We start from the raw sequence: 57,671 nt of genomic DNA on the forward strand, positions 1-57,671 counted from the left end.
ATCCTGATCTGCCTGACTCAGACCGCCTTCAGCACGCGCTTTTTCAAGCAACTCATTGGTGCGATTAGCATAATCAGCCTGTAGCCTGCCAACTTCATTTGCTTTATCGACGCAGTTCTGGGCACCGGTACAGTTCACAACACTTTCATGCTGTTCAGCGTTAATCTTCTTGTATTTCTCAACTACGGCGGTGCAAGCCTCTCTTCCCTGACACTGAGTCATTTCTTTTGCTCAGTCTTGGTTTTCCGGCACCTTCAGCGCATTATTCTCAACCGCATTCTTGCCTGCCTGCGCACCGGTGGTTGCCGCTGCCGTGCTGTTGCCGGCCAGGCCGCCCGCCAGACCCGCTGCCAGCGTGCTCATCAGGCTCAGTTCCTGACGCTGAGCCTCCGTCAGCTGACTGCCCGGCTCTGACAAATCAACATGATAATAATGCTCAGCAATATAGCGCGCCGCCAGCTCTCCACTGAAGGCGCCCGTCGCGCAGGATGGGCGTCTGAGGCGTAGGAAGGTAAAAGATCCCGGCCTGAAAGCCGGATTCATACTAGTTAAGTTCTTCTAACCAACTCTCGAAGTCTTCTTTTCCGTATAAAAAATCTCGATCTATGTCTGGTAAATCTACAGCTCCTAAGCATTGCAGTATCTTCCAAGTCACCTGGTCATCAACATAAGTGTGGTCATCAACATAAGTGTGGTCATCATCAATAATTGAGAATGCCCATTCAGATACTTCTTCACGATCCGATTCTCCAGATATGAGTTGAATTATTTTTTCCCGGAGATCCTCTCTTGATGGTTTCTTTTCTGTCATTTTATCTACGGCCTTGGTAGTTGCCATTTTCATCAAAGATACGGTGATTTTTACCGTTCGTTACTGGCTTAGGTGCGACGCTTCTAACATTCCCGGAATGATCTAAGGTTTCGTACCACGTTCGAGTTTGTCCAGATTTCGGATTCCATTCTCTGACCAGTCTTGCCCCAGCCATTTCACCACTAGTTTTCGCTGCGGTTACAGTTCCGTAAAAGCGGAAGCGCCCATCATTTAATTCTTTAACGCTATCCTGCCCATATTTTTCGGCTTGCCTGTAATACTCTTTAAGTTTGGCACCTTGCAAAGAACTAGTGGCTGATATGTCGCTACTGGCCTTATTGATCAGCCTCGATGCTTCAGCTATATCTCCTTTCTTCAGCGCTGTTTCTGCCGCTTTGATGGCCTTACCTGCCGTATCACCTGCGCCGGGAATCAGTCCAACTGCTGCCGCAAGATAGTCTATCGCTGACCGTGCTTCCGCGAAACCTTTCACATCACCAACAACCGGCACAAAATCTGCGCCCGTCGACAGGATATCTTTCAACTCTTCCCGTCGTTGACTGTACATTTTCACTGAGCACGCTTCTGCGCTCATCCCTGCGCAGTTTTCCTTTTTATAGCGTTCATTTTCGGCTTCGACGCGTTCGTCTGCCTGCTGTTGCGGTGTCTTACCTGTCGCTAATGCATCGGTCAAATCACTCAGCGCATTATTCTCAACCGCATTCTTCCCGGCCTGCGCACCGGTGGTTGCCGCTGCCGTGCTGTTGCCGGCCAGGCCGCCCGCCAGGCCCGCTGCCAGCGCGCTCATCAGGCTCAGTTCCTGACGCTGAGCCTCCGTCAGCTGACTGCCCGGCTCTGACAAATCAACATGATAATAATGCTCAGCAATATAGCGCGCCGCCAGCTCGCCGCTGAAGGCGCCCGCTGCACCGGACGCTGCGTTGCCGCCCGCCATCTGTGCTGCCACCGCGCCCCACACCGCGTGCGCTGCCGCATTCGCCGCCACGTTCACGTTGCCTTGCGCGTCGGTGGTCTGCTGTTTGATGACCTGCGCCACCCACGGGTTCAGCCCGCCCGCCGCCGCCTGCGCCGCATTACCGCCCGCCAGCCCGGTAAGGATGCCGCTTACCGACTGCGTTACCCTCTGCCACTTCCCGCCGGTGCCGAAATCACGCTGCGCCTTTTTATACTCCGGGCTTTCACGAAGCTCCTTCGCCGTGCCCTTAATACCGGCTCCCTTCGCCGCTTCCAGCCCCTGAATATCGCCATAGGTCTGCACGATATTGCTCATCTGACCGGCGATTTCACCCGCCATCTGCGCCATCTGCAGCCGCTTCTGCTCCTTCTCCTTGTCGAATATCGGGCTGATGCTGCCGTTAGCGTGCTCCGTGTCGCGGCTCAGGTCATCCAGATTTTGTTGCTGTTGCTGCTGATTACGGATGGTGACAGTGCCGTCGGCCACCGCCGACTGCGTGGTGCCCTCCGCATGGCCTTTACCACCCAGCCCCGCCAGCAGCGTGCCGGCAGTGTTAGAGAGCGCGTTTGAGAGCAGCTGCCCGCCCAGCGAACCACCGCTGGAAAGCCCGGCGCTGATGCCGCTGTGGCTGACCTTATAGTCCGCCGCGTTGCCGATATCGCTGAAGCCCAGCGTGCCGGTGTCGAGGCGGTTCTTATCCGCAGTTGCCGTGGAGGCAATCACCGCGCCGTCCAGCTGCGTGTGGCTGCCGGTGGTGATGTCAAAGCCGCCGTCGCCGGCAAAGATGCCGCTCAGCTCCTGCACGCTGTTGTAGCGGCTGCGCATTTTGTCCTGGCTGAGACTGATGTAACCGGAGCCACTCATCGAGCCAAAGGTAAAGCTACCGCCCGCCCCAAAGCTGGTCTGCTTCGAGTCGTAACGATCGCTGTCCTGCTGGCTGCTAATTGCCAGGTCACGCCCGATATCCGCCGTGACCTTGTTGCCGCTGACCTGTGCGCCGTTCAGCGTGGCATCACGCCCGCTGTTCAGCGCCACGTTGCCGCCGCTGTCCAGCGTGGTCTCGCTCCAGCGCGTGCCGTTGCCGCTCTCTTTGCCCTTCGCGCCGTTGACGCTGGCAAAGATGCTTATGCCCGCACTACCGCTGCCCACGCCGAAACTCAGGCCAACGCCGCCGCCGCTGCTGCTGTTTTTGCCGCTGCTCTGCTGCGTGCTGGCCGCGCCGGTTAACAGGATATCCCTGGCGGCGTTCAGCGTGCTGTCGCCCGCCACCTTCATCTGGCTGCCGCCAATCAGAATATCGCCGCTGTGCGCGCTGTCGCCTTTACCGTTAGCGGTAATCGTCAAATCTTTACCGGCGTTCAGCGTGGAGCCGTTAACCGTATCAGAACTCTGATGCTGCTGCGATTTCGATTTTTGCGTGGTCAGTGAGACGCTGATGCCTACGCCATTATTCGGATCGCCGCTGGCCGTTGCCTGCTGTGACGCCAGCACTGCCTGTACGCCGGAGAGCGCGGTTTTGGTCGCCTGCAGCGCCGCGAGTCTGCCGTCGCTTTCGCTTTTTGCCGCCTGCGCGGTTGCCACTGCGCTATTGATGGCTTCGCCTACCGCGCCGGACAGCGCCAGCGTCAGACCACTCTTTTTCTGCTCAAAGCGTTCGTCACGGGTACGCTTATCGTGGCCCGGCTCGATCACTACCGCATCGCCGTTGATATCCAGGCTTTTGCCTGCCACCAAATCCGCCCCGCCAATATGCGTTTGCCCGCCTGAGGTAATCGCCACGTCGCCACCGGTACTGCCCACGGTACTGACGCTCTGGCTTTGCGTGGTGCCCTTCTCACGCAGGTCGTGCACCGATTTGCTGCTGCCGATAGTAAAGCCAATGCCGCCGCTGCCCATCAGGCCGCTTTTTTTGGTTTCCTTAAAGCGCCAGCTGGAGTCGGTGTTGGTAGCCGCTGCAATATCTACATTGTTGCCTGCCCTCAGTGCAACGCTGCCATCGCCCACCACCTGCGAGCCTTTGACCAGCAGATCGTTGCCCGCCGTGACCGCGACATTATTACCGCTCAGCAGCGTGCCCGCCTCACGCGTGGCGCTGTCCTCTTCGATGGTGTGCGTGGTTTTCTTCTTCAGGAAACCTTTTTTGGTTTTGGTTTCCTCTTTGTAGTGATAATCACTTTCGGTCGCGGTGTTCAGGTTAACGTTATGACCGGCGGCAACCGCGATATCCTGCTGCGCGGTGACCTGGGTTGCGCTGCTGTTCAGGTCGCGCCCGGCCAGCAACGAGGTATCGCCACCGCTGGCGACTTCGGTGCCCTGCTGGCGTACATGCTCATTGATTTCCTGCTTTTTGCCCGCCTTGTAGCTGTTGCCGGAACGGGTTTCTTCTGCCAGCAGATTAAGATCGCGTCCCGCCTGCAATGCCACGTCACCTTCCGCCGCCAGACCTGCCGCCTGGCTGGTGAGATCGCGCCCTGCCGCCAGTTGCAAATCGCTGCCGCTGGAAATAGTGGTGCGATCCAGACCAGAGGCGTGAGACTCCGATTTGCCATTGCGGCTGTTTTGCTGCGTGGTTGCAGCGTTGAGGTTGAGATCGCGTTCAGCTTTCGCAGCCAAAGCGCCTTTTGCTCTAATACTGACTGCCTGGCTATGGACATCACGTCCAGCCGTTAAAACAAGGTTTCCACCACTGCTCAGGGAAGTACGATCATAACCTTGACTATCAGAAGCTATCTTATTTTTACTGTTGCTTTGGCGGTTGGCTGCAGCATTTAAGTTAATATCATTACCTGCAGTTATTGACATGTTTTGATTAGCAGTAACTGTGCTGGCATTAAGCGTAAGGTCTTTTCCTGCATTTATAGTTGCGCTGCCGCCTGCTGATATAATACTTTGCTGGTTATCAAGTGTGATGTTGCTATTGCTTTGGCCGCGATCGAACCAATTACGATAAGCACTGGACTGGCTTTGCCCCTGTTTTATTTCATTTGCTGTTACGCTAATATCGCCCCATGCCTGCATTAACAAACTTTTTGACGATATAATTTCAGCTCCCTGCACACTGATATTTTTCCCAGCACTTATGCTGAGATCTTCTAGTGCACTAATGCTGGCCGTTTTACCATTATCCGTTTTTGTTAAATTAACACTTATGCCATTTTTACGGCTGGCATTGCTTTTCCATACCTGCGTTTCTGTAATGTTATTAATGCTGCCGCCGAGGCTTTCCAGCGCGACTTTTTTCCCGCTGATGGCAGAACCGATATTATTGATATCGTTTAACGCGCTCAGCTGGAGATCGCTGCCCGCATTAATCAGCCCCTGATTCAGGTTATTAATGCTGTTCTGGCTATCAAGGTTTAGATCCGCTTTGGCGGTAAGCGTGCTGCCGCTATTGGTGATATTACCTGCATCCAGCTTGACGTTATTACCGGCAATCACGCTGCCGTTATTTACCGTCACATCCTTCGGCGAAAGATAAACTTTCGGCACCATCACCGTTTCACCATTAACGGTGGCGGCTTCCCACCAGATAATGCTGTGATCAAGCGCGGCAATCTGATCGGCGGTCAGGGATACGCCAAACTGTAGGCCCAATGACTGCTGTGCGGCGGCGGCGTTATCCATCAGGTAACGCATCTGCTCCAGGTCGGAACCGATACCGTTGATATAGCGGCTGCCGGTTTGATTGATTACCGTATTGCTGACGTAACGCGTATCGAATGCCGCATCGCCCAGGAAACGATAGTCATATTCTGGGTGCAGATTCAGGCGATCCAGCAAATAGGAAGACCCTAAAAAGGCTTTTTCATCAGTGAACTGAGTACGCGTTTCCTGCGCTGGCGCGGTTCCCGGCTGCGTACCGAGTAAGGCATAGAGATCGCCATACAGTTCCTTATCCATCTGCCCTAAGCCGTTTAATTTCGGGTTTACGGTGATCAGATAATGGCTGTTTGGATCGGTGGAAGGCACAAAGTAGCCATTGTTACCGCTCGTTAAGGGATAGGCGCTGGTATCAACCTGGTTGCCCTGATAGTTATTTAACGCCTGACCTGTAGTATTAGCAGCGGCCAGCTGTGCCGCCTTCTCTAACGGCGATGCGCCTTTACGCGAACCATCATACTGATTAAGCGCTGCGCTGGATCCGCTGCTCTTCTCCAGCGAGCCACCGCCGTTAATCGCCTGCAATGCATTTTGCAGCTGATCGCGCCACTGCGGTGAATTAATGGCAAGCCCCGTAACGGGAGTTAGTGATTGTGTTTGCTGCGCACCGTTAATATTTTGCTGGCTCAGTCGGATTAATGTTGGCGCAGCTAACGAATGGCTGACCACGCCCGAATTAGCCGTAGTAGCGCTATTGCTAATATTATCGCTAAAGCTTGCATTGATATTGCCACCAGCCTGAATAACCGATCGGTAAAGCGCTCCAGGACTAAACTCTGTTTCATGACCGGTAAGCTGATAGGTAAAGTTGCTTCCTTTTGCGCCATCCTGGGTTCTTTGTGTTGTTAATGGAATTTCGGCATACGGTCCAACCGGTGGATTACCTGTACCATAGTGATAGACCAGATATTCGTTACTGATGCCTGATTGCCAGCTTTGATTGTTTAACTGCTCTCCCGACAAAGACATATTCTTATTTGCCAGGATATCACTGGCCTGATTCTCCAGCGTTTTGGCGGCAATAGTGAGATCGCGTCCGGAGGCTAATCGAGCGGCTCCGCCCTTGCTAACAACATCAACCTGAGTTTTGCTAACAGCAAATTTTTGTATAATCGCTTCTTTATCTTCCAGCGGCGCATACCAGATTTTTCTTGTGATGTGAGTTGAACAACCGCCGCCATGAGGGCCACAACCAGCGGTGCTTTCAGTTTCAACCAAGGTGGTGTAATAACCGTAGCTACCCAGCGGTAACTGGAAAATCGATATTTTTATCGTCGAATTTCCTACGCCTTCCGGCGTGGATAATTGCTCAATTTTTTGGCTAACCTTTAGTCCTTCTCTTGTATTCAACAGATGCCCAGTCTTAACCGTGATATCGCCGTTCTGCGTCTCGATGGTGCCAGAGGTGTTTACCACCTCGCTATTGGCATTGCCCGCCGCGTCGCGCTGCATCCACAGGCTGTTACCCGCCAGTACATCACCCTGCTGGTTTTTGATGCTGTTGGCGTAGAGATAAAGGTTATTCGCCGCGTAAAGCAGCGCGGTGTTCACGATGCTGCCCGGCGCGCTGAGCGTCAGGTTGCCCAATGTGCCGGTAAAACCGTCGAGCGCGATATCGCTGCGGCTGGTGAGATTGATATTGCCGCCACCCTGCAAGGTGCCACTGCCGTTCATGGCGATGCGGTTGCCGCTTAGCGTGCTGTCGCCGTTGCCGCTGGTGAGCTGGCCGTTGTTAATCAGATCGCCGCCTGCGCCCAACGTTAGCGCCTGGCCCTGCATGGTGCCCAGGTTTTCCAGCGCGCCGTTACTGCTCACGCTCAGCTGGTTACCGGCGGCAAGCGTGCCTTTGTTGGTAAAGGCGTTAATCAGCTTCAGCGTCGCATTGCCCAACGCCACCACCTGCCCTGGCTGGTCGAGACCGTTGCTGTTCAGCACCAGGTTGCCGCCGCTGAACAGTTTGCCTGCCGCCTGCTGGTTTACCTGCGTGGCGGTGACGTTCAGCTGATGGTTACCCAACAGAGTGCCGCCGTTGGTCAGTTGCTGATAGTTAACGGTGAGAGTGTCGCCCTGCACGCTGCCCTGGTTATTCAAACCGTTACCGGTCAGGGTGCCCTGCTGCTGCGCCAGCAGCGTGCCGCTATTGCTGGCGCTGGCGGCATTCAGGATCAGCTGCGTCGCCTGCAGCCAGCCGCTGTTGGTGAGTTGCGGGGTGTTTAACGTCAGCTCGCCGCCGGAAAGTATTTTTCCGCTATTGTTCGCCAGGCCGGTGGCGTTAATTCCGCTCGTTCCGCCGCCCTGAATCAGGCCGTAGTTAAATAGTTCCGGCGTTTTAAGCGTCAGCGCCTTCTGGCTGAGCAATGTGCCGTTAGCCGCATTGGTTAAACGACCGCTTAGCGTCAGCAGCAGGTTGTTATCGCCCTGCATCCGGCCACGGTTTTCCAGCGCGCCGCTAATCACCTGCAGTTCGCCGCCCTGAATACGTCCGGCGTTATTTACCGATGCCGCCTGCAGCTCCAGCTTACCCGCCGTCAGCAGGGTTTTATCCTGCTGCTGGGTCAGCGCCCCGTTGAGTTTTACCGTCAGGCCGTTAACGCCGCTGATATCGCCGCCGTTATTTAGCGTGTTGCCGTTCAGCGTCAGGTTTTTGGCTGCCCATTGTCCCTGGTTGGTTAACGCCAGCGCCTGCAATGCCGCCGTGCCGTTAGCGCTGATTTTGCTGCCAGCAGTGGAGTCCAGCTTATCCGCGAGGAGCAGTTGCATACCGTCGGCGCTCTGGATCGCGCCGCCGTTGGTTAGCCGCTGCGCGTTCAGCAGAATCTGTTGCCCCTGCCAGCTGCCGTTGTTAGTGACGTTGTCGCCATTGATGGTTAAGGTGCCCTGCGTCAGCAGCGCGCCGCCCTGGTTATTGATCAGCTCACGCGCGGGCGTGGTCAGTGCCATCAGCATCATGCGGCCCGCCATCTGCGGCAGCGCGCCCAGCGTCAGCGCCTGTAGCCCAATCAGGCTGCCCTGATTAATCACTTTCGCCGGTGCGATATGCAGCGTTTTTCCCTGTACCGAACCGCTGTTGTTCAGGCTGTCGCCGGTGAGCGTCATCGCGCCCGCGCTCAGCACATCGCCCTGGTTGGTCAGGGTCTGCGCGTGGATCTGCGCGGCGTCCTGACTGAGCAGATCGCCGTTGTTAGTGAGCAGCCCCGCGACGTTCGCGGTCAGCCCGCCGTTGCTCAGCAGCGATCCCTGATGTTGCCAGTTGTTGGCGCTAACCTGCGCCTGTTCACCCTGCAGGGTGCCGCTGGTCGTTAGCCGATCGGCGTTCAGCGCTAACAGCCCGCCGGAAAGCGTACGGCTGCCCGCCGCGCTGGTCAGGCTGTCGCCCTGAGCATCCAGCAGAGAACTGCCTTGCCACAGCCCGCTGTTATTGAGCGTCTGACCGCGCAGCGTCAGGCCGTCAGCGAGGATTTTGCCCTGGTTGGTCAGGCTGTTTGCCGTCAGGCTGGCATCGCCCTGGCTTAACAGGCTGCCGCCGTTGTTTAGCTCATCACGCAGGCTGCCGGTAAGCTGGTCGATGCCGTTGATGGTGCCCAGGTTTTCCAGCGTATTGCCGTTAATCTCAATCTTTTTGCCCTGCCAGCCGCCTTCATTGCTGAAGCGATCACCGTGCAGCAGCAGACTGTCGCCGCTCAGCAGCGTGCCGCTGGCCTGGTTATCCAGCTGCTGCGCAGTGATATCCAGCACACTATCGCCCTGCAGCGCACCACGGTTATGCAGCGTATTGGCCGTTAGCGTCAGGTTCTGTGCGGCCAGCGCGCCGTTGTTCTCCAGCGTTTGCGCATCGAGCGTGGCCTGCTGCGCCAGCAGTTCGCCGTTGTTAGTCAACGTTTCATTAACCTGAGCGGAAATCGTATCGGCCAGCATTTTGCCGCTGTTGCCGGCCTGACGAGCGTTGAGATCCAGTGCGCCATCCACCTGCAACAGCCCGGCGTTATCCAGCCGATCCAGCGTTAACGCCAGTGGCCCGCCGCTCAGCAGTTCGCCATCCTGCTGGTTGTTAAGCTGGCTGCTGTTCAGCGTCAGGATGCTGTTGCCCTGCAGCAGTCCGCCGTTGGTGAGCTGCGGCGAGGTAAGGTTAAGGCGATCCGCCGCCAGCTTGCCCAGGTTAAGGATGCGATCGCCGGTTAAAGTAAGCGCTTGCTCACTCACCAGGCTGCCGCCATTGTTGATGTCATTATTAACTTGCGCATCCAGCAGCGAGGAGGCGCGTGCGCTGCCGCTGTTTTGCCAGCTTTGCGCATTAACCCGCAGCGTATCCGCCTGCAAAACGCCCTGGTTATCCAGCTGCGTGGCGGCGAGATCCAGTGTGCCGCCGCTGAGCAGCTGTCCGCCGCGCTGGTTGCCGATCGTGTCGCCATGCAGCGTTAGCTCGTCGTTGCCCTGTAGCAGGCCACTGTTAATCAGATCGCCGCGCAGCGTTAATGCCTGAGCCACCAGCCAGCCGCTGTTATCGCTGCTGTCAGCCTGAAGCAGAACGCCATGCTGGCCTAAAATTTTGCCGCTGTTGTGCAGCGTTTTGGTCTGTAAGTCGGCGTCGTGCTCGCTGAGCGCGTTGCCGCTGTTCTGCCAGTCGTTAACGTTTACCGCCAGCGCATCGCCCTGCGTCAGCCCCTGATTATCCAGGCTGTCGCCCTGTAGCGTCAGTTTGCCGCCGCTGAGCAGCGTTCCGCCGTTGGTCAGGTCACTGCCGGTAATGGCAAGATCTTTGTTACCCTGCAGCAGGCCGTTGTTGTGCAGCGTATCGGCGTTGATCACCAGGCTGTCTGCCGCCAGTTGCCCCTCGTTACTCAGCTGTTTTTGCTGTAGCTGCATCGCCCCCTGCGCCAGCAAATATCCACCCTGCTGGTTAAGCAGCTGGTTATGGCTGGCGTTGAGCGTGGCAGCGTTGATCTCGCCGCTGTTGATTAAGCTGTCGCCGCTGAGCAGCAGTCCGGCGTCGCTTTTGATCAGGCCGCTATTGTTAAGCTCAGGTAAGTCAAGCAAGAGGTCGCTGGCGGAGGCGATACTGCCGCCGCTCAGGTTATCCAGCCGATCGGCAGTCAGCCCCAGATTTTTACTGCCCTGAATCAGGCCGCTGTTGGTAAGCTGCGGGCTGTTGAGCGTCAGCTGCGGCGCGCTCAGCGAACCCTGATTAAACAGATTGCCACTGGTGATCATCAGCGCATCCTGACCGGCAATCGCGCCGCTGTTGTCCAGCGTATCAGCAAGGGTCAGTTGCGTGGTGCCTGAGTTTATCGTGCCGCTTTGCGTCAGCCGATCGGCGATGATTTCGCTGCGCTTGCCGCCGAGGATATCTTTGCTGTTGGTCAGGTTCTTGCCGTGAACCAGCAGGTCATCGCCCGTCAGACTGCCGCCATTATTCAACTCGTCGGCGGTGATATGCAGCATGCTGTTGCCCTGGATCAGGCCGCTATTGGTGAGCTGCGGGCTGTTGAGCGACAGCTGCGGCGCAATAAGCGATCCCTGATTAAACAGGCTTTCGCTGCTGATATTCAGCGCTTCCTGCGCGCTGGTTTCGCCGCCGTTATCCAGCCGCTGCGTCACCGCGATCTGCGTGGTGCCCTGTGCGCTCAGCGTGCCGTTTTGCGTTAGCCGATCGGCGCTAATTTCACTGCGCCTGCCGCCGAGGATATCGCCGCTGTTGGTCAGGGTTTTTCCTTTCAGCGTCAGGCTATCGGCAGAGAGCGTACCGCTGTTCTCCAGCGCATCAGCCGTCAGCGCCAGCGTGCGATTGCCCTGCATCTCTCCGCTATTGTTCAGCTGTCCGGCATTGAGCGTTAACGCCTCGTTGCTATGCATCGTGCCGCTGTTGCCGATCTGCGCGGCGCTAATATCCAGCATGTGGCCGCCCTGAATCTGCCCACTGTTCTCCAGCGTATCGGCATGCAGCGTTTGCTGCTGCGCCAGTAGCGCGCCGCTGTTTTTCGCCTGTGCTGCGCTAAGCGTCAGTGTGCCACCTGCGGTAAGCTGCGCGGCGTTATCTACCCCGTTGCGCGCCGTGAGTTTGATATTGCCGCCGCTGTCAGCCGTGCTTGCCTTATCGATTTTTAGCTCTGCGGCGCTGAGCTGAATATCTTTTCCGGCGGTGAGTTTGCCCTGGTTAAGAGCAACCTTGCCGTTGCCGGTCAGGCTAATAGTGCTATCGCTGACCAGCGACCCCGCATTAACCGCCACCTCCTGTACGCCGTTCAGCGTTACCGCGCCGCCCGCTTTATGATCGCCGCTCAGGGCGATGCTCTCGCCTTTGGCCGTCAGCGCGCCGCTGGTCAGGCTGTTTTTCAGCGTCAGCCTGCCGCTGGCATCCAGCACCATATCGCCCTGGCGGGCATTCAGGTTGCCAAGGTTAACCCCGACGCCTTTTTCGCTGGAGACCAGATGAATGCGATTAGCATACATGCCGCCCAGCGCGCCGGTATCCACCGCCACGCCCGGCGCAGCGCCGCTGCCGCTAATCGGCGTGACGCTGCCATCCTGCGCCACCCGGTTGGCCCCGGCGATCAGCTTCAGATCGTTGGCGTGGATCGCCGCGTTGATTTCGGTGGCGCGTGAAATAAGGGAAAGCGCGTCGCTCTGGCTGGCATCCAGCCCCTGCCCTTCCACGGTAATGGTGCCTTTGCTGACCGTCAGTGCCTGCAGGTTGCCCTGCGCATCCATGACCGGCTTGCCGGTAGTCAGAGTGGCATTAGGTGTGTTAATAAAACCGCAGCCGTTACAGGTAATGCCGTAAGGGTTCGCCACCATCACGTTGGCCGCTTTCCCGGCCACTTCGGTATAGCCCTGTAGCTGCGAACGGTTCGCGCCGGTTACTTCGTTGATGATCGCTTTGGCTTCCTGCCCGGCTTTCAGATTGGGGTTGTTCTGGATCAGGCCGCCCAGCTGCGTCGGGGTGAGCTGGCCGGTGGCGTTATTAAGGATCAGCCCCTCTTTGCCCACATTGTAATTCTGATACTGGTTATGAGAGAGACCCGCCTGGTTTGGCGTGGCGATATTGATCACCGGTACGCCGTTAGCGGCCTTATCCAGCTGGGTGCCTTTACTGGTTGGGGTGATGCCCGCCGCCAGCGCGGGCAATAGCGGTTGCCAGGCAATTAACGCGCAAATCAGGTAACTCAGCAGACGTTGAGAACGGCGTACCGGTTGTTGTTGATTGTCCATAATCTTTGCCTCTTAAAAAACCAAAGCGACCTGATAGTTAATGCTGAGATGATCCGGTGCCAGCCAGCCGGGATAGCTAAGCGGAACGCCAAGCGTGAACTGGGTAGAAAAGTAGCGATTACGGCTGCCAAGCCCGACGGCGCCGCCCCACAGCGTGCCGGCTGCCCAGGGATCCTGCGCATCCTTTTGCAGCCAGCCGCCGTCCAGCGCCAGCGTGCTGCTCACGTCGCCGATATATGGCAGGGTGAAAAGGCGATAGTTGAGTTCGTTGCGCCAGTAGCCGCCGTTATCGCCAGAGAGATATTGCTCTTTAAAGCCGCGCACCGAGCTTTCGCCGCCAATTGTCAGGCGCTCGCTGCCGTACAGCCGGTCCGGCGACCACTGTGCATAGGCGCTGGTCAGCCACCAGAGATCCTGAGTCAGCGGACGCTGAAAACTGGCGTTCAGGCTCCATTTACGAAATGCCGCCTTCGGCAGATCGCCGCTTTTCCCTGCGTCATGTTCGGCATCAAACCAGGGCATGCCGCGACTGAAGGTGGGATTAAAGGTGGCAACGCCGCCTGCGATTTTCTGCGTATGATTGATACCAAGCTGAAAACTGGTCAGGCGACGGCTACTGCTGTGCAGCAAGGTGTCGTTCAGCCAGTTATGGCTGCTGCGCTGGCTTATGCCCGCCATCAGGCCGGTTTTGATATCGCCGTTGCGAAACAGCACCCAGGAGCCGGAGAGACGATGCGCCTGGCTGTCGCCGTGTGATAGCCAGTTAAAGCCGTTGTTATTGATGGTGCTGCGGTAATCGCTCCAGCTGTAGCTGTAATCCAGCAGGCCGTAGCCGTAAGGCACGCTGACGCCAGCCTGAACGTTTTGCGCATCGCGCGCGTGAGAGAAAGCGCTGCTGCGGCCACCGCTGATAAACCATTTATCCGCCAGGCCCAACGGGTTATTAGCCGTCAGCGAGCCGTTAAGCTGCCCCATGCCGGTGCTTTTTTGCCCGCTGTTATCAAAGCTCAGCGAGGCGGTGAGCGGGAATTCCGGCGTGGCGGTTAAATTAACAATCGAGTAGCCGGGGTTATCGCCAGGCAATATCTCAATCTGAACCGGTGTGGTGCGCAGCCGGTTAATTTGCTCCATGCCCTGTTCAATATCACGCAGATTAAGCAGTTTGCCGACCAGACCCGCGAACGCCATACTTAACTGGCGCGCATCGCCGCCGTTCAGACGAATTGCCTGTAGTTTTCCTTCCAGCACGGTAATATGCAGCTGACCGCTGGCAAGGTTCTGTTCAGTAATAAAGGCGCGGCTGGTAATATAGCCCCGGCTGATATACCACTGCGATACATCACGGATCAGCTGATTAATTTGCGGCATGCCCAGGCAGTGGCCAGAATAAGGGGCTGTTAACCGTTGTTGTTGTTTTTTGCTAAGCCGTGTGGCCTGTTCAATAATGATCTGCTGCACGGCGATACAGCCATCGGGTGCCTCACCGGGCGCAGCGCTGATGGGCAAATGCGTATCGGTGTCGGTGCTGCGCTGTAACTCATCGCGCTGCTGTTGGTTTTGCTGCAGCAGCCGCTGCTGTTCAAACTCAACCTGATTGCGATCCGCAGGCGAAAGCAGCGCCGCGTGGGCGTTCGTCAGGAATAACGCAGCGGCCAGCGCGACTCTTTTCCTTGTCTTTGCCATCATTAAGGGCCAAATGGTGAATGAGATTAATCTTATTTTTAATGGCGCACAGAATAACAGCTAAACAATTAAAGTTTCACCGATAGCGAAAAAAAAAGACGATTCTTTAATTATTTTAGTTAGAGAAAAATTTATTATTCCACAAACATAAATAATCTATTTATTTGCCTGCTCAGCGTGAGTTTTTTGCACCATCAGGCAAAATAAATGTTAGTGAAATAGTACCGTTCGCTTTTTGTTTCCCAGGTTAATAGTGACATAAGTAAACCATTTAACTTGTATTTTCTCCCACCGGCAAATAAAAAAGCCCGCTGTTAAAGCAGGCTCCGGGAGAGTGAAATAGTGGAAATCAGAAAGAAAGAGTGACGCCCGCGTAATAAGCGCGACCCGGCTCGTTGTAAGTGGAAGCCCCATCGTTTTCACGGTAAACGCGTTTATCCAGCAGGTTGCTGATCCCGGCGTTCAGCCGTAAATCTTTCATCAGATCATAGTTAACGTTCAGGCCAACCACAGAATAGGCGCCGACCTCTTTATCTGACATGCCGTCTTTTTGCTCTTTATTGATTTCCGCATAGGCACGCGGCTTCTGACGACCGTACATCGTCCAGTTAACATTCGCCGAGAGCTTATCGGTGACCTGATAGTCCAGCATGGTGTTGATGGTATATTTCGGGATAATCGACAGCGGGTTGCCGGTCTCTTTATCTTCCGAGGTGATCATATAAGTGACATTGGTGCGCCAGCTCAGGGTATCTTCCACCACCGGGATCACCAGGTTGCCTTCCAGCCCTTCCACTACCGCCTTGCCGCCGTTTTCCCAACGCAGTACATGGTAGCCATTGCTGGCGATGCCAACCAGCTCGGTGCCGGAAACAATTTTGTTTTTGTAATCGTTGCGGAACCAGGTAATACCGGCATTGTAGTCTTCATTGGTAAACTCAAGCCCGATCTCTTTATTCACGCTCACTTCCGGGTCGAGATCATTATTGCCCATCAGGTAGCACTGACGTTTGATACCGAGCGGACAGCCGTTGCCCCTGGTGGAAAGCAGATAGCCTTCACTGGACTGATAAAGATTGGGCGCTTTAAAGACGCGCGCAATGCCCGCCTTCAGCTTGAAATAGTCGCCCAGCTCCTGTGACAAGTTCAGGCTGGGGCTCCAGTTGTTGCCAAACTTGCTGTGATGATCCAGGCGCAGGCCAGGGATCAGGTTCGTCCCTGCCAGCGGCTCGATATTATCTTCAAAATAAACGGCGCTGAGATCCGCATTGTTTTTGCTGTTGCGCTTCGCCGGATCGCCAGAGACACCGCCAATATCGATATCGCCAACGTTCAGCATTGAGGTGGACGCCGGATCGTTCAGCTCTTCACGGTTCCATTCCGCGCCCAGCGTAATATTTTGCTCTACCAGCAGATCCAGCGGCAGGTTAATTTCGCCGTTGGCACGGTAGTTTTCCAGACGGCTGGTTTTAAATTGGGTGCTGTTAATCATCCCTTCAACTCTGCCGCCTGCGCCTTCCTGCAGTCGTGTATTATTGGTTTTTTCATAGGTAAAGCCCAGGCGCGACTGCCCCCAGTCCCAGATGCCGTTATGGGTAATGCCGTAAGACTGACGGTACATGCGGTTGGTTTCGTGGCCGTAAAGCGTCTGGATCAGGTTGCCGGGACTGATATTACCGTTGCTGTACTGGGTATCGCCCGCGTAGATATTGCCCTGACGGCTATAACCATAATTAAAATCCACGATCTGGGTTGGGGACAGCTTCCATGAAAGCAAGCCGTTAATGTCTTTGTTGCGCACCCCTTCGCGTCCGGCGGCAAAAGAGCCATTCTGCGCATTATTGATATCCCAGGCGTCGGCGTCGGTTTTGTTGATGTTGCCGTAGAGGCGCATGGTCAGCGCATCGCCCGCCAGCGGTCCGCTGAGGCTGAAATTAGTGCGTTTGGTCGCCCCCTCTTTGTTATCTTCCGGCTGGCTGGTAAACAGCGACATACTGCCGTGCCAGTCGTTGGTCGGACGTTTGGTTGTGATATTAATCACGCCTCCCGCCGCGCCGGAGCCATAGCGCGCCGCCGCCGGACCACGTAATACTTCAATGCGTTCCACCATTTCCGGCGGCACCCAGTTGGTATCGCCGCGCGTATCGCGCTCGCCGCGCCAGCTATAGCGCACCGCATTACGCGAGGTAGTCGGCACGCCATCAATTAAAATCAGGGTATTTTCCGGGCCCATGCCGCGAATATCAATTTGGCGGTTATTGCCACGGCTGCCGTTGGCGCTGTTACCGGTCAGATTAACGCCCGGCATCTTACGGATAATGTCAGAGAGATCGTTTACGGGCGGGCTTTTTTCGATGTCTTTAGCAGTGATAATCGAAACGCCAGGCTGCTGTTTGAGTTCTTCTTCTGCCGTGGCGCGCACCGTCATTACGCCTTCGTCCGCTGGCGTTTCATCAGCCGCCAGGGCGCTACCGTTAAAGCAAAGCAGTAATAACAGTGCACAAGGACGCATCTGAAAAGGTTTTATATGAATCATGCTACTAATCCCTGTTAAATGTATAAGGTTGTTTCTGCGCATGCATGATAACGATAATTATTTGCATTACACTCCCTAAACACTAATCTTCACAAAATCTCCATAATTCACCGCTATAAAAAACAGCAAACCTATACCATCTCAATAAAAATTCTTTAATTACAATTATATAAGTTATTTTAGCTGATTAAGTGACCGCTTCTGGTTACCGAATTCTGCTCTTTTTTCCCGGATGAGAGCGGCGACAGAGTGCTGTTCAAGCTGGCGAGACGGCGGTATGATTCGGGCGCTGCATCAAGAATGCGAATCATATGCATTAACAGTTACTTTTGTTCTGTTAACATTTTCAGGAGAGAAAATGCGTCTGTCTGCCCTCTTTACCACTACGATTCTGGCTTCTGCCTTAGCGCTTACCGGATGTGATGACACTACGGCACAAACCGCTGCCTCAGCCAATACCCTTAAAGTTGAGCATGCGCAGGGCACCACCGAGGTTGCTCAGGCACCGAAAAAAGTCATTGTGTTGAATCCCTCCACGCTGGATAACATCGATGCATTACAGATCCCGGTCGCCGGCGTGCCGAAAAACAGTACGCACCTGCCCGCTTTCCTGGCGAAATATCAGGGCGACGCTTACCTGAATGCCGGTACGCTGTTTGAGCCAGATTTTGAAGCCATCAGCAATGCCAAACCTGACCTGATTATTGCGGGCGGCCGCGCCCACGACGCCTACGATAAGCTCAGCGCGATCGCGCCGACCATTGCGCTGGACGTCGATACCAAACAGTTCACGCAAAGTCTGATCCAACGCGTAGGGCAACTGGGTGAGATCTTTAACAAGCAGCAAGAAGCGAAAGCGCTGACCGATGCCTTTACGGCAAAAATCGCTGCCCTACGCGAAAAAGCTGAGCATGCCGGCAACGCTATGGTGATCATGGTAAGCGGCGGCAAAATGTCTGCTTATGCGCCAGGCTCCCGCTTTGGCTTTATCTTCGACGAGCTGGGCTTTAAGCCTGCGGCCACCTTTTCTCAGGCGGGCAAGCACGGCAACGTGGTGACATCTGAATTTATTATGAATACCGATCCTGACTGGCTGTTTGTACTGGATCGCGACAGCGCCATTGGTCGCGCCGAAGGGGAATCTGCTCAGCAGGTGCTGGATAACGCGCTGATTCATAAAACCAAAGCCTGGCAGAACAAACATATCGTCTACCTTGATTCCTCGTCGCTCTATATCGCTGGCGGTATTCAGAGCTATACGCGCCTGATGGATAACATCAGCACCATGCTGAACGATGCCAGCGCGTCACAGCAGAGCGCCAGCGCCGCCATGGAAAGCGCTAACGGCACGATGGAAAGCACCGGCGCTGACACAGAAAGCGCCACGGACAGCGCTGAAAGCGAGTAATCATTAACCTAATGAAGAGTTTCAGCTTTGTCGCAGGCCTGGTCATTTTGCTGGGCCTGATGACCTGGAGTCTGTTTGTCGGCGTTAGCCCCGTTACCTTCTCCCGACTGTGGAGCGATGCGGAAGTGCGCGACGTTTTCTTTCTCAGCCGCGTGCCGCGCACCCTCGCCCTGCTGCTGGCCGGCAGCGCGGTCAGCGTGGCCGGGCTGATTATGCAGATGCTGACGCAGAATCGCTTCGTTGAGCCTTCCATTGCTGGCACCACGCAATCCGCCAGCCTTGGCCTGCTGCTGGTGATGATCGTCAATCCTGCCGCGCCGGTAATAGTAAAGATGGGTGTCGCCACGCTGTTTGCGCTGGCAGGCACCGGCCTGTTTTTGCTGGTACTGCAGCGGATGCGGATTAAAACGCCGCTGATGGTGCCGCTTACCGGCATTATGCTGGGCGCGATTTTCAGCGCGGTGACCACCTTTCTGGCGATGGAATTCGATCTGCTGCAGTCGCTGGGCGGTTGGGAAGCAGGAGATTTTTCCGGCGTACTGCAGGGCCGCTACGAACTGCTGTGGCTGACCGGCATCTTAACCGTGCTGGCCTGTGTTATCGCTGACCGCTTTACCGTCGCCGGGATGGGGCGGGAATTCGCGGTTAACGTCGGCCTGAACTATCGCCAGGTGGTCTTTCTCGGTATGGCGATTATTGCGCTGATCAGCGGCGTGGTGATCGTGGTGGTGGGCGTACTGCCCTTCCTTGGTCTGATCGTACCCAATGTGGTAAGCATGGCCATCGGCGATAACCTGCGCCGCACCATTCCGTGGGTAGCGCTGTGCGGCGGCGGGCTGGTGGTGCTGTGCGATATCATTGGTCGTTTGATCAGTTTTCCGTGGGAGATCCCGGTTAGCGTGATCCTCGGCTGCCTGGGCGCGGCGATATTTCTGCTGTTGATTTTAAGGAGCCGCCGCTATGCAGGCTGACAGTTCCATAATGCGACCGGCGCGGCGTTCGCTGCGTCTCTGCTTTGCTACACCCGCTAAACGGTTAATGGGTTTAAGCGCGCTGGCGCTGCTCTCCATTGTGCTGTTTATGACCATCAACCTTGGCGGCAATATTAACTATATTCTGATGCATCGCGGCCTGATCCTCGCCACTATGCTGCTGGTGGCGTTCGCCTCTGGCATTGCCACGCTGCTGTTTCAAACCGTCACCAACAACCGCATCCTGACCCCTTCGGTAATGGGACTGGAGACGCTGTTTATTCTGATCCAGACCATGCTGATCTTTTTTATTGATGCTAACGGCTTAAAGATGCTGGGCACGGTAGGGCAGTTTATCTGTGAAGCGGCGCTGCTGGTGCTGTTTTCCACTTTCCTTTACCGCTGGCTGCTGGGCAGGATCGGTATCAATCTCCATATGGTGCTGCTGGTGGGCCTGGTGTGCGGCACGCTGTTTCGCAGCATTTCCGGCCTGCTGCAGCGTCTGCTGGAGCCGGGCGAATTCGCTATTTTGCAAAGCCGTATTTTCGCTACCTTTACCCGCGCGGCGCCGGAGATCATCGCAATTTCCGCCGTGGCGGTGCTGGCGGTAGCGCTGCTGGTGTGGCGGATGCGTCACAGCCTGGATGTGATTGCGCTGGGACGCGATATGTCGATTGGGCTGGGCGTGCCGTGGCGTCGACACGTTACGTGGATTCTGTTGCTGGTTTCGCTGCTGGTGGCGCTTTCTACCGCACTGGTCGGGCCGCTCACCTTTTTCGGCCTGCTGGTGGCAAACCTGAGCTATCAGCTTATTGGCTCGCATCGTCATCACTATTTGCTGCCCGGCGTGGTGCTGATCGGCATCATTACGCTGGTCGGCGGTCAGGTTATTCTGGAGCGGGGGCTACATATGGCCGGTTCGCTTTCCGTGGTGATTGAGTTCGTTGGCGGCGCGCTGTTCCTCTGGTTTTTGATTAAAAAGGCTGCGGTGTGATTGAAGTTAAAGAGATTTGTAAAAGCTACCAAAACAGTAAAGTGCTGGACCGCATCAGCGAAACCATTCCGGCGGGCGGCATTACCTCGATTATCGGCGCTAACGGCGCAGGAAAATCCACGCTGCTGTCGGTGATCAGCCGCCTGCTGACGGCTGACGGCGGCAGCGTATGGGTAAACGGCCTGGAGGTGGCGAAAACGCCTGATGAGCAGATGGCGAAAGTGCTGTCGGTGCTGCGTCAGGAAAACCACTTTACCAGCCGCCTGACGGTAGAAGATTTAGTCGGCTTTGGACGCTATCCCTGGTCTAAAGGGCGGTTAACCGCAGAGGATCATCAGCATATTGTTACGGCAATGGCGTTTCTCGATCTGCTGCCGCTGAAAGACCGCTATCTGGATCAGCTGTCGGGCGGCCAGCGTCAGCGCGCCTGCGTTGCGATGGTGCTGTGCCAGGATACCGATTACGTACTGCTGGATGAACCGCTGAATAATCTGGATATGAAACACAGCGTGGCGATGATGAAACAGCTGCGTCGCGCTGCGGATGAGCTGCATAAAACCATTATCCTGGTGATCCATGATATCAATTTCGCCGCAGCCTATTCCGACCATATCATCGCCATGAAACAGGGCGAGGTACTCTATCGCGGTACACCGCAGGAAATCATGCAACCGGAGATTATCGAAGCGATTTTCGATACCAAAGTGCATATCGAAACCCTGCACGGCCAGCCTGTCGCTATCTACTACCGTTAACCCTTTCTCTTGCGCCCGCGGCCTGCGGGCGCGCCCCGTTAACAGTCGCCGCCGTCAAGATGTTTATTCCCGCCATGATTTGTGATGAAAATCAAAAGGTGCTAATTTTCGCCACCGTAATATAAATATTGATATGACAGTGAGCAGATAATAAACAAATTCTCTTTTGCCGCTTTAATGCTGACTTTACCAGGGGCTGTTCAGGCCGATACCACGAGCAACGCGGCGAATTCCACCATTTAACAAAAATTTGAGCAGGACGCTAAAAACAAACAAAGGCGGACCCGATGGCCCGCCTTTGTTATTTGAATAGAAATCTGTAAAAAATGGCACCCATCAAAACGCCAGTCATTCCGATCTGGAATATAATTTTTAAGTCAAAAAAATTCTCCGTAGTGAAATATTTAAAGATTGAGAATGCAACTATAAAAAATATCGTGCCACATAACGATTTAATAAATCTCGTTCTCGTTGCTACCACCAGCAGGAAGCTCCATAAGTAAGTGCGCCCATGCCCGCGCCAGATATGGCGCCAGCTAACCATCCGGGAATTGAACCGACAACAGGAACAGCTACACTACCGCCAAATGCTCCGACAGCTCCTCCGGTTAACGCAGAGGCAATCATATCCTGTGTAAGATCACGAACATTACAGTTATTTAATTTGGCTGTTATCCCTCCAGAATATTATTTTGTGAGAGGCGTCAACTTTTGTTGGTAAATATACGTCTATTTACTGGAATAATACTCGCGGCTTCGTTATTGAGTGGCGCAGGCTAATCCCGATGTAATGGTGGCGATGAATCGGCGCGATGCCGAAATTATACGCAACTCCGCACAGTGGCAGGGAATTGCGGCGATGCAACAGCATCGCGTTTATGTCAACCCGCAAGGGATGTTCTGGTGGTGCCGCAAAACCAGAGAATAAGCATTACAGTTTTTATGGCTGGCAAAACGCTTTATCCGCAGCGCTTTCAGGATATTGATATGCAGCAGGAAACGCGGCGTTTTTACCACGACTTTTTTGGCGTTAGCTTAAGCGATCGGCAAATTCAGGCTATTTTGCTGCCGGAATAAGCCTGTCTGGCATAAGCGTCGGCAGGTAGCGATGCGCCTGCCGACACGCCAGGCTAAGAAACTATGCGCCTTTATGGGTGTTCACCACCTGACCGATGCCCTTGCCCTGCAGCTCTTCTGCCGGATCGGCAAAGAAATCGATATTGAAATAGGTGTCGTCGGTGAGCAGTTCCACATGGTGCCAGTATTCCGGTGGGCTGATGCCGAAATGCCCGGCCTCGATCACCACTTCAATTTCCGGCGTTTCGTCATGCTCGCTGGCAAAGCCATAATATTTCACCGCGCCCTGCATCACCGAAAGGCGACCATAAACGCCCTTTTTAGTGTTGTGGTGGGTCAGCAGCGCACGCGGCACGCTCTCTTTATTCCAGAACGGGGTGGAACGGGTATGTACGAAATGGGCAGGAATGCGATGTGCCATGATAAATCCTCTTGTTTTTCATTTAATCTTTCTACTAATGTTTGTTGTGCAACCTTCGTGCCACCTTGGATAAGCGCTGTAAAGTCAATCAGTTACATTACTCACCGCTACGCCAGATTGTTAAAAAGACTTTACCCAACGCTGTCGCTTTGACAGTCAATCGTCTTACTGACAATACTCTGCCGCTGGTTAAAGCCTATACCGTCAGGCATAACCTTGCTGCGCGTTTTACTGTCGGCCCGCGCAACTTCTGTTAAACTGAGCGCCGCAAACCCGCCTGATTAGAGATTTTCCCGTGACTGCTTTTTCCACCCTGACGCAACTGCCCGCCAGCCAGCTCGATAACCTGCGCGAAATGGGCTTCGATGCCATGACGCCCATTCAGGCCGCCTCTCTGCCCGCCATTCTTGACGGTCGCGACGTGCGCGCCCAGGCAAAAACCGGCAGCGGCAAGACCGCTGCGTTTGGGCTGGGCATCCTGCAACATATTGATACTGCGCAATACCAGACCCAATCGCTGGTGCTGTGCCCTACGCGTGAACTGGCTGAACAGGTCAGCAATGAGCTGCGTCGCCTGGCGCGCTTTACGCGCAATATCAAAATTCTGACGCTGTGCGGCGGCCAGCCGGTAGCCGCACAGCGCGATTCACTGGTGCATGCGCCGCATATTGTGGTGGGCACGCCGGGCCGTATTCTGGATCACCTGAAGCGTGAAACGCTGGATCTTTCTCAGCTGCGTTCACTGGTGCTGGATGAAGCGGACCGCATGCTGGAGATGGGCTTCCTGGAAGATATGGAAGTGATTGTCAGCCATACGCCGCCGCAGCGTCAGACGCTGCTGTTTTCCGCCACCTGGCCGCACGGCATTATTGCCATCAGCAAGCGTTTTCAGCGTGATGCGCTCTCTATCGCCACGGAAGATGTCACCGAGCTGCCAACCATCGAACAATACTTTTATGAGGCGAGCAGCCGGGAAAAATTAACGCTGCTGATCGCCCTGCTCAGCCAGCGGCAGCCCACCTCCTGCGTGGTGTTTTGCAATACCAAACGCGAGTGCGACGATATTGCCGCCGCGCTGGAGAACAGCAATATCAGTGCGCTGGCGCTGCATGGCGATCTGGAACAGCGCGATCGCGATCGGGTGCTGATCCGCTTTGCTAACGGCAGCTGCCGGGTACTGGTGGCAACCGATGTCGCCGCACGCGGGCTGGATATCAAAGCGCTGGCGATGGTAGTGAACTATCAGCTCTCTTTCGATCCGGAAGTGCATGTTCACCGTATTGGCCGCACCGCGCGTGCCGGTGAACAAGGTACGGCGGTCAGCTTTGTCGCGCCGGACGAGATGGTGCGTGCGCATGCGCTGGAAGACTATTTACAGCAGACGCTGAACTGGGTCTCTTCGGCTACGCTAAAAAATCAGCCGTCACAGGCGCTGCCCGCCGCGATGATGACGCTCTGTATCGACGGTGGTCGCAAAGCGAAAATCCGTCCGGGCGATATTCTCGGCGCGCTAACCGGCGAGGCGGGATTCAGTGCCGATCTGATCGGAAAGATTGATTTAACCCCAACGCACGCCTATGTGGCTATCGCCGCCGCTCAGGCGAAAGCGGCGCTGATCAAGCTCAAACAGGGCAAAATCAAGGGCAAAAGCTGCCGCGCTATTCTGCTGAAATAACCTGTGCGGCGCGCTTTCCGTTAGCTGAAAGCGCGCCCGCTGCCTGGTTCATCCACAGGCGTCAATTTCCCGGAACGAATTTCCTTGTCGGCAACATGATAAAGGCGATGCCGTCACTCTTTTACGGCGTAACGGGCTCTTTGCTCTCCACCCTTTCTTTATTTGTTAACTGCAACGCGGTCTGCAACTGGATGAACAGCGTTTCATCGGCCGCGCTCCACATCTCTCCTTTTCCCTTCAGCAGCTCACGCAGCAGCGTTGACCACTGTCCAATGCGAATCCACTCTTCCGAAGACAAAACGGGTAATGATGCTTTATCTGCTACAACAGCCATAAACAACCCCATAAATCAATAATGTCCGCTAAAGCCGAATGCTGGCGGTGAGCTATGTTAATTCAGAGAGGTTAGGGTTTCCCAGCAATCGACCCGAAGCCGGTGATTTTCCAGATTTTCTTTAGCTGCGCTGACAATAACGTCTACCCTTATTCTGGGAAGAAACCAGATTATAAAGGGAGCCACGTAAGCTATGGTTGTGAACAGTATCGTTTATCGCAACGGAGAGCGGGGAGAAGTGATTGCTCCCGAAAATATCAGCGACATTATCAATGAGCCGGATGCGTTTATCTGGCTGGGGCTATACCAACCCGATCCGCCGTTTATGAAGCAGATGCAGGAAGAATTTGGCCTGCATGAACTGGCGATTGAGGATGCCCTTACCGCCCACCAGCGTCCCAAGATTGAACAGTATGGCGAATCGCTATTTATTGTGCTGAAAACGGCGCACCTGACCAAAGAGAACCGCATTGAATTTGGCGAAACCCACTTCTTTGTCAGCGAAAAATTCCTGATTACCGTGCGTCACGGGGCTTCAGACAGCTATGCGCCGATCCGCCTGCGCGCGGAAGAGCGTACCGAATTGTTAGGGAAAGGGGTCGGCTTTCCGCTTTACTGCATTTTTGACTTTATCGTGGATAACTATAGCAACATCACCGCCGCGCTCAGCGGGCGTATCAACGAGCTGGAGGGCGCGATGTTCCGCACCGAATTCGATCGCCGGTCAGTGCAGGAGGTCTATACGCTGCGACGTCAGCTGCTGGCACTGCGTAACGCAGCGATGCCGGTTGATGAGATATGCAACCAGCTGATTCGCCTGCATGAAAACATTATTCCTAAACCGCTGCGCGCCTATATCCGCGACGTGCAGGATCATGCGCATCACGTGGTCACCGATACCGATGATATGCGCGAAATTCTTACCAACGCCATGCATGTCAACCTGGCGCTGGTGACGGTACAGCAAAACGAAGTGGTGAAAAAGCTGGCGGGCTGGGGCGCAATCCTGGTGATCCCGACGGTGATTTTCAGTATGTATGGAATGAACTTTGAAAGTATGCCGGAGCTGCATTCGCCGTTTGGCTACCCGCTGGCGATTGGCGGTACGCTGGCGGCCTGTGGGGCGCTCTATCTACGTTTGAAACGCGCCCGCTGGCTGTAAAGCGGCCAGCGGACACGCGAAACATCGTGGCTTTGGCGAAACCGCGCATGGAATACCGTACGGGCACAACTGTTGCCCGTACGGTTACCCATTAGCTTTCTGTTTGCGATGAACGCAGTTTAAAGACCCCAACGCTTTCCAGCAGTTTTTCCGCCTGGTGCTGGAGCGACTGCGCCGCCGCCGTGGATTCCTGCGACAGCGAGGCGTTTTGCTGAGTCGCAGTATCCATCTGCGTGACTGCAAGGTTAACCTGATCGATGCCGGTACTCTGCTCTTCGCTGGCAGCCGAAACGCTTTCCATCAGTTCGCTAACGCGCTTCACGCCGGTAATAATCTCCGCCATGGTCTCGCCCGCGCTTTTCACCAGTTCGTTGCCTTCCTCTACACAGCTTACTGAGCGGTCGATCAGGCGGCGAATATCCTGCGCGGCGCTGGCTGAACGCTGCGCCAGCGCGCGCACTTCGGCGGCGACCACCGCAAAACCGCGTCCCTCTACCCCGGCTCGTGCCGCCTCTACTGCGGCGTTGAGCGCCAAAATATTGGTCTGGAAAGCGATGCCGTCGATAACGCTAATAATGTCGTTAATCTGCCGTGAAAACTGGTGGATTTCGCCCATCGTTTCCACCACTTTATCCACCATCTCGCCACCCTGCCCGGCCATTTTGCTGGTATCGCTGGCGATAGCGCTGGCGTGACCGGCGTTGCGGGCGTTGTTTTTCACCACCGATGTCAGCTCTTCCATCGAGGCGGCAGTCTGTTCCAGCGCGCTGGCCTGTGATTCGTTGCGTGAAGAGAGTTCACGGCTGCCGGTCGCGATCTGGATAGAAGCGGTCGCGATGGTTTCGGTGCCGTTGCGTACCCCAGCGACAATTGACGCCAGGTTATCATTCATCTCGCGCAGCGCCGTCATCAGCTCAGCGGTTTCATCCCGTCCCTGCGGAGTGATAACGGTTTGCAAATCACCGGACGCCACGGTACGCGCGACCGATACGGCAGCTTTCAACGGATGAGTAATGCTGCGTACCAGCCACCAGGTGATCAGGCTGCCTGCCAGCAATACCGCAATCATCGTGAGCCAGAGCAGGTTACGTGTCTGCTGGTATTGCGTCAGGCTGCGCTCTGACATCTGCTGATTCAGCAGTTGGGCATGCGCCAGGGTTCGCGTGACCACTTCGTCGATCATTTTGGTTGGTTCGCGATCGATGCCGGAAACCAGATGATCCACACGCTGGGCGCTGCTGGCATCTGAAACATCATATTGTTGCAGCGCATCGATATACTGCTGTTGCAGGCTGGCATGTAGCTGTAGCGTCTTCTGCACTACTTGCGGGTCCATACCGATCTCCTGCTGCAACGTTAACAGCTTTTGCAATAACCCCTGGGTTTGCTCGCTCTGCTTTAGAAACGCCGCACGATATTTATTGAATGTTTCTTCGCCCTGGGTGCCGCGCAGCAGAATATTTTTCCACTCCTGCACCTGCAGTTTGAACTGCACCTGGGCGTTACGCGCGGTATCGATACTTTCGGCCACTCGCATTTCGCTGGTCATGATTTCGTTGATCTTTTCCAGCCCCTCGGCATTAACGCTAATACCGCGCAGCCCGCAAAACAGCGTGGCCAGCAGCAATAATGTGGCAAGGAAACCGAGACGTTGCCCGATTTTGAACTGATTGAGTTTCATATTTTTCCCGTGGTGATAAAAAAACGCCTCCAGTGTGGTGCGTTCATGGGTTATCGACCGCGAGGCAACGGGGCTTTATGGCTAATGCAGAGAATAAGCGCGGAGAGCAAAAAAGAGTTTATCGGCTGACGCGCCCGCAGCATTAACGGAGAGTTTATACGGGCGCGGGGCCGACAGAATCACGGATGACCAGGGTTCCGGTTAAGCCCTGCTCTGGCGTAACAGGCGACAGGTTAAGAATGTGCTCTACCGCGCACTGGATCATTTGCTCAATTGGCGTATCCAGCGTGGTCAGCGCCGGAGAAAAATAGTGACCGATTATGGCATTATCAAACCCGGCGACGGAAATATCCTGCGGCACGCTTAGCCCACGATCTTTAATTGCCTTGATCGCGCCCAGCGCCATGTCATCGTTGGCGGCCAGTATCGCGGTAAAAGGCTCTGCGCTATCAATTAGCGTCAGCGCTGCCTGATAACCGCTTTCCATACTCCAGTCGCCCTGAGCAACTAGCGCGGCGCTGTGCGGGTTGACGTAATCCTGCCACGCCCGCTGACGCGCTTTATTGCTGGGAGACGGCATTTTGCCGCAAATATAAGCAATACGAGTGTGTCCCTGACTCAGCAGATATTCCATCATGATTTCACCGCCGCGATAGTGATCGATAAAAATATTGCGATCGGCACGCACGGTAAGCCGCTGGTTAAGGATCATTACCGGCACCGGACTTTCATTAATGATTTTTTCCAGCTGCGCCTGGGTGGTATGGCGGGCATAGACCATGATGCCGGCGCATTTCATTCGCACCAGAAAATCGATAGCGTTGATCTCTTCGTCAGCGGAATGTTTGCCATCAGCAAAAATAAGCCGGTGGTCATGCTGCTCGCAAAATTTCGCTGCGTTATAAACCAGCGTAGAGAAAAAGGGACCGTTATACACTTCGTTAGTGATTACCAGGCCAATCATGCTGCTTTTTTGCGTGGCCAGCTGCTGCGCCAGCAGATTGGGACGATAGCCCGTCTCGGCAATCGCTTTATACACCAGCGCTTTAACTTCCTCCCTGACGACGTTTTTACCATTTAGTACGCGCGATACCGTGGATTTGGATACCCCGGCACAGCGCGCAACGTCCAGCATTGTCACCATTACAGCCTCGCTTATAGAGAGAACGATCTCCTTTAACAGGAGCGGCTAAAACGGGCGCCAGTATAGCGTAAAGATCATCCGGTAGTAGTAAGTTGTCGGCGATAAAAAGGGTTCTGATGAACCCTTTAACTTATCGTTAGCTGAGCGCCATTACCGGTGCGCCGGAGACGATCGGGCCGTTATGGATATATTTGGTTAACTGATAATCTTCACCGTTGATAACCAGGAAAGGCGTGGTGATGTCATAGCCGGCGGCGATAATGTCCTGGCGTTGAAACCTGATCAGCGGCGTGCCTGCCGTGACCTTATCCCCAACGCTGACCAGCGTGGAAAAGTGCTGCCCGCCGAGCTTCACCGTATCCAGGCCAACATGTATCAGCAATTCCGCGCCGTTAGCGCACAGCAACCCTACAGCGTGATGGCTGTCGACGGTACTGGCCACCTCAGCATCGCAGGGCGCGACGATTGTCTCCTCTTCCGGCACGATGGCGATACCGTCGCCCAGCAGGCCACCGGAAAAAATTTCATCGCTAACTTCATTCAGCGGCAGCGCTTTGCCCGCCACGGGACTCATCAGCGTTAAGGCTGAAGTAACATTTGCAGAGGCGCGCTCTAAGGTCGCGGTCGCGGAAACAGCAGCCTGTGGGGCGGCAGCATTTTGAGAGGCGGTGTTGGAGGCAGCGGCAGAGGACGCTGGGCCCGACGCGGCGCGCGTCTCATCCGCTTTGGCTTCTGGCTCTTTAAAGCCCACCAGGAAAACCAGAATAAAGGTTACCGCCATTGTCACCAGCACGCCCGTAACTTCCCCGATAAAGGACATCGGATTTTCCGGGCTAATGGCGTTCACAATGGTTAACAGCCCCGGCAGACCGGCATAGGCGTAGTAATAGCTGCCGAACAGGCTGGTGACAATCGCCCCCACTGCGCCGCCGATACAGCCGCAAATAAAAGGCTTTTTCAGCTTCAGCGTTACGCCATAAATGGCAGGCTCGGTAATGCCGAACACGCCGGTCAGTCCGGCAGAGTAAGCCACGGTTTTAAAACCGCGTTGCCTGGCTTTCAGCGCGCAGGCGAAGGCGGCCGCCATCTGCCCGACCACGGCCATGGTCTGAAAAGCCTGAAATGAATCGCGTCCGTGCAGGTCAAAGTTGGCCATGACCACGGGCGTAATCCCCCAGTGGACGCCAAAGATCACGATAACCTGCCATACGCCGCCAATTACCGCCGCCGCCAGCGCGGGCGCGGTGTCAAACAGCCAGTTGTAGCCCCAGGCGATGCCATTGGCAAGACCAGAGGTCACCGGCCCAATCAGCACCAACGTCAGGGGAACCATAATCACCGCACAGATAAGCGGCGTAAACAGCGGGGCGATGACCTGCGGCAATGCGCGCTCAACAAAACGTTCCAGATAAGCAAGACCCAGCACCAGGAACAGCGGCGGCAAAACGGATGAGGTATAGACCGTTTCAGCCAGCGGCAAAGAGAAAAAGGTTACCGCATCGCCTTTAGCGATCTGCGCGGCTATTACCGCCCAGTCGGGATTGATCAGCGCACAGCAGCAGAACAGCGCAATAAACATATTGCACTTAAAGAATTTAGAGGCGGTAACGGCAATAAAGACCGGCAGGAAAGCAAAGGGCGTCCAGGAGATAAAGTTAAGCACGCTAAAGGCGCCGGTTTGCTGAAACGAGGGCAGAAACCAGTTAACGGTGATCAAAATTCCCTGCAAAATACCGGCTGCCGCCAGCACATAGATAATCGGCGCAAATACCGCAGACATGGTTGCGATCACCGTATCAAAAAAGCGCCTTTTCTCGCTGCTGTTTTGCAGCTTATCGGGATCAACGATGGCGGCAAGCGCATCATAAACATCCGCGACGTGCGTGCCAATAACCACCTGAAACTGGCCGCCGCTAAGCACTACGGTGATCACGCCGGGCAGCTGTTTAACCTTTTCAACCGCGCCGGCAGGCACCTCTTTTAACACCAGCCGCAGGCGCGTTGCGCAGCGGGTAAAGCCGATCAGGTTCGTTTCCCCTCCCGTCTCATTCAGAATCTCAGAGGCTAATTTAAAATAATCTCTTATTTTTCCCATGGTCATTCCCTGCTGCTCAATAGTTGAAACCGGTTTCATCCTGGCATTGAGACTATTTTCTGCAACCGGTTTCAAAAGGAACTGTGCATCGCATCGCAGTTTTCCTGCTGAGAGACAAAACAATCCGATCGCTGCGTTTTAGATCATAAACAGCAAAGCAAGGCGGCTACGGCGTTACAGGCGCACGTTGAAAACAAGGGATAAGAAGCAGAGCGGCGGGCGGGATTAGCCTTTTACTGCTGGCGTGCCACAGTTGGAAGCTGGTTAAGGGAAAGCCGAGCGGCCTTCCCTGGGAAATAGCCGATAACCGTTATTTCATACTGGCGTAAATGGTCTCGACGTTATGTTTAAATGCGGCTTCATAGGTGGGTGCCGGTCCTTTTTCATCACTGAGCGCCTCCGGATAAAGCTCGCCGCCCGGCTGCGCGCCGCTGGCCGCCGCAATCTGTTTCACCAGACGCGGATCGGTCTGATTCTCAATGAAATAGGTTTTAATCTTTTCCTGTTTAATCTGCTGGATCAGGCGGCCAACTTCGCTGGCGCTGGCTTCCGCTTCGGTGGAAAAGCCTACCGGTGACAGGAAATGCACGCCATATTCAGCGGCGAAATAACCAAACGCGTCGTGGCTGGTTAATACCTTACGCTTGCTTGCGGGTACGGCGGCAAAGGTCTCTTTGGCCCAGGCATCCAGCTTCTCCAGCTTTTGAATATAGGCATTGCCGCGCTGCTCAAAGTAGGCTTTATCCTGCGGATCGGCGGCAATCAACGCCTCCATCACGTTGCGCGCATAGACCGCGCCGTTTTTAGCGCTGTTCCAGGCGTGAGGATCGGTTACCTTTTGCCCCTCCTCCTCCATGCTACGAGTATGAATACCCTCAGAAGCGGTGATCACTTTACTCCTGTAGCCGGAAGCAGTGACCAGCCGATCCATCCAGCCTTCCAGCCCCAGCCCGCTGACAAACACCACATCAGCCTTATTCAGCGCCAGGCTATCTCTGGGCGATGGCTGAAACGCATGGGGATCGCCGTTGCGTCCCACCAGCGAAGTTACCGTCACATGTTCGCCGCCAACCTGCTGCACAATATCAGCCAGCACCGAAAAACTGGCGACGGCGGTGACCGTTTTTGCCAGCAGCGCCGGACTGACCATAAACAACGACAGCACAGAATATTTCCACAACACAGACTTCATGTTTTCCTCACCCTTTTACCCGGTTATAAGTTAATCGAAACAGACCTTTTTCCACGCCAAACAGCACCGAAATCAGGAAACCCAGACTGGCGGTTAAGACAATAGCTGGCCCAGCCGGTATCGACTGATACCAGGACCAGGTAAGCCCGATAAAGGAACTGGCCATGCCGATGAGCACCGCCAGCAGCAAAATAATTGGTAAGCGATTTGACCAGCAGCGCGCGGCGATGGCGGGCAGCATCATCAGCCCCACCGTCATTAGCGTGCCGAGGATCTGGAACCCGGCAACCAGATTCATCACCACCAGCGCCAGAAACAGCGCATGGATCAGCCGTGGAGTATGCTGACTGCGCACTTGCAAAAATGTCATATCAAAGGCTTCAGCGACGATCGCGCGGTAGCCCAACGCCAGCGTTAACAGTGTTAGCGTGGCGATAATGCCGATAAAGATCAGCGCCGTTCGATCCACCGCCAGCAGCGAGCCAAACAGCAGATGTAACAGATCGACGCCGCTACCGCGTAGTGAAACCAGCACCACCCCCAGCGCCAGCGATCCCAGATAGAACCCGGCGAAGCTGGAATCTTCACGTAGCGTGGTCACAGAACTTACCCAGCCCGCCAGCAGCGCCACCAGCAAACCGGCAATAAATCCCCCCGCTCCCATCGCCAACAGCGACATGCCGGAAAGCAGGTAGCCAACCGCCACGCCAGGTAAAACCGCATGCGAAAGCGCATCGCCAATCAGGCTCATGCGCCGCAGCAGCAAAAAGACACCCAGCGGCGTTACGCTTAACGATAAGGCCAGGCAGGCCACCAGCGAGCGGCGCATAAAGCCAAAAGCGGTAAAGGCCTCAAGGATATGTTGCGTCATAAACGTAGTCCCTGCCCCACCGCGCTGCGCACCAGCGAGAGCGGCCGCCCGGCGTTTTCCGGCATAATGTCAGCGGTTTTTCCCCAGTGGTAATGCCCGTCATGCAGATAGAGCAGTTGCGGAAAATGATGCTCCACCATGTGCTGGTTATGTAAAACGGTCAGGATGGTTTTGCCTTCCGCATGCAGCCTCTCGATAACCCGCAGCAGAAAAGTGCTGGTTTGACTGTCGATGCCGGTAAAAGGCTCATCCAGCAAGATCACTGACGCATCCTGCACCAGCATGCGTGCAAACAACATGCGCTGAAACTGGCCGCCGGAAAGCTGGCTAATTGCCCGTCCCGCCAGATCCAGCAGACCAACCTGCTCCAGCGCCGTCTCAATCCGCTCATGCAAGCTGCAGCCGATGCCCCTGAGCATGCCGTTTGCTGGCCAGCTTCCCATTGCCACCACCTCAATCACCCGCAGCGGAAAGTGATGGTCGATCTCACTTTGCTGCGGCAGCCAGGCGATCTGCCTGCCCTCTGGCTCAAAACGCACCGCCCCGCTGACCGGCGTGAGCAAACCGGCAATGGTTTTAAGCAGCGTGGACTTACCCGCGCCGTTAACGCCCATAATGGCCGTCAGGCTACCGCGCCGGAACTGTCCGCTAATCGGCTGGCTTAGCGCCTCTCCACGATAGCCTGTAACCAGTTTCTCCAGCGTAATCATGCGATGGCGTCCGCCCATTGAATGGCAGCCCACAGTACAGCCAGCAACAGGCTGATCCAGAGCGCCCGGATAAGCGCGGATTGGGCCAGTAAGGTAAAACCCATTCGCCTGCGGAAAGAGAAAGCTTCAAACATACGTTACTCAATATCAGTTAGTTACATGAGAAGACGCGCGCACTGCCTGCGGCATGACCACCTGTGTAGAACCATGTCAGCACAGGAAACGCGCGTTCCGGCCGTTGATTTAAATGTTATAACATAACATTATTGAATAACAAACAGGGGCGGAACGCACCATTTGTTACGGTTGATGATCAAAAACAGATGAGGGCAGGGAAACCAATAAACAGAGAAATCGGCGCAGCCATCGCTCGCTGCGCCTTAGGATATTAAGACAAGGTATGTTCGGTTCGGGCGATAATATCATCCTGCGCATCCGGAGAGAGCGCGGTAAAGAAAGCCGAATAGCCTGCAACCCTGACCACTAAATCACGATATTGATCGGGATGCTTTTTCGCTTCGATCAGCGTTTCTCGGGACACGATGTTGTACTGAATATGCCAGCCTTTATGATCTTCAAAGAAGGTGCGCAGCAGCGCCATCAGCTTCTGGCGATCGTTATTGTTTTCCAGCGTCGCCGGATTCAGTTTCTGGTTAAGCAGCACGCCGCCCAGAATAGAGCCGGTTGGCAGCTTGCCGACCGAGCCGATAACGGCGGTTGGCCCCAGATGATCGGTGCCGGAAGCCGGGCTTGCACCCTCCGCCAGCGGCGTTTTCGCCTTACGGCCGTCGGGCGTGGCCATGGTCTGCGCGCCAAACGGCACATTCGCTGAAATAGACGAGGTGCCGGCATAATAGTTGCCGCCCACCGGGCCACGACCATAGCGCGGGTTATGATAATTTTTAAGTTCGTCGATATAGGTCTGATAGGCGCGTACCAGCAGCGCATCGACACTGTCATCATCGTTGCCATATTTTGGCGCGCCGTTAATCAGGCGCTGACGCAGCTGCTCATGCGTTAAGCCGTCAAAGTCGCTGGCCAGCGCCTCCGCCAGCTGCTGCTGACCGATCATGCCCTGTTCAAACACCAGTTTTTTCACCGCCGTCAGGCTGTTGCCGAGGTTAGCGATCCCCACCTGCAGGCCCGATACCCAGTCATATTTTGCCCCGCCCTGCTTGATGCTTTTGGCGCGTTCGATGCAGTCATCCACCAGCGCCGAGCAGAGAATATCGTGAGCGTTCTCTTCCAGCACGGTATCCACCACATATTCGATCTCGATCGATTTGCGGGTGTAGTAACGGATCTGGTTGTCCCAGCACGTCAGCACCTCATCAAAGCTGTTGAAATTGCCTTTTGACAAGGCTTGCTCCTGCGGCTGAAAGACTTTCCCGCTGGTGGCGTCGCGTCCACCCTCCAGCGCCGCCAGCATTACGCGTGCGAAGTTAATAAAGCTCATGCCAGTGCAGCGATAGCCCCACTTACCGCCCACTGCGGTTTCAATACAGCCGATAGCAGCATACTGATAAGCATCTTCCGCCGAGATACCTAACTTGATAAATTCCGGAATAACGATTTCATCGTTGTTAAAAGCGGGCATGCCAAAGCCGCAGCGGATCACCTGCACGCAGGCATCGAGGAAATCATCGCTGATCCCTGCGTGATAACGCACGCTCAGGTTGGGCTGGGTAGAGCGCAGGCGACCGCAGGATTCCAGAATCGCATAAGAGAGCGGATTAACCGCATCCACGCCCTGGCCATCAATCAGGTTCTGACCGCCGATGGTGACATTCTGATAGAGCGGGCTGCCCGCCGAAGCTTTTGAATGCGAGCCGGAGCGAATTTTATTGACCTCCAGCAGTTTAAGCCAGCAGCTGTGCAGCAGCTCAATTGCCTGTTCGCGACCCAGCGTTTGCTCCAGTTCGACATCGCGCCGGTAGAATGGATAGAGATATTGATCCATCCGGCCAAACGATACCGAGTGGCCATTGGATTCAATTTGCAGGATCAGCTGAATAAAATAGCAAAGCTGTAACGCCTGCCAGAAATTCTGCGGCGGCTGGTGGGCGATCACTTCACAGTTTTCGGCAATACGCAGCAGCTCCGCTTTACGCGCACCGCGCTTTTCCTGCGCTGCCATCTGGTTCGCCAGCTCAGCGAAGCGTTTGATATGGTCGCTAACGCTTTCCAGCACAATAGCGATCGCTTTCAGGAACTGTTCACCATGCAGATCTTCCAGCACGGTAAGATCAAGGCGGCCACGGCGTTCCGCCACCTTGTCGCGCAGACCATCCAGCCCTTTCTCCAGCAGCAGCGGGAAGTTTACCGCCAGATGCGCATCGCCGGAGGTCATGTTTCCTTCTGCTTTGATAATGCCGGTGGCAAGCAGCGCCTGCTGTTCATGGGTAAACATGCCGTAGCAGCGATCCTGCACTGTCTGCCCGCGCCACCACGGACACACCTCATGCAGCACGCGCTTGTTCTCTTCAGAGACGGAGAAACCCGCGCCGGGACGATCGGCAAGATCGTCGATCTCTTTTTCGATCCAGCTTACGGTATATTCCGGGAAGATCGGCGCGGCGCGGACTTCACTCGCCTGATTCCCCACGATCATTTCATCATGCTTAATCCAGATGGTACGGTGCGCCAGATGATGCGCCAGGGCCAGCGCCCGACGCACCGGTACCGGCTTATCCATATTTTCCTGATAAATTTTGGTGTAGTGCTGCGCACGCTCAGTGCAGACGGGCGGCTTAACAATATGGATTAAGGCTTGTTTATGGGCCTTGATACGTTCGCTCAGGGTATCGAGTTTCAGGGTAGTCATGTTCTTATCCTCTTAATGTCGCTGTCAGGCCTTTTTGTTTTGCGTATGTCTCAGCAAAAGTTAATAGCGCCGGGCAATCCAGCGGTTTATCCGGCGCCAGATAGGGCTGATGAAGCAGGGCATATTTGTTCATGCCCAGAGTGTGGTAAGGCAGAAAATGAATCTCTTTAACGCCAAGCTCATCGGCAGCGAAGTTAACAATGTCGGTAACCGCGCCCGGGTTGGCGTTAAATTCCGGGATCAGCGGTACCCGGATAGTGATATTTTTCCCTGCCGCCGCCAGACGGCGCAGGTTGTCCAGCACGCGTTTCGCCGAGCCGTCGGTCCACTGCTTAAAGGTGCGTTCATCAACATGCTTGAGATCGGCCAGGAAGAGATCGATATGCGGCAGCGAGGGTTCGACATAGCGCCAGGGCACATGCAGGCAGGTTTCTACCGCAGTGTGGATCCCCTCCTGCTGACACTGACGGAACAATGTGGCCGCCAGTTGCGGATTCATAAAGGGTTCGCCGCCAGAGAGCGTGACGCCGCCCTGACTGCGTTGGTAAAAGGCCCGATCGCGCCTGACCACGGCCATAATCTCTGCGGCATCTTTCTCTTCGCCGCATACGGTCAGCGCCAGCGTAGGACAGCAATTTTCCAGCGCGGCGATATGGTCAGGTTCGATTTTTTCACGCAGGATAATCAGGCCATTTAAGGTCTTCTGAATCACCGCTGGCGCGGCCTGCTGACACAGATCGCACTCTGCCAGACAGAGCCGGGCATCATATAGCAGATCTTTCTGGCGGGAACGGCTCTCGGGATTCTGACACCAGCGACAGCCCAGCGAACAGCCTTTTAAAAACACCACGGTGCGAATACCTGGACCATCATGGGTGGAATAGCGCTGGATATTAAAAATCATAAAGCCCCCTTTTACGATTGAAGATTTAATAACTTTCGAAAGAAAGTCATGTTGACTTCAGTCAATAAAAAAGCGCGCGCTGAGGATATACTCAGCGAAACTTGCTAAGCATCACGATTTATTAAGGAACCCTTTATGGAACTCTATCTCGATACCTCTGATGTCGTGGCCGTGAGACGCCTGGCGGAGATCTTCCCGCTGGCTGGCGTGACCACTAATCCCAGCATTATCGCCAGCGGTAAAAGGCCGCTTGAAGTGGTGCTGCCTGAACTCCAGCAAGTGCTGGGCGGAAAAGGTCGGCTGTTTGCGCAGGTGATGGCAAGAGACGCTGAACAGATGGTGGAGGAAGCCAGAAAACTGCGCGCCATTATCCCTGATCTGGTGGTTAAGGTTCCGGTAACGGCCCAGGGACTGGCAGCGATTAAGCTGCTGAAACAGCAAGGCATTCCAACGCTGGGCACGGCGGTTTACGGCGCGGCGCAGGGTTTGCTGGCGGCGCTGGCCGGTGCGGAATATATCGCACCCTATGTGAACAGGATTGATGCGCAGGGCGGCAATGGCATCCAGACGGTAAAAGAGTTACAGCAGTTACTCACACTGCATGCGCCAGAAACAAAAGTGCTGGCGGCCAGCTTTAAAACGCCGCGCCAGGCGCTGGATTGTCTGCTGACGGGCTGTGAATCTATTACGCTGCCGCTGGATGTTGCAGAGCAGATGATCGCCATGCCAGCGGTAAGCGCCGCCGTAGAAAAATTTGAGCAGGACTGGTTAGCCGCATTTGGCGCGCCTGGTTTCTAAATAATTAAATAATAAAAGATTATTCGTGCGGCGGTCTCCCTTCCGTTGGTGTCGATAGCCGCATATCTTCGAATGAAAGCCAAAAAAATGCTAAACAACGCTTAGCTTCACATATTTGTGTTATCAACTCTGCTACATTTTCTTTACTTTCGAATGAAAGTAAAAAACCTTCATTCAGCCATACACCTGACCCTGAGCAGCGGAGACGATGATGAATACATCCTTTACTTCAGTAACCCTACCTGAAGATTACAAACAGAATATCGTGGCAATGAAACGCATTCTGCGTGAACAGATCGGTGATGTTGAAGGACTCTTTCGCCAGGTGTGCGATAAAATAGAGGCTGAGCTTGCCGCAGCGCGCGCTGAAGAACAAGCTAACGGCAGCGCCTGGCCGGAAGTTAACTATACCGATCTGGCGGCGGGCAATATTAGCGAACAGCAGATTGCACATATCAAGCGCCGTGGCTGCCTGGTAGTGCGACAAACCTTCAGCCGGGATCATGCGCTGGCAATGGATCAATCGATGCTTGGCTATCTGGATGAGAACCAGTTTGATGAGGTTTATCGCGGGCCAGGCGATAATTTCTTTGGTTCGCTGGAAGCTTCGCGCCCGGAAATTTACCCTATCTACTGGTCAAAAGCGCAAATGGAAGCGCGCCAGAGTCAGCAAATGGCCACCACGCAAACATTCCTTAACTGTCTGTGGACCTTTCAGCATGCTGACGGCGACGGGTTCAACCCGGAAGTAAACATCATTTATCCCGACCGTATTCGCCGCCGTCTGCCGGGTACTACCTCGAAAGGGCTTGGCGCGCATACCGATTCCGGCGCGCTGGAACGCTGGCTGCTGCCCGCCTATCAGAAAGTATTTAGCAAAATATTCACTAACCGCTTTGCGGAATATGATCCGTGGGATGCGGCTTATCGCCCGGAGGTTAATGAATATGACGTGGATAACACCACCAAATGCTCAGCGTTTCGTACTTTCCAGGGCTGGACGGCGCTGTCGGATATGATTGCCGGACAGGGCCTGCTGCATGTGGTACCGGTGCCGGAAGCGATGGCCTATGTATTACTGCGCCCTTTACTGGATGATGTGCCTGAAGATGAACTGTGCGGCGTTGCGCCAGGCAGAGTGCTGCCGGTATCGGAGAAGTGGCATCCTCATCTGATCGCCGGGCTGTGCAGCATCCCGACGCTGCAGGCAGGAGATTCAGTATGGTGGCACTGCGACGTGATTCATTCCGTGGCGCCGGTTGAAAACCAGCAGGGCTGGGGCAACGTAATGTATATTCCGGCCGCGCCGGCGTGCGCGAAAAACCTTGCTTATGCGCACAGCGTACGCGCCGCGCTGGAAAAAGGCGCGTCGCCGGCAGATTTTCCGCGTGAAGATTATGAGCAGACATGGCAAAACCGCTTTCAGCTAAGCGATCTTAATGCCAATGGCCGTCGCGCCCTGGGCATGGAATAGCGTCACGCTGTACTGCTGGCTTTTGATGCACCAACGACCTGAAAATTGATAACACGCTTAACGCGCAGGGGATCCAGCTCAAATGTGATCCCTCTGCGCTTTTGATATACTTCCTTCCCCGCAACAGATGGCGAGACGTTAGATGAACGCAAGGCAATTACAGATTATTCAGCTGGTTAATGAGCGAGGAAGCGTCAGCGTCAGCGAACTGTCCCGTATTACCAAAGTTTCAGAGGTTACCGTTCGTCAGGATTTAAATACGCTGGAAAAAAACAGCTATCTGAAACGCGTTCATGGCTCTGCCGTGTCGATGGAAAGCGATAGTATTGCGGCCAGGATGCAGTCGCGCTTTCCACTGAAACAAAGCCTGGCGCAATATGCCGCCTCTCAGGTTAACGCCGGTGAATCAGTATTTATTGAAGGGGGCAGCACTAATGCCCTGCTTGCCCGCTATCTTGCTAACGACGACAGCATCACCATTGTCACGGTCAGCCATTACATTGCCGGTTTATTAAAAGATTCGCGCTGTGAAGTGATTGTGCTGGGCGGCCTTTATCAGAAAAGCAGCGAATCGGTTGTCGGCCCGTTAACGCGTAGCTGTATTCATCAGGTCCATTTTCAGAAAGCCTTTATCGGTATTGATGGCTGGCATCCCGATACCGGTTTTACCGGCAAAAATATGCTACGTAGCGATATTGTGAATGCCGTCATGGCAAAAGATATTGAAACCTTCGCCTTAACCGACGCCTCTAAATTTGGCCTGATCCATCCCTATCCTCTCGCCCCGGAAAAACCCTTCCGCCATGTTATAAGCGATCCGGGTTTATCGTCTGAATATCAGCAGATGCTGGAGCGGCAATCTATCCATGTGCATTTGGTAAAAGAGCAAACCGAGGCGGTATGAGGATTGTTTTACCCCATATAATACCCGCCTTATAACTGAATAACGCTCTCTTTATATAGCCGCGCCCCGAAAGGCGCGGCGGGTTGCTTTTATTCACTTAAGCGCTGCGCGGTGTGGCAAAAAAGGCTTTTTAGACAGCGCGCGCTATAGCGCGTCTGGCAGGCTAATGACCCACAGTTCATTTTCGCTTTCTGGCTTATTCAGTGGCCGCACGGCAATTTTGGTTTTTACCACTTCACCGTCGACCAACAGATGCCCTTTGCCGTCAGCGGTGTAATCATCCATTTTATCCTTGCCGGATAGCGCGTCGGTCAGCTCAGTGCGCACGCCAAAATCATTGTCGTTTATCACCGCCAGCGTTTTGTTATCGATCAGCGCCAGGCCTTCAACTTTCTCCTGCTGCCAGCCCAACGCACGCAGATCCACCACCAGTTGTTTACTGGCGAGAACGATACCGCGTGATTTCAGCGCCGCCTCATCATCAAACTCCGGCGGCTGTTTGTCGAACGAGGTCAGATCGCTGGCTTTGCTGAGATCCACTAAATAGATGCGGTTACGCATGTTTTTTTCTTTATCTTTGCCCTGTTCAATCAGCAGTAGGCGGTGATTATCCAGCGCGACGATATCGCCTACTTTGGCATCTTTGGCTTTTTTATAAGCCTCAATATCAATGGGGTAACCGTAGCTGGCGGTTTTACCTGTCGCTGGATCGAAGCTCACTAAACGGGTAAAGCGGGCGCTGTTTTTGCTTTTGCCGTCAATATCCAGCGTGCTTTGCACCGCAGCGATAATCCGGCCATCCGGCATGCGCGTCAGCCCCTCGAACCCACGGTTGGGCTGACGCCATTTCACAATATTCGGCAGCCCACCGGCGACGCTCTGCTCGCTGGACTCCGCCTGCGGGCCATACTTCTGCAAAATTTTGCCGTCGGCGCTGATGTGAGCGATAAACGGACCATACTCATCACAAATCCAGTAGCCGCCGTTGCCATCTGAGGTAATGCCTTCCGTATCCAGCCCGCGCTTGTCGCTGCCAAGTAATTGCAACGACTCGCTCAGCGCCGCTTCGTTAGTGGCACCGATAAAACCTTCCGGCAGCGGCAGCCCGGAAATATTGCCCTGTTCGTCATGCAGAGGATGGGCATCAATGGCTTCCGCCTTATTATTGCCAACCCTGATTGTCATCAGCAGCGGCGTATAGTCCGGATTAACGAAAATTTTAGACTCGCGCTTGCCGGTTTTAGGCGCATCCGCATTGGGACCGCGATCGGTCAGGGTCGTGAACAGCAGATCGTCGCCCTCTTTACGCAGAAAATGCAGGCCAGAGCCAACCCCCACCGGCAGGCCGTCAGGAAACGCACTGGCTGACGCACCCTGATACGCTACGCGGTCGCCCTGCGGGAAGCTCACCACGTAACGTTCAATTTGCGGCTGCGCCGCGCTGGCATATAACGGAAACAGAGAGGCACACAGCAAGGCAAGAGATTTAATTTTCATCAGCTTACATCCATAATGGGAAAGAGCCTGTTATAAGAGTAATTGATGAAGGATTTATGACAACGTTGGGTTGCCAACCGCTCCAGCTTTATGCCTTTCCCTACATTGCAAAAACACTGAATAGCGCATTTTATTAAAATTCACTTGCTACCAGAAATCTAAGTTTGAATTCATTTTCAGCCCTTCGCTCGCCTGGCCGTGCATTGACCGCGAATACGTTTTTGACGATCGCTGGTCATCAGATTATCCACTTATCAAAGCGCTTATTCCTCCGCGGGCTGGCTGTTTTATATTGACGACAGCGGTGAACTGGTTTGTCGCTCGCCCTTTGATTTTGAATATGGCGGCGCGCAGGACATTATTCGTGAATATAAAAGGTCCGTCGCCCGGCGAGGCTACAGTAACCGAGGCGGAAAACCACACTCTACCATTTTGCCAGCCGGGATAACGCAGCCCGCTCCGCTCAGCCCGATCAACAGCAAAGCCGCCGGACGGCTACTGGCGGCCGGAGGGATATATAACGGCAATCCTGAAGATTTCAGAAAAACCGCTGAACAACTGGGAAGCAATGCGCCTGCCGGTTATGAACAAATGATGTCTGACCGGGCCAAAGGTTTACTGACTGCTGGCACCTCAATCGCGGCTGGCTTAACCCTGGGAAGGATAAATATCGGGACCGGAAAAAGTGCGATAGAATTGGCGACAGTGGAGGCTGTGGCCGCAAAGGAGATAACAATATCGCCTGATTGCAAAGAGATAAATAAGAAGTATGCAGGTAAAAAAGGGGAGTAATGGGGGTAAGTGAGGAAGATGGCATATTATATGGATATTCAATAAAGCCTTATAATGAAGAATACCTTTTATATTTTGATAAAGATGAAGTTATTGCGACGGGAAGGCAGCTTACACAGGACAATTTCTATTAATTAACAATTAAACCCGGTTTCCTTACCGGGTGGTAATCTATTTTAACAAAACAACTTTAGTTTAGTTCTGTATAAAATAATCAAGGCCGCGCTTTCCTGCCACAGCTAACCGCAATAACGCAGCCAGGGTTATAGCGTTTAACTATGATGATTTTATAGATGTTATAGCGAAGGCAAAAACCCACCTGCTAAAACCTGAACCATTGAAATAGCAAACCCACAGCAGCCAGCCAATCAGCCAGCCAGCCAACCAGCCAACCAGCCAGCCAGCCAGCCAGCCAGCCAGCCAGGATTTTATCTGCGATGCAGAGATGACTAAAGGCTGGAAAAACCGGCGCGTTAACACCGGTTTGTAGGAGTATTGCCCGTTACGCGGTGGTTACCGGTTTCTGTTGATGCTTAACCTGCGCATTTTCCAGCATACGACGCACCGGAACAATCAGTAAGAACAGCACGGCAGCACAGATCAGCAGCGCGACAGAACAACGCGCAAAGAGATTGGGCAGCATATCCAGCTGATCCGCCTTAACATGACCGCCAATCAGGCCTGCCGCCAGGTTACCCAAGGCACTGGCACAGAACCACAGCCCCATCATCTGACCACGCATTCTTTCCGGCGCGAGCAGCGTCATGGTCGCCAGACCAATCGGGCTCAGACACAGCTCGCCAAGCGTCAACATCAGGATACTGCCCACCAGCCACAGCGGCGATACGCCTGCCCCGCCGTTATTCAGCACATCCTGCGCCGCCAGCATCATCAGGCCAAAACCGGCGGCAGCACATAAAATGCCGATAACAAATTTGGTAATGCTGCTCGGACGGATGTTTTTTTGCGCCAGCATCGGCCACGCCCAGCTGAATACCGGCGCCAGCAGAATGATAAACAGCGCATTAATCGACTGGAACCATACGGCAGGGATTTCGAAATCACCGATCATTCGGTTGGTGTAGTCATTAGCGAACAGATTGAATGAGGTCGGTTTCTGCTCGAATGCAGACCAGAAGAAAGCGGCGGAAACCAGCAGAATAAAACAGACCAACAGCCTGGCGCGCTCTTTTCGGTTCAGGCCAGCAAACATGAACAGATAGATAAAGTAGAGCACCACCGAAGCCGCAATCACATAGACCAGCATGCTGGCAACCGCTACGGGGTTAATCACAATCACGCCCATTGCGATCAGCGTCGTAATGACCGCTACGCCTGCCGCCAGAGCCAGCAGCCAGGCACCCACGCCCTGCTTTTTCGCCACCGGATTGTTCCAGGTGGAATCCAGCCCCACTTCGCTGTCATAACGTTTCATTGCCGGAACAGCGAACATGCGGAAAATAACCAACGCCACCAGCATTCCGATGCCGCCAATGCCAAAGCCCCAGTGCCAGCCGTGGGATTTGATTAACCAGCCGGAGATCAACGGCGCAATGAACGAGCCCATGTTGATGCCCATATAGAACAGCGAGAAGCCGCCGTCGCGACGCGCATCGCCTTTTTTATACAGCGTGCCCACCATCACAGAGATACAGGTTTTGAACAGGCCGGACCCCAGTACGATAAACATCAGGCCGATAAAAAACAGATTGTCACCCATCACGGCGGAGAGCGCGATTGAGAGGTGACCAAGCGCAATCAGAATTGAGCCGTACCAGACCGCTCTCTGCTGACCAAGCCAGTTATCTGCCAGCCAGCCTCCCGGCAGCGCAGCAAGGTACATACTACCGGCAAAAATACCCACGATTGCCGACGCATTTTCACGCGCCAGCCCCATTCCACCCTCGTAGACAGCAGACGCCATAAACAGGATCAGTAACGGACGAATGCCGTAAAACGAGAAACGTTCCCACATTTCAGTGAAGAACAGCGAGCCCAGCGGATAAGGATGACCGAAGAAGGTCCGGCTTTCATTTTTATGAACAGAGGAACGCATAAATTCTCCCAAAAGGTGTGTCACAGTGCCCGTACGCGCTGAATGCACGTCGACCATCTGGCTGTCAGGTCGTGTTTTAACATTTCATAAAACAGTATTTAACCGCTTAACAACGGGATGCTAGTTTTTTCTAGTGTTATCTTCAAAACTTAAAGTTGAAAAGTCGACAAGCGTCTACTTTATCAGATTTTATGTCGGTAAAAACGGGATAATCGTTGACACCATGTCAGATTAGGCTCAATGAAGCATTATTGTTTTTAAACATGGGCTTAAAGAGCGTTTAGCGATTCTGTATGTGTAGTGAGACGCGAAAGATCTATCTATAAATAAAGAACAGGGTTTGGGGAAAAGGGATGAGCGGTAAAAACAGGAGAAAATCAGGTGGATGTTTAAAGCCGACAACATCACTGTTGTCGGCTTTTTTTTATTGCTGCAGCAATCAGGCGTTCTGCAACTGCTGCCCACAGGCTATCACGCTCGCCAGCAGAACTTTCACGTCCTCCAGGCAAACGGTTGGATTGAGCAACGTCATTTTCAGGCAGGTAACACCGTCAGCTTCCGTTACGCCAACGTTGGCGCTGCCGGAGGCCAGCAACGCATCACCGATACGCTGATTCAACAACGCAACGTCTGCGGTATTGCTGTTTTCCGCACGGAAACGGAACAGGACGCTGGCCAGTTGCGGCTGCATTACCAGCTCCAGCTGCGGTTGCTCAGCAACATACTGTGCCACCTGCTGCGCCAGCGTCACGCCATTATCGATGATTTCGGCGTACTGCTTTTTACCCAGCGCTTCCAGGCCCATCCACAATTTCAGGGCATCGAAACGACGCGTGGTTTGCAGCGACTTCGACACCAGGTTTGGCACGCCATGCTCTTCATCAAAGTCAGAGTTCAGGTACGCCGCCTGGTAACGCATTAGCTGATAATGATGCGCATCTTTCAGCAGGAACGCACCACAGCTGATGGTCTGGAAGAACTGCTTGTGGAAGTCAAGCGTGACGGAGTCTGCGAGTTCCAGGCCATTCAGGAAGTGGCGATACTTCTCAGACAGCAGCAGCGCGCCGCCCCATGCCGCATCCACATGCACCCAAATCTGCTGTTCAGCCGCCAGCGCAGCAATTTCAGCTAACGGATCGATCGCGCCTGCATCGGTAGTCCCGGCAGTTGCGACAATAGCCATCACCTGCTCGCCTCTGGCTTTCGCCTGCGCCAGCTTCTCTGCCAGATCGTTAAGATCCATACGCGAGAATTCATCGGTTTTCACCAGCGTTACGGACCGGTAACCCAGCCCCATCAGCGCCATGTTCTTCTGCACAGAGAAGTGAGCATTTTCAGAGCATAACACTTTGATTTTACTCAGATCACCGGTCAGACCGTTCAGCTGAACGGAGTGGCCCTGGCGAGCGAAAAAGGCATCGCGCGCCAGCATCAGGCCCATCAGGTTGCTTTGTGTACCGCCGCTGGTGAACACACCAGCATCGCCTGCCGGGTAACCGACCTGGTCACGCAGCCACTCGATCAGCTTCATCTCGATGATGGTCGCCGACGGGCTCTGGTCCCAGGAGTCCATGCTCTGGTTAGTGGCGTTGATCAGCACTTCCGCAGCCTGACTAATCACCAGGCTCGGGCAATGCAGATGCGCCACACACTGCGGATGGTGCACGGACAGGCTGTCTTTGAGGAAATACTCAACGGCGCGCTCAATGGCGGCCTGGTTGCCCAGGCCCTGAGAATTAAACTCTAAATTGATACGCTCACGTAATTCCCCGACGGTTTTGCCCTGGTACATTTCAGGCTGCTTGAGCCATTGCACAACCGCTTTTGTGCTCTGTTCAATCGCTTCCTGATAGGCGGCAATACTCTGCGCGGAACCAGACAGAATCGGATTTAAATCAGACATTCGTTCATTTGCTCCGATTAAACAGGCTTTACGCCAGCGCCCAGCAGCGCGGTTTCAAACTTATCGAGGAAAATCTCCAGCTCGGCATTGCTGATAAGCAGCGACGGCAGCAGACGCAGTACGCAACCGCCACGGCCGCCGCGCTCGAGGATCAGGCCCGCTTCGAAACATTTCTTCTGCAACAGCGCGCTGAGTTCGCCGTCCGCCGGGTAACAACCCATGTGATCCTGCGCTTCATGCGGTTTAACGATCTCAATACCAATCATTAAGCCCAGACCGCGTACGTGACCGATAACCGGGTAACGTTTTTGCATTTCAGCCAGTTTGCCTTTCAGCCACTCGCCCTTCTCAGCGACTTTATCGGCAATGCGCTCTTCTTTCAGGATCTTAAGCGTGGTGAGGCCGGTCGCCATCGCCAGCTGGTTGCCACGGAACGTACCGGTGTGATGACCAGGCGCCCAGGCGTCAAACTGTTTTTTAATGCCCAGCACAGCCAGCGGTAAACCGCCGCCTACCGCTTTAGACATCACGATGATGTCCGGTTCGATACCAGCATGTTCGAAGGCGAACAACTTGCCGGTACGGGCAAAGCCCGCCTGTACTTCGTCAAGAATCAGCAGAATGCCATGTTCCTGGGTTACTTTACGGATGCGCTGCAGCCACTCGACCGGTGCCGGGTTAACGCCACCTTCGCCCTGCACGGCTTCCAGGATAACGGCAGCAGGTTTACGCACGCCGCTTTCAACGTCGTTGATCAGGTTTTCAAAGTAGTAGGTCAGCGCTTTCACACCGGCTTCGCCACCGATGCCTAACGGGCAACGGTACTGGTGCGGGTAAGGCATAAACTGTACTTCCGGCATCATGCCGTTAACCGCTTCTTTCGGCGACAGGTTACCGGTCACGGAGAGCGCGCCATGCGTCATACCGTGATAACCGCCGGAGAAGCTGATCACGCCAGAACGCCCGGTCACTTTTTTAGCCAGCTTCAGTGCCGCTTCAACGGCATCCGCGCCGGAAGGCCCGGTGAATTGCAGGCAATACTCTTTCCCCTGACCCGGCAACAAAGAGAGCAGATAAGCGGAGAACTCATCTTTTAATGGCGTGGTCAGGTCAAGCGTATGTAACGGTAAGCCGCTGGTAATGACGCTTTGGATGCTTTGAATCACATCAGGATGATTATGGCCCAGCGCCAGCGTTCCTGCGCCCGCAAGACAGTCAAGATATTGTTTATTTTCAACATCGGTTAACCATACGCCCTGCGCTTTAGCAATCGCTAACGGCAATTTACGTGGATAGCTTCTGACGTTGGATTCAAACTCAGCTTGTCTGGCTAAAAAGGTTTCATTGCTTTGCGGTAATGAATTAGCATTCAAAGAATCAATACGGACTTTATCCGTCATCATATCTCTCCTACAACCTGGGGTCGTTTTAACACCGGGTTGGATAAAGGTTTAAGGGGGGTAAAAAAAACGCGGCTAATATATGTTTTTTCAGCAGCGTTCTCAATCTTATATTTTGTGTGGGCTTTTTATATCATTTGCTTTAAAAATCAATGGGAAAGCTTATTTTTGAACGGGATTCGCTCAGTATAAATTGTAACCAGGTCTGTGTAAGCCTATTATTGGCTGCATTGTATACAACGCTATATCTTTAACATTTATGGCCTTTTATGTTGCCACAATGTTATTAACGGAAAATCCTGCCCGCAAAGCGCAAAAAAAATAGTGATACTTTCCATCCACTTACTATAAATGTTAAGGAAAATATCGATTCAGCGGATTTATTCACTTACTATGCCCGCCTTAAAAATCCTAAAACGAAAAAAAGGAAATAACTATTTAACCATTAATGCGCATCATACCCGGTAACCCGTGAGTGGCAATACAGGTTATCGACAGCAGGAGCAGAATCCTGAGTTTTAAACAGAAATGTTCGCGGGCGGACATTTCGTAAGGCGAAGAGCACTTCCCTTATGCCGAGAATGAAAATTTTCATGCCATATGATTATGGCGCCCTGATATGAGATTGTTATGACTCGCATTTATCCACACATCATCGTTGCCAAATTTGGCGGAACCAGCGTTGCTGACTTTGACGCGATGAGCCGTAGCGCTACCCTCGTCCTTGCTGATAAAAACGTTCGTCTGGTTGTATTGTCTGCTTCTGCAGGCGTCACTAATTTGTTGGTTGGCCTTGCTTCCGGTCTGGAAAGCAGCCTTCGGCTGGACAAAATTGAAACCCTGCGCGCCCTGCAATACAACATTATTTCACGCCTGAAACAGCCAGAAGCTGTTAGTCAGCAGATTGATCATCTGCTGGACAATATTAGCCGCCTGGCTGAAATAGCTGTCGATTCCCGTTCAGCCGCGCTGTGCGATGAGTTAGTTAGCCATGGGGAGCTGATGTCTTCCCTGTTGTTTGTGGAAGTATTGCGTGAACAGGGTGTGGAAACGCAATGGTTTGATGCCCGCAAAGTTATTCGCACAGATGATACGTTTGGCTGTGCGGCACCGGCGATAAACGCGATCGCAGATCTGTCAGAAAAACATTTACGCCCGCGTATTGAACAGGCGCTGGTTGTGACACAGGGCTTCATCGGCAGCGATACGGCAGAGCAAACCACTACACTCGGTCGCGGCGGCAGTGATTATACCGCTTCCCTGCTGGCAGAGGCGCTACAGGCCTCACGTGTGGATATCTGGACCGATGTCGCTGGGATCTATACCACCGATCCCCGGATCGTCGCCCAGGCGAAGCGTATTGATAACATCTCGTTCTCTGAAGCCAGCGAAATGGCGACCTTTGGAGCCAAAGTGCTGCATCCGGCAACGCTGCTGCCTGCAATACGCAAAAACATTCCGGTTTTTGTTGGCGCCAGCAACAATCCATCAGCGGGCGGAACGCTGGTTTGCCGCGATGTGCCGGAGCCAGCGCGTTATCGCGCCCTGGCCGTGCGCCGCCAGCAGACGCTGTTGAAATTATCCAGCATTAATGCGCAACCCACCCACCGCTTTTTAGCTGAAATATTTGGGATTTTGTCGCGTCACGACATAGCGACCGATCTGGTGACCATCTCGGAAAAGAGTATCGCACTGATCCTCAATGCCACCAGTTCAACGTCAGGTGAGGCGGATATGCTGCCCGCTACGCTGCTTAGCGAGCTGTCGCCGCACTGCCATGTCGAAATCGAGTCCGGTTTGGCGCTCGTCTCGCTGATTGGCAACGCACTCTCTCAGGCCACTGCGGTGTGCAAAGAGGTTTTTGCTGAACTGGAAAAACACCCGGTTCGCATGATCTGCCACGGCGCGTCCAGCCATACTCTTTGTTTCCTGCTTCCGGCGGAATTCGCAGACAGCGCGGTCAAAGCGTTACACCGGGGTCTGTTAGAATAACGCTGCCCGACTCGCACAAAGCCCGATAGCACGGGCAACATAGTGGGCGCATGGGATGAAACGACTCCCCATGCGCCGCTATATTGATAAACTACTTTGATTCATGAACTTATCGCGGTGCGAGAAATGTTTGCCTTTGGCACTCATCAAGAACCTGGCATCGTTCAGCTAAGTCAGCTAAGTCAGCTAAGTCAGCGATACAGCAAACCAATGTTATCCAACAACTCCATCATTAATGGGGATTCGGTTTTCCCTCTCCTCAATCCAGGCAACGAGCTCAGCGACCTGTGTATCAGAAAACACTGCGATACCATGCTCAATGAGTAGTGAGGCCGCGACTCCCATACTTGGCTTACGCTGGCCGCTAAAAGAGCCGTCGTAGATAAACTGACTACCACATGTTGGGCTGCCGTCAGTTAATAATGCAGCAGTACAACCAGCCTCCTGTGCTGTGCGGAGTGCCAACCAGGCTGCAAGCTGATAATGCTCAGTCACGTCCCGTCCCGTATCTTCTATTATTCTGGCTCGCTCCTGCATCACATCTTTACCATCAGCAGAAACAATCTCTGCCGGGGGGCGTGGTATTGGCAACCCGGCCGCCAGTTCAGGGCAGTGGATCACCAGACGTTGCTCCTGTTGCCAACGCACCAGCTGAGCGACCATTTTTGCTTTTTCACTTCCGTTATAACGGACTTTGAAGCCCATCAGGCAGGCACTTACCAGGATTTTATTTATCATCGTTATTGTAAAATTAGGGCAAAAGAACGCGTGGATTATAATACTTCAACTTTATACATTGACCTGCCAGCCATTCAAGAACGCAGCGGCTAGCCTACCAGGCAGCAGCGCTGCAGTGGCAAGTTGTGTGATTGGTAGTAACCTGCTCCCCGTTGATTAACACGCCGTTATGTACGCAAGGTCTGTTATTGATTTTGGTACATGCTCATAAAGCCGAACGGCTATAGCTGCCCGGCTGTAAGCAATAGATTAGAGACCAAATACGGCCTCAATTTCAATCTTGAGATCAGGTGAAAAAAGACGGCTGACTTCAACAAGAGAACTGGCAGGTAAGTGATCACCGTAATTTTGGTAGAGAACCTTACGCAGGTCGTTAATTTCTTCAAAAGAAGTTATAAAAATGGTCACCTTAAGAAGCGCCGAAAAATCAGTGCCTTCTGCGCTGGCGATTTTCCTGATTTGGCTGAGGATTTCTTCAGCCTGTTCGGTAATGCCTGCGTTTTGAGAGGCCGTGCCAAACGCAGTCAATCCCGAAATATACAGCGTATTATCATGCTTTACTGAGTGGACATAGGGCGCCTTTACCTCACTAACTCAGGATAATTCTTCCGAATCACTTTACTCATGCAGGCTTCCTTTTTTGAAAGGGAACAGGAAACAATCTTATCATTCTTCTGTTACTGCTGAACTTTCCTGCATATAGCGATGATCAGATGTTCAGTAAAACGAGCTTTAGGCATAGCGACCTCCTGCGTTGGCAGGATAAGAATGACGGAGGATCTCTGAATGTGAATGGCACGATTATGCGGGATATTTACATCATGACCGGCAGATCCGGTTCCGCCTTTTTTCGGATCTGACCGGAAAAAGAGAGAAGTAAGCATTACCACACATATCCATGTGCCTTACATCTACATATGTCATACACATTCATATCCTGGGTATCTACATATGCTGGGCATATACATAGGCAACGCATCTGCCTATACTAAGCATATGCGCATACCCGGTACCCTGAACATCATTCCGAATATGCACCACATATCTATCTGCTGGGAGAGAAAGTACATGAGAACCGTATCCATTTTCAAAAATGGCAACAACCGCGCCATCCGTCTGCCCCGAGATCTGGATTTTGAGGGAGTAAGCGAGCTGGAGATCGTCCGGGAAGGAGACAGCATCATCCTGCGTCCCGTCCGGCCGACCTGGGGCTCGTTCGCGCAGCTGGAAAAGGCCGATCCGGACTTTATGGCAGAGCGTGAGGACGTTGTCAGCGACGAAGGACGTTTTGATTTATGAACAAGATGTATATGCTCGATACCTGTATCTGCTCGTTCATTATGCGTGAGCAGCCGGAAGCCGTACTGAAGCGCCTGGAGCAGGCGGTGCTGCGCAACCAGCGCATCGTGGTCTCGGCCATTACCTACGCCGAAATGCGCTTCGGCGCCACTGGCCCGAAGGCCTCGCCACGCCACATTCAGCTGGTCGATGCATTCTGCGCCCGCCTCGATGCCATCCTGCCCTGGGACCGCGCCGCAGTGGACGCCACCACGGACATTCAGGTCGCGTTGCGGCTGGCCGGTACGCCGATAGGCCCGAACGACACGGCGATTGCCGGGCATGCCATCGCCACCGGCGCCGTGCTGGTCACAAATAATGTGCGGGAATTTGCGCGGGTGCCGGGGCTGACACTGGAAGACTGGGTTCGCTGACGTTCGTTACCGGCCACGGCCCAGACCATCATCTCCATGGGGAGACGGCGCTTTCGAATCGTCACGACGCCCGTATCGGCCAGGCACTCATCGATAAGCTCAGGTGAGAGCAAATCGGACAATGCAGCAAATTCTTTAGGAGTGAATTTAAGAACGGCATCAAGCGCCTGACTCAGTAACATAAAAAAATCCGTAATCTCAAGGAAATTACGGATTTTCACACAGCGGTAGGATCGTTCAAGTGATCCTTAACTGATATTACGCATTTAACGGGCTTTTAATTTGATTTTTTTCAGTTAATTACTACGTTGTTTTTTTAGCGCATGTATTTTTAATATCAATACTCGCTCCCAAAACAACAGCAAAGCTGTAAAAAAAACCAACCAAGTTTTGTTCTCAACACAGAACATGCTAACGGCAAATAGCACAGAAATTATTAGCGATGCGATAATATTATATCGTGCATGCGTAAATAATATCGATTTGCGCTCTATATCAATGAGTTTATCCAGCACTGGACAGGCCAATTAACTGAGACACGCTGTTGCTGCGCCGACCGCAGCGCCCGCTATTGCCCACGGCCCGCCGAATGGGGAAATCATCAAAAAACCTGCATTGAACGCACATTGCCAACTAACAGATCCCTCATAAAATCCGCCAGCAGCTCCGGAAACTTTTTTGATTTCTGTCGTAGTTAATAGTTTCATACCTATCTCCTTTATTAAACAGGAATTCCATATTCCGTACGATACATAAGCAACACAAATCAATTTCAGTTATTTAAATGTTTACATGCGGTAAATCATCTTATTTACTGAAATAGACAAACCGCTTGCCGGTGACGTTGACGGGCAAGTCGTCGCGCGGTCGCTGCGTGACGTGTTGCCAGAATTCGCTCAGCGCCTCGCCTTTACCGTGACCGGGTTCTGCACCGGCTCGCCAGCCGATAACAGCGGATTTCGATACGTCCAGCTCCCGCGCGATCTCTTTCAGTGATATGCCCTGCCGGTTGATATCTGAAATGACGCGGAACCAGTCAGTTTTTATTGTCGCAATCACTGGCATTTCATTACCTGTAAAATTTTACGTATCCGGGGGTGTCCCAACCTGTCCCAACCTTTCCCCTGAGCGCCTTATATATATAATGGGGTTTCTGGGAAAAAGGTTGGAACGGTTGTAAATAACCCTATAAATCATATAATTACAGAACCACAACCTCTATTTCAAGGTTGGGACAGGCTGGGACGCTGGCTCGAAAACCCTCATTTTTACGTCATCGATACGACGCTGAACGCGTAAATATCCGCGGCTTCGCAAAACATTACTAATTCGCATCTCCTCGCGCTTGCTGATTCGCGACGCGTCCAGCCCAATCGCGTCATGCAGCACATCGCTGGCGCGTAAAAATTCGCGATTTCGCAGAATGTTACCCGTTATCAGATCTGGCGTGTCGAGCCACGCCTCAACAGTCTCCTGCCACGCGTCGCGTATCGTGTACTGTTCATGCACACCGCCCGCCAGCCGCTCCGCGTCGCGGAACTGGATTCCGTCATGTTTAAACACCTCCCGCGCCTCCGCCCATAGCTGCGTCAAATCGCTCTGTATCGCGGCGACATCGACCGACCGCTGCACGTCAACAGGCAGCCAGCGCCGATTGCCGGTTGTGTCGTTGAAAAACTCGGGCTCGTTTGTCGTGCCGATAAACAGCAGCCTGAGCGGGAACTGCGTTGCAAACTCATGATATTTCGGTACCCAATGCTCATGTATACGCGTGACGAAATTTTTTATCGTTTCCAGGTCGCGGGTATTCAGCCCGCGCAGCTCGCCAATCTCCGCAACGAGCCGGCCACGCATTTTGCGCGCCAGATCGTCGTCGCGTTCAGTAAACGATATTTCAGTGAAAAATTCCGGCGCGGGTGCCAGCGCCGCAACACCGGACGATTTGCCACAGCCCTGAGCGCCAACCAGGATCGGCACCATAACCTTGTACATGCTGCGCAGGTGGTGGTTAAGGCATGTACTGGGGCCTCGCTACGCATGATCACCACACTCCACCTTCTCATCACCATCATTGCGATCATCATCGCAAGAGCAATATTCAACTACCTGTAGAGGTCATCTATGGAAGCTTACGCGCTTACCCTGGATGAGGCCTGCGCGTTTATCGGCATCTCCCGACCCACGGCCAGCAACTGGATACGATCGGGACGCCTGGCAGCAACACGCAAAGACCCGTCCAAACCGAAGTCACCCTATCTCGTCACCCGCCAGGCATGTATTGCCGCTCTCAATAATCCGTTGCACACTGTCGCCGTGAGCGCGGCAGGTGCATATGAGGAGAAATCATCATGTCCATCTTCCGTAGGGGTGAAACATGGTACGCCAGTTTCACAGCGCCAGACGGCAAGCGCTTTAAGCAGTCTCTTGGGACAAAGGACAAAAGGCAGGCAAGCGAGCTTCACGACAAGCTGAAGGCCGAAGCATGGCGTGTCAGCAAACTGGGTGAAGTTCCGGCCGTAACGTTTGGAGAGGCATGCGTGCGCTGGCTGAAAGAAAGAGCGAATAAGAAGTTACTCGATGACGACAAGAGCCGGATCGGATTCTGGCTCCAGCACCTTGCAGGGATGCATCTGAAGGACTTTACTAAGAACCACATTTACAACGCTATACAGCGCATGCCGAACCGGCGTCATCATGAGAACTGGAAGATGAAGGCTGATGCGCTACAGAAAAGAGGTAATCCAGTGCCGGAGTATGTGCCGAAACCCGCATCTGTAGCGACCAGGGCCACGCATCTTGCCTTCATAAAGGCGCTGCTCAGGACAGCAGAAAGGGATGGGAAGTTGCTGGACCGAGCGCCGGTACTGAAGGTTCCGCAGCCGAAGAACAAACGAATCCGCTGGCTGGAACCGCACGAGGCGAAAAGGCTGATTGATGAATGCCCGGAGCCGCTTAAATCCGTAGTCAGGTTTGTACTGGCAACAGGACTGAGGCGGTCGAACATCATCAATCTGGAATGGCAGCAAATCGATATGCAGCGCCGGGTAGCGTGGATAAACCCGGAGGAACGTAAGTCAAACAGGGCTATTGGCGTAGCGCTGAACGATACTGCATGCGAGGTGCTGAAAAATCAAATCGGCAACCATCATCGATGGTTTTTTGTTTATCAGGAAAGCAGCGCGCGACCGGACGGGTCGAAAGTGCCAACGGTAAGGAAAATGCGTTACGACGCAAACACCGCATGGAGAGCCGCACTTCGCCGGGCAGGGATAGAGGATTTCCGCTTCCATGACCTGAGACACACATGGGCGAGCTGGCTGGTTCAGGCTGGAGTGCCATTATCGGTTCTGCAGGAAATGGGAGGCTGGGAAAGTATCGAAATGGTTCGACGTTATGCGCACCTGGCACCCAGTCATCTGACCGAACACGCGAAGCAGATTGATGCGATTTTCGGAAGGATTGTCCCAAATCTGTCCCACATGGAGTTAAGGGATGGTACTGATGGGATGTAACTTATTGATTTTATGGTGCCGATAATAGGAGTCGAACCTACGACCTTCGCATTACGAATGCGCTGCTCTACCAACTGAGCTATATCGGCTTTCCGGAGAGGTGCTACGGGCTGTAACGTTAAAAAAAAGCGACGCCTGAGTCAAGAGGCGCCGCATCGTATGCTGGTTTTATCATCAGCTATAGAAAATTAAGCTATGAACGCACCGTATCATCACCATAAGCCACCCATTTATAGGTGGTCAGCGCTTCCAGACCCATCGGACCACGAGCGTGCAGTTTCTGAGTACTTACCGCTACTTCCGCGCCCAGACCAAACTGACCGCCATCGGTAAAGCGGGTGCTGGCATTCACATATACCGCTGAAGAATCCACCTGATTAACAAAGCGTTCAGCGGTGCGCGTATTGCGCGTCAAAATAGCATCGGAATGCTGGGTGCCGTGCTCACGAATATGCGCGATCGCCTCGTCCATATCCTTTACTACCCGCACATTTAAATCCAGCGACAGCCATTCGTCGTTATATTCGCCCTGTTTCACCGCTTCCACTGCTGCCGGGCCCTGCTGCAACAGCGGCAGCGAAAGCGCGTCGGCATGCAGTTTCACGCCTTCCTGCGCCATACGCTGGCTCAGCGCAGGCAGAAAAGCGCCGGCAATGGCTTCGTTAACCAGCAGCGTCTCCACCGAATTACAGGCGCTGGGACGCTGTTTTTTCGCATTAACAATCACCTTCAGCGCCGCTTCCGGCTCATAGCTGACATCAATATAGATATGGCAAACGCCGATGCCGCCGGTAATCACCGGAATGGTTGACTGTTCACGGCATAGCTTATGCAATCCGGCACCGCCGCGTGGGATCAGCATATCCACGTAGCGGTCCAGCTTCAGCAATTGATTAACCAGCTCACGGTCAGGGCTTTCAATCGCCTGCACCGCGCCTGCTGGCAAACCGTGCTGCTGTAAGGCCGACTGGATAACGCGCACCGTTGCGCCGTTGGTGCGCCAGGTCTCTTTACCGCCGCGCAGGATCACCGCGTTGCCGGTTTTCAGGCACAGCGAGGCGACATCCACGGTCACGTTCGGGCGCGCTTCGTAAATCACCCCCACCACGCCCAGCGGCACGCGACGGCGCTCAATGCGTAAACCGCTGTCGAGCCGACCGCCGTCAATCAGCAGCCCTACCGGATCGGCCAGCCGACAAACCTGACGCACATCATCAGCAATCCCCTTCAGACGCGCGGGATTGAGCATCAGACGATCCAGCAGCGCTTCGCTCATTCCGTTATTACGCGCATCCGCCAGATCCTGCTGGTTAGCCGCCAGAATCTCCGCGCTCTGCGCTTCCAGCTGTTCGGCAATAGTCATCAGCACACGGTTTTTCTCCGTCGTACTCAGCGTGGCAAGCTGATATGAGGCCGCTTTGGCCGCCTTACCCATTTCTTCTAACACTGAAGGCTCCTTAGCTGACAATCATATCGTCGCGGTGCATGGCAACCGGACCGTATTCATAACCCAGGATATCGGTGATCTCCTGGCTGTGGTGACCGGCAATCATCCGCAGCGCATCGCTGTTATAGCGTGAAACGCCATGCGCCACATCACGTCCAGACAGGCTGCGAATGCGGATGACTTCGCCGCGTGAAAAGTTGCCGCTCACTTCGCGAATGCCTTTCGGCAACAACGAGCTGCCGCGCTCCAGCACTGCCGACAGCGCGCCGTCGTCAATAATAATCTCACCGGCAGGCGGCGCACCAAAAATCCAGCGCTTACGGCTCTCCAGCGGCGACTGTTGCGCATGAAAACGC

36 protein-coding genes, 1 tRNA gene and 7 pseudogenes (1 of these 44 running past the window's edge) are annotated in these 57,671 nt (G+C 54.0%); 15 read left to right on the top strand and 29 right to left on the bottom strand.

Annotation, left to right across the window (positions count from 1 at the left end):
- From ACQE3Y_RS18355 to ACQE3Y_RS18380, 6 genes and pseudogenes are all read right to left on the bottom strand, one after another.
- Positions 1-222: pseudogene (locus ACQE3Y_RS18355) on the bottom strand (hypothetical protein); the annotation flags it as partial.
- 21 nt (positions 223-243) lie between these two features.
- Positions 244-483: pseudogene (locus ACQE3Y_RS18360) on the bottom strand (VENN motif pre-toxin domain-containing protein); the annotation flags it as partial.
- A 61-nt stretch (positions 484-544) separates the two neighbouring features.
- Positions 545-757 carry a hypothetical protein gene (locus ACQE3Y_RS18365; RefSeq protein ID WP_426982263.1) on the bottom strand — a complete coding sequence of 71 codons (213 nt, stop codon included), beginning with the start codon at positions 755-757 and terminating at the stop codon, positions 545-547.
- 55 nt (positions 758-812) lie between these two features.
- Positions 813-12,653, bottom strand: a complete 11,841-nt coding sequence (locus tag ACQE3Y_RS18370; RefSeq protein WP_426982218.1) for a hemagglutinin repeat-containing protein — start codon at positions 12,651-12,653, stop codon at positions 813-815.
- Between the two features lie 12 nt (positions 12,654-12,665).
- Positions 12,666-14,339 (bottom strand): ShlB/FhaC/HecB family hemolysin secretion/activation protein, encoded by a 1,674-nt coding sequence (locus ACQE3Y_RS18375; protein WP_426982219.1) that lies wholly within the window; start codon positions 14,337-14,339, stop codon positions 12,666-12,668.
- A 346-nt stretch (positions 14,340-14,685) separates the two neighbouring features.
- Positions 14,686-16,872, bottom strand: coding sequence for a TonB-dependent siderophore receptor (locus tag ACQE3Y_RS18380; protein ID WP_426982220.1), 2,187 nt, complete (start codon positions 16,870-16,872; stop codon positions 14,686-14,688).
- Positions 16,873-17,230: 358 nt separating this feature from the next.
- Here ACQE3Y_RS18380 and ACQE3Y_RS18385 point away from each other — a divergent pair.
- The 5 genes and pseudogenes from ACQE3Y_RS18385 to ACQE3Y_RS18405 form a co-directional block, all read left to right on the top strand.
- Positions 17,231-18,184 (top strand): annotated as a pseudogene (locus ACQE3Y_RS18385) (siderophore ABC transporter substrate-binding protein); the annotation flags it as partial.
- Positions 18,185-18,291: 107 nt separating this feature from the next.
- Positions 18,292-19,251 (top strand): ABC transporter permease, encoded by a 960-nt coding sequence (locus tag ACQE3Y_RS18390; RefSeq protein ID WP_085067792.1) that lies wholly within the window; start codon positions 18,292-18,294, stop codon positions 19,249-19,251.
- Between the two features lie 10 nt (positions 19,252-19,261).
- The gene (locus ACQE3Y_RS18395; RefSeq protein WP_250652674.1) at positions 19,262-20,245 is read left to right on the top strand and encodes an iron chelate uptake ABC transporter family permease subunit; all 984 of its coding nucleotides are present in this window, start codon (positions 19,262-19,264) and stop codon (positions 20,243-20,245) included.
- On the top strand, positions 20,242-21,000 hold the full coding sequence (locus ACQE3Y_RS18400; protein WP_426982221.1) for an ABC transporter ATP-binding protein: 759 nt from the start codon (positions 20,242-20,244) through the stop codon (positions 20,998-21,000). Before ACQE3Y_RS18395 ends, ACQE3Y_RS18400 begins: the two co-directional genes overlap by 4 nt.
- 766 nt (positions 21,001-21,766) lie before the next feature.
- A pseudogene (locus ACQE3Y_RS18405) lies at positions 21,767-22,077 on the top strand (ABC transporter substrate-binding protein); the annotation flags it as partial.
- A gap of 61 nt (positions 22,078-22,138) precedes the next feature.
- Here the strand turns inward: ACQE3Y_RS18405 and ACQE3Y_RS18410 are convergent.
- Positions 22,139-22,498: a DUF1971 domain-containing protein gene (locus ACQE3Y_RS18410; RefSeq protein WP_426974680.1), complete on the bottom strand. Its 360-nt coding sequence runs from the start codon at positions 22,496-22,498 to the stop codon at positions 22,139-22,141.
- Positions 22,499-22,793: 295 nt separating this feature from the next.
- Between ACQE3Y_RS18410 and dbpA the strand changes: the two genes are divergently transcribed.
- A complete protein-coding gene (dbpA, locus tag ACQE3Y_RS18415; protein WP_250651994.1) occupies positions 22,794-24,173 on the top strand; it encodes an ATP-dependent RNA helicase DbpA in 1,380 nt (459 codons plus the stop codon).
- A 121-nt stretch (positions 24,174-24,294) separates the two neighbouring features.
- Here dbpA and ACQE3Y_RS18420 read toward each other — a convergent pair whose 3' ends face one another.
- Positions 24,295-24,507: a hypothetical protein gene (locus ACQE3Y_RS18420; protein WP_426974681.1), complete on the bottom strand. Its 213-nt coding sequence runs from the start codon at positions 24,505-24,507 to the stop codon at positions 24,295-24,297.
- 193 nt (positions 24,508-24,700) lie between these two features.
- On the opposite strand from ACQE3Y_RS18420, the gene ACQE3Y_RS18425 reads away from it, so the two are divergent.
- Positions 24,701-25,669 (top strand): magnesium and cobalt transport protein CorA, encoded by a 969-nt coding sequence (locus ACQE3Y_RS18425; RefSeq protein ID WP_426982222.1) that lies wholly within the window; start codon positions 24,701-24,703, stop codon positions 25,667-25,669.
- A 91-nt stretch (positions 25,670-25,760) separates the two neighbouring features.
- Here ACQE3Y_RS18425 and ACQE3Y_RS18430 read toward each other — a convergent pair whose 3' ends face one another.
- From ACQE3Y_RS18430 to ACQE3Y_RS18465, 8 genes are all read right to left on the bottom strand, one after another.
- Positions 25,761-27,350 (bottom strand): methyl-accepting chemotaxis protein, encoded by a 1,590-nt coding sequence (locus ACQE3Y_RS18430; RefSeq protein ID WP_426982223.1) that lies wholly within the window; start codon positions 27,348-27,350, stop codon positions 25,761-25,763.
- A gap of 154 nt (positions 27,351-27,504) precedes the next feature.
- Positions 27,505-28,494, bottom strand: coding sequence for a LacI family DNA-binding transcriptional regulator (locus tag ACQE3Y_RS18435; RefSeq protein WP_426982224.1), 990 nt, complete (start codon positions 28,492-28,494; stop codon positions 27,505-27,507).
- A 136-nt stretch (positions 28,495-28,630) separates the two neighbouring features.
- Positions 28,631-30,589: a glucose PTS transporter subunit IIA gene (locus ACQE3Y_RS18440; RefSeq protein ID WP_426982225.1), complete on the bottom strand. Its 1,959-nt coding sequence runs from the start codon at positions 30,587-30,589 to the stop codon at positions 28,631-28,633.
- 310 nt (positions 30,590-30,899) lie between these two features.
- Positions 30,900-31,781 (bottom strand): metal ABC transporter substrate-binding protein, encoded by an 882-nt coding sequence (locus tag ACQE3Y_RS18445; protein ID WP_426974686.1) that lies wholly within the window; start codon positions 31,779-31,781, stop codon positions 30,900-30,902.
- A 7-nt stretch (positions 31,782-31,788) separates the two neighbouring features.
- The gene (locus ACQE3Y_RS18450; protein WP_426974687.1) at positions 31,789-32,652 is read right to left on the bottom strand and encodes a metal ABC transporter permease; all 864 of its coding nucleotides are present in this window, start codon (positions 32,650-32,652) and stop codon (positions 31,789-31,791) included.
- Positions 32,649-33,395, bottom strand: coding sequence for a metal ABC transporter ATP-binding protein (locus ACQE3Y_RS18455; RefSeq protein ID WP_426982226.1), 747 nt, complete (start codon positions 33,393-33,395; stop codon positions 32,649-32,651). Before ACQE3Y_RS18455 ends, ACQE3Y_RS18450 begins: the two co-directional genes overlap by 4 nt.
- 355 nt (positions 33,396-33,750) lie before the next feature.
- A complete protein-coding gene (locus ACQE3Y_RS18460; protein ID WP_426982227.1) occupies positions 33,751-36,186 on the bottom strand; it encodes a formate C-acetyltransferase/glycerol dehydratase family glycyl radical enzyme in 2,436 nt (811 codons plus the stop codon).
- 4 nt (positions 36,187-36,190) lie between these two features.
- Complete coding sequence (locus tag ACQE3Y_RS18465; RefSeq protein WP_426982228.1) at positions 36,191-37,090, bottom strand: glycyl-radical enzyme activating protein; 900 nt, start codon at positions 37,088-37,090, stop codon at positions 36,191-36,193.
- A gap of 135 nt (positions 37,091-37,225) precedes the next feature.
- On the opposite strand from ACQE3Y_RS18465, the gene fsa reads away from it, so the two are divergent.
- From fsa to ACQE3Y_RS18480, 3 genes are all read left to right on the top strand, one after another.
- Positions 37,226-37,888 (top strand): fructose-6-phosphate aldolase, encoded by a 663-nt coding sequence (fsa, locus tag ACQE3Y_RS18470; RefSeq protein WP_426982229.1) that lies wholly within the window; start codon positions 37,226-37,228, stop codon positions 37,886-37,888.
- A gap of 211 nt (positions 37,889-38,099) precedes the next feature.
- Entirely contained in the window at positions 38,100-39,362 is a 1,263-nt protein-coding gene (locus tag ACQE3Y_RS18475) for a DUF1479 domain-containing protein (protein WP_426982264.1), read from the top strand.
- Between the two features lie 142 nt (positions 39,363-39,504).
- Positions 39,505-40,266, top strand: a complete 762-nt coding sequence (locus ACQE3Y_RS18480; protein ID WP_426974691.1) for a DNA-binding transcriptional regulator YciT — start codon at positions 39,505-39,507, stop codon at positions 40,264-40,266.
- A 144-nt stretch (positions 40,267-40,410) separates the two neighbouring features.
- Here the strand turns inward: ACQE3Y_RS18480 and ACQE3Y_RS18485 are convergent, their stop codons facing one another.
- The 4 genes from ACQE3Y_RS18485 to ACQE3Y_RS18500 form a co-directional block, all read right to left on the bottom strand.
- Entirely contained in the window at positions 40,411-41,763 is a 1,353-nt protein-coding gene (locus ACQE3Y_RS18485) for an esterase-like activity of phytase family protein (protein WP_426982230.1), read from the bottom strand.
- A 1,294-nt stretch (positions 41,764-43,057) separates the two neighbouring features.
- Positions 43,058-44,611, bottom strand: coding sequence for a peptide MFS transporter (locus ACQE3Y_RS18490; RefSeq protein ID WP_426974693.1), 1,554 nt, complete (start codon positions 44,609-44,611; stop codon positions 43,058-43,060).
- A gap of 439 nt (positions 44,612-45,050) precedes the next feature.
- Positions 45,051-46,514 carry a pyridoxal phosphate-dependent decarboxylase family protein gene (locus ACQE3Y_RS18495; RefSeq protein ID WP_426982231.1) on the bottom strand — a complete coding sequence of 488 codons (1,464 nt, stop codon included), beginning with the start codon at positions 46,512-46,514 and terminating at the stop codon, positions 45,051-45,053.
- A 17-nt stretch (positions 46,515-46,531) separates the two neighbouring features.
- Entirely contained in the window at positions 46,532-47,917 is a 1,386-nt protein-coding gene (locus tag ACQE3Y_RS18500; protein WP_250651962.1) for a diaminobutyrate--2-oxoglutarate transaminase, read from the bottom strand.
- A 627-nt stretch (positions 47,918-48,544) separates the two neighbouring features.
- Here ACQE3Y_RS18500 and lysC point away from each other — a divergent pair.
- Positions 48,545-49,906 carry a lysine-sensitive aspartokinase 3 gene (gene lysC / locus ACQE3Y_RS18505; protein WP_426974696.1) on the top strand — a complete coding sequence of 454 codons (1,362 nt, stop codon included), beginning with the start codon at positions 48,545-48,547 and terminating at the stop codon, positions 49,904-49,906.
- A gap of 213 nt (positions 49,907-50,119) precedes the next feature.
- Here lysC and ACQE3Y_RS18510 read toward each other — a convergent pair whose 3' ends face one another.
- Both ACQE3Y_RS18510 and ACQE3Y_RS18515 read right to left on the bottom strand, forming a co-directional pair.
- The gene (locus ACQE3Y_RS18510; RefSeq protein WP_426982232.1) at positions 50,120-50,644 is read right to left on the bottom strand and encodes a DUF523 domain-containing protein; all 525 of its coding nucleotides are present in this window, start codon (positions 50,642-50,644) and stop codon (positions 50,120-50,122) included.
- A 249-nt stretch (positions 50,645-50,893) separates the two neighbouring features.
- Positions 50,894-51,270: pseudogene (locus ACQE3Y_RS18515) on the bottom strand (RidA family protein).
- A 442-nt stretch (positions 51,271-51,712) separates the two neighbouring features.
- Here ACQE3Y_RS18515 and vapB point away from each other — a divergent pair.
- Positions 51,713-51,943, top strand: a complete 231-nt coding sequence (gene vapB, locus ACQE3Y_RS18520) for a type II toxin-antitoxin system VapB family antitoxin (protein WP_085067815.1) — start codon at positions 51,713-51,715, stop codon at positions 51,941-51,943.
- Positions 51,940-52,356 carry a type II toxin-antitoxin system VapC family toxin gene (locus ACQE3Y_RS18525; protein ID WP_426982233.1) on the top strand — a complete coding sequence of 139 codons (417 nt, stop codon included), beginning with the start codon at positions 51,940-51,942 and terminating at the stop codon, positions 52,354-52,356. Before vapB ends, ACQE3Y_RS18525 begins: the two co-directional genes overlap by 4 nt.
- Before the next feature lie 8 nt (positions 52,357-52,364).
- On the opposite strand, the pseudogene ACQE3Y_RS18530 reads toward ACQE3Y_RS18525, so the two are convergent.
- The 4 genes and pseudogenes from ACQE3Y_RS18530 to ACQE3Y_RS18545 all read right to left on the bottom strand — a co-directional run.
- Positions 52,365-52,538 (bottom strand): annotated as a pseudogene (locus ACQE3Y_RS18530) (transposase domain-containing protein); the annotation flags it as partial.
- 345 nt (positions 52,539-52,883) lie between these two features.
- Positions 52,884-53,063, bottom strand: coding sequence for a hypothetical protein (locus ACQE3Y_RS18535; RefSeq protein ID WP_426974701.1), 180 nt, complete (start codon positions 53,061-53,063; stop codon positions 52,884-52,886).
- A gap of 100 nt (positions 53,064-53,163) precedes the next feature.
- Positions 53,164-53,421 (bottom strand): hypothetical protein, encoded by a 258-nt coding sequence (locus tag ACQE3Y_RS18540; RefSeq protein ID WP_426974702.1) that lies wholly within the window; start codon positions 53,419-53,421, stop codon positions 53,164-53,166.
- Positions 53,422-53,574: 153 nt separating this feature from the next.
- A pseudogene (locus ACQE3Y_RS18545) lies at positions 53,575-54,336 on the bottom strand (VapE domain-containing protein); the annotation flags it as partial.
- A gap of 141 nt (positions 54,337-54,477) precedes the next feature.
- Here ACQE3Y_RS18545 and ACQE3Y_RS18550 point away from each other — a divergent pair.
- A complete protein-coding gene (locus ACQE3Y_RS18550; protein ID WP_426982234.1) occupies positions 54,478-54,828 on the top strand; it encodes a helix-turn-helix domain-containing protein in 351 nt (116 codons plus the stop codon).
- The gene (locus tag ACQE3Y_RS18555) at positions 54,711-55,868 is read left to right on the top strand and encodes a site-specific integrase (RefSeq protein ID WP_426982265.1); all 1,158 of its coding nucleotides are present in this window, start codon (positions 54,711-54,713) and stop codon (positions 55,866-55,868) included. Before ACQE3Y_RS18550 ends, ACQE3Y_RS18555 begins: the two co-directional genes overlap by 118 nt.
- Before the next feature lie 13 nt (positions 55,869-55,881).
- Here ACQE3Y_RS18555 and ACQE3Y_RS18560 read toward each other — a convergent pair.
- The 3 genes from ACQE3Y_RS18560 to proB form a co-directional block, all read right to left on the bottom strand.
- A tRNA-Thr gene (locus ACQE3Y_RS18560) sits at positions 55,882-55,957 on the bottom strand.
- 104 nt (positions 55,958-56,061) lie between these two features.
- Positions 56,062-57,315 carry a glutamate-5-semialdehyde dehydrogenase gene (gene proA / locus ACQE3Y_RS18565; RefSeq protein WP_426974704.1) on the bottom strand — a complete coding sequence of 418 codons (1,254 nt, stop codon included), beginning with the start codon at positions 57,313-57,315 and terminating at the stop codon, positions 56,062-56,064.
- Between the two features lie 10 nt (positions 57,316-57,325).
- On the bottom strand, positions 57,326-57,671 hold the end of the coding sequence (proB, locus tag ACQE3Y_RS18570) for a glutamate 5-kinase (protein ID WP_426982235.1). It continues 758 nt past the right edge of the window; only the last 346 of its 1,104 coding nucleotides appear in the window; its start codon lies off the right edge, out of view; it ends in the stop codon at positions 57,326-57,328.

The sequence above is a fragment of the Pantoea sp. FN0305 genome (assembly GCF_050113845.1).
In the GTDB taxonomy this organism is placed as follows: Bacteria; Pseudomonadota; Gammaproteobacteria; order Enterobacterales; family Enterobacteriaceae; genus Mixta; species Mixta alhagi.

Excerpts from the sequence above, each read along its gene's own strand:
- ACQE3Y_RS18370 (WP_426982218.1), bottom strand. The coding sequence starts at position 12,653 with ATGGACAATCAACAACAACCGGTACGCCGTTCTCAACGTCTGCTGAGT.
- ACQE3Y_RS18375 (WP_426982219.1), bottom strand. The coding sequence starts at position 14,339 with ATGATGGCAAAGACAAGGAAAAGAGTCGCGCTGGCCGCTGCGTTATTC.
- ACQE3Y_RS18380 (WP_426982220.1), bottom strand. The coding sequence starts at position 16,872 with ATGATTCATATAAAACCTTTTCAGATGCGTCCTTGTGCACTGTTATTA.
- ACQE3Y_RS18390 (WP_085067792.1), top strand. The coding sequence starts at position 18,292 with ATGAAGAGTTTCAGCTTTGTCGCAGGCCTGGTCATTTTGCTGGGCCTG.
- ACQE3Y_RS18395 (WP_250652674.1), top strand. The coding sequence starts at position 19,262 with ATGCGACCGGCGCGGCGTTCGCTGCGTCTCTGCTTTGCTACACCCGCT.
- ACQE3Y_RS18410 (WP_426974680.1), bottom strand. The coding sequence starts at position 22,498 with ATGGCACATCGCATTCCTGCCCATTTCGTACATACCCGTTCCACCCCG.
- ACQE3Y_RS18420 (WP_426974681.1), bottom strand. The coding sequence starts at position 24,507 with ATGGCTGTTGTAGCAGATAAAGCATCATTACCCGTTTTGTCTTCGGAA.
- ACQE3Y_RS18425 (WP_426982222.1), top strand. The coding sequence starts at position 24,701 with ATGGTTGTGAACAGTATCGTTTATCGCAACGGAGAGCGGGGAGAAGTG.
- ACQE3Y_RS18430 (WP_426982223.1), bottom strand. The coding sequence starts at position 27,350 with ATGAAACTCAATCAGTTCAAAATCGGGCAACGTCTCGGTTTCCTTGCC.
- ACQE3Y_RS18435 (WP_426982224.1), bottom strand. The coding sequence starts at position 28,494 with ATGGTGACAATGCTGGACGTTGCGCGCTGTGCCGGGGTATCCAAATCC.
- ACQE3Y_RS18440 (WP_426982225.1), bottom strand. The coding sequence starts at position 30,589 with ATGGGAAAAATAAGAGATTATTTTAAATTAGCCTCTGAGATTCTGAAT.
- ACQE3Y_RS18445 (WP_426974686.1), bottom strand. The coding sequence starts at position 31,781 with ATGAAGTCTGTGTTGTGGAAATATTCTGTGCTGTCGTTGTTTATGGTC.
- ACQE3Y_RS18450 (WP_426974687.1), bottom strand. The coding sequence starts at position 32,652 with ATGACGCAACATATCCTTGAGGCCTTTACCGCTTTTGGCTTTATGCGC.
- ACQE3Y_RS18460 (WP_426982227.1), bottom strand. The coding sequence starts at position 36,186 with ATGACTACCCTGAAACTCGATACCCTGAGCGAACGTATCAAGGCCCAT.
- ACQE3Y_RS18465 (WP_426982228.1), bottom strand. The coding sequence starts at position 37,090 with ATGATTTTTAATATCCAGCGCTATTCCACCCATGATGGTCCAGGTATT.
- fsa (WP_426982229.1), top strand. The coding sequence starts at position 37,226 with ATGGAACTCTATCTCGATACCTCTGATGTCGTGGCCGTGAGACGCCTG.
- ACQE3Y_RS18475 (WP_426982264.1), top strand. The coding sequence starts at position 38,100 with ATGAATACATCCTTTACTTCAGTAACCCTACCTGAAGATTACAAACAG.
- ACQE3Y_RS18480 (WP_426974691.1), top strand. The coding sequence starts at position 39,505 with ATGAACGCAAGGCAATTACAGATTATTCAGCTGGTTAATGAGCGAGGA.
- ACQE3Y_RS18485 (WP_426982230.1), bottom strand. The coding sequence starts at position 41,763 with ATGAAAATTAAATCTCTTGCCTTGCTGTGTGCCTCTCTGTTTCCGTTA.
- ACQE3Y_RS18490 (WP_426974693.1), bottom strand. The coding sequence starts at position 44,611 with ATGCGTTCCTCTGTTCATAAAAATGAAAGCCGGACCTTCTTCGGTCAT.
- ACQE3Y_RS18495 (WP_426982231.1), bottom strand. The coding sequence starts at position 46,514 with ATGTCTGATTTAAATCCGATTCTGTCTGGTTCCGCGCAGAGTATTGCC.
- ACQE3Y_RS18500 (WP_250651962.1), bottom strand. The coding sequence starts at position 47,917 with ATGATGACGGATAAAGTCCGTATTGATTCTTTGAATGCTAATTCATTA.
- lysC (WP_426974696.1), top strand. The coding sequence starts at position 48,545 with ATGACTCGCATTTATCCACACATCATCGTTGCCAAATTTGGCGGAACC.
- ACQE3Y_RS18510 (WP_426982232.1), bottom strand. The coding sequence starts at position 50,644 with ATGATAAATAAAATCCTGGTAAGTGCCTGCCTGATGGGCTTCAAAGTC.
- vapB (WP_085067815.1), top strand. The coding sequence starts at position 51,713 with ATGAGAACCGTATCCATTTTCAAAAATGGCAACAACCGCGCCATCCGT.
- ACQE3Y_RS18525 (WP_426982233.1), top strand. The coding sequence starts at position 51,940 with ATGAACAAGATGTATATGCTCGATACCTGTATCTGCTCGTTCATTATG.
- ACQE3Y_RS18535 (WP_426974701.1), bottom strand. The coding sequence starts at position 53,063 with ATGAAACTATTAACTACGACAGAAATCAAAAAAGTTTCCGGAGCTGCT.
- ACQE3Y_RS18540 (WP_426974702.1), bottom strand. The coding sequence starts at position 53,421 with ATGCCAGTGATTGCGACAATAAAAACTGACTGGTTCCGCGTCATTTCA.
- ACQE3Y_RS18550 (WP_426982234.1), top strand. The coding sequence starts at position 54,478 with ATGGAAGCTTACGCGCTTACCCTGGATGAGGCCTGCGCGTTTATCGGC.